At 64.3% G+C, this 57302-nt stretch carries 47 protein-coding genes and 1 pseudogene (2 of these 48 cut by a window edge); 28 read left to right on the top strand and 20 right to left on the bottom strand.

What is annotated here, in order from left to right; translation table 11 throughout:
• Both proA and AC6LJY_RS01300 read left to right on the top strand, forming a co-directional pair.
• Positions 1–1026, top strand: partial view of an anti-phage protein ProA gene (gene proA, locus AC6LJY_RS01295; RefSeq protein WP_498135110.1) — the end only. The gene continues 4974 nt to the left of window position 1, outside the view; only the last 1026 of its 6000 coding nucleotides appear in the window; its start codon lies off the left edge, out of view; the stop codon is at positions 1024–1026.
• Between the two features lie 355 nt (positions 1027–1381).
• Complete coding sequence (locus tag AC6LJY_RS01300; RefSeq protein WP_498135111.1) at positions 1382–2104, top strand: DUF4377 domain-containing protein; 723 nt, start codon at positions 1382–1384, stop codon at positions 2102–2104.
• A 77-nt stretch (positions 2105–2181) separates the two neighbouring features.
• Here the strand turns inward: AC6LJY_RS01300 and AC6LJY_RS01305 are convergent, their stop codons facing one another.
• On the bottom strand, positions 2182–4641 hold the full coding sequence (locus AC6LJY_RS01305; protein WP_046807043.1) for a penicillin acylase family protein: 2460 nt from the start codon (positions 4639–4641) through the stop codon (positions 2182–2184).
• Positions 4642–4973: 332 nt separating this feature from the next.
• Here AC6LJY_RS01305 and AC6LJY_RS01310 point away from each other — a divergent pair, with 332 nt between their 5' ends.
• Complete coding sequence (locus AC6LJY_RS01310; protein ID WP_498135112.1) at positions 4974–6560, top strand: sulfatase family protein; 1587 nt, start codon at positions 4974–4976, stop codon at positions 6558–6560.
• A 228-nt stretch (positions 6561–6788) separates the two neighbouring features.
• Positions 6789–7718, top strand: coding sequence for a Bug family tripartite tricarboxylate transporter substrate binding protein (locus AC6LJY_RS01315; RefSeq protein ID WP_485799328.1), 930 nt, complete (start codon positions 6789–6791; stop codon positions 7716–7718).
• Positions 7719–7756: 38 nt separating this feature from the next.
• Here AC6LJY_RS01315 and hxsA read toward each other — a convergent pair whose 3' ends face one another.
• The 3 genes from hxsA to hxsB are packed head-to-tail and all read right to left on the bottom strand — an operon-like array spanning position 7757 to position 10976.
• Positions 7757–8404 (bottom strand): His-Xaa-Ser repeat protein HxsA, encoded by a 648-nt coding sequence (gene hxsA, locus AC6LJY_RS01320; protein WP_082134311.1) that lies wholly within the window; start codon positions 8402–8404, stop codon positions 7757–7759.
• Complete coding sequence (gene hxsC, locus AC6LJY_RS01325) at positions 8401–9528, bottom strand: His-Xaa-Ser system radical SAM maturase HxsC (RefSeq protein ID WP_498135113.1); 1128 nt, start codon at positions 9526–9528, stop codon at positions 8401–8403. Before hxsC ends, hxsA begins: the two co-directional genes overlap by 4 nt.
• Positions 9525–10976, bottom strand: coding sequence for a His-Xaa-Ser system radical SAM maturase HxsB (gene hxsB, locus AC6LJY_RS01330; RefSeq protein ID WP_498135114.1), 1452 nt, complete (start codon positions 10974–10976; stop codon positions 9525–9527). The genes hxsC and hxsB overlap by 4 nt, the downstream gene beginning before the upstream one ends.
• 247 nt (positions 10977–11223) lie before the next feature.
• On the opposite strand from hxsB, the gene AC6LJY_RS01335 reads away from it, so the two are divergent.
• Entirely contained in the window at positions 11224–12279 is a 1056-nt protein-coding gene (locus AC6LJY_RS01335) for a hypothetical protein (protein WP_314365265.1), read from the top strand.
• A 3-nt stretch (positions 12280–12282) separates the two neighbouring features.
• Here the strand turns inward: AC6LJY_RS01335 and AC6LJY_RS01340 are convergent, their stop codons facing one another.
• The 7 genes from AC6LJY_RS01340 to AC6LJY_RS01370 form a co-directional block, all read right to left on the bottom strand.
• Complete coding sequence (locus AC6LJY_RS01340; RefSeq protein ID WP_498135115.1) at positions 12283–13443, bottom strand: M48 family metallopeptidase; 1161 nt, start codon at positions 13441–13443, stop codon at positions 12283–12285.
• On the bottom strand, positions 13334–14404 hold the full coding sequence (locus AC6LJY_RS01345; RefSeq protein ID WP_498135116.1) for a YjgN family protein: 1071 nt from the start codon (positions 14402–14404) through the stop codon (positions 13334–13336). Before AC6LJY_RS01345 ends, AC6LJY_RS01340 begins: the two co-directional genes overlap by 110 nt.
• A 185-nt stretch (positions 14405–14589) precedes the next feature.
• The gene (locus AC6LJY_RS01350; RefSeq protein WP_498135117.1) at positions 14590–14910 is read right to left on the bottom strand and encodes a DUF4148 domain-containing protein; all 321 of its coding nucleotides are present in this window, start codon (positions 14908–14910) and stop codon (positions 14590–14592) included.
• A gap of 141 nt (positions 14911–15051) precedes the next feature.
• Complete coding sequence (locus tag AC6LJY_RS01355) at positions 15052–16137, bottom strand: helix-turn-helix domain-containing protein (protein WP_104142922.1); 1086 nt, start codon at positions 16135–16137, stop codon at positions 15052–15054.
• Positions 16138–16475: 338 nt separating this feature from the next.
• Entirely contained in the window at positions 16476–17573 is a 1098-nt protein-coding gene (locus tag AC6LJY_RS01360) for an ABC transporter substrate-binding protein (RefSeq protein ID WP_498135118.1), read from the bottom strand.
• A complete protein-coding gene (locus AC6LJY_RS01365; RefSeq protein WP_498135119.1) occupies positions 17566–19089 on the bottom strand; it encodes a sensor histidine kinase N-terminal domain-containing protein in 1524 nt (507 codons plus the stop codon). The genes AC6LJY_RS01360 and AC6LJY_RS01365 overlap by 8 nt, the downstream gene beginning before the upstream one ends.
• A gap of 2 nt (positions 19090–19091) precedes the next feature.
• The gene (locus AC6LJY_RS01370; RefSeq protein ID WP_046802507.1) at positions 19092–19796 is read right to left on the bottom strand and encodes a response regulator transcription factor; all 705 of its coding nucleotides are present in this window, start codon (positions 19794–19796) and stop codon (positions 19092–19094) included.
• Positions 19797–19938: 142 nt separating this feature from the next.
• On the opposite strand from AC6LJY_RS01370, the gene AC6LJY_RS01375 reads away from it, so the two are divergent.
• Together AC6LJY_RS01375 and AC6LJY_RS01380 are read left to right on the top strand one after the other, a co-directional pair.
• A complete protein-coding gene (locus AC6LJY_RS01375) occupies positions 19939–21327 on the top strand; it encodes a CitMHS family transporter (protein ID WP_314365290.1) in 1389 nt (462 codons plus the stop codon).
• Between the two features lie 36 nt (positions 21328–21363).
• The gene (locus tag AC6LJY_RS01380; protein WP_104142929.1) at positions 21364–22104 is read left to right on the top strand and encodes an SDR family oxidoreductase; all 741 of its coding nucleotides are present in this window, start codon (positions 21364–21366) and stop codon (positions 22102–22104) included.
• Positions 22105–22176: 72 nt separating this feature from the next.
• Here AC6LJY_RS01380 and AC6LJY_RS01385 read toward each other — a convergent pair whose 3' ends face one another.
• On the bottom strand, positions 22177–22569 hold the full coding sequence (locus tag AC6LJY_RS01385) for a type II toxin-antitoxin system HicB family antitoxin (protein WP_104142930.1): 393 nt from the start codon (positions 22567–22569) through the stop codon (positions 22177–22179).
• Positions 22570–22628: 59 nt separating this feature from the next.
• Positions 22629–22811, bottom strand: coding sequence for a type II toxin-antitoxin system HicA family toxin (locus AC6LJY_RS01390; RefSeq protein ID WP_498135120.1), 183 nt, complete (start codon positions 22809–22811; stop codon positions 22629–22631).
• A gap of 119 nt (positions 22812–22930) precedes the next feature.
• On the opposite strand from AC6LJY_RS01390, the gene AC6LJY_RS01395 reads away from it, so the two are divergent.
• The gene (locus AC6LJY_RS01395) at positions 22931–23272 is read left to right on the top strand and encodes a hypothetical protein (protein WP_104142932.1); all 342 of its coding nucleotides are present in this window, start codon (positions 22931–22933) and stop codon (positions 23270–23272) included.
• Between the two features lie 38 nt (positions 23273–23310).
• On the opposite strand, the gene AC6LJY_RS01400 is transcribed toward AC6LJY_RS01395, so the two are convergent.
• The gene (locus tag AC6LJY_RS01400) at positions 23311–23757 is read right to left on the bottom strand and encodes a hypothetical protein (RefSeq protein ID WP_319306207.1); all 447 of its coding nucleotides are present in this window, start codon (positions 23755–23757) and stop codon (positions 23311–23313) included.
• 478 nt (positions 23758–24235) lie between these two features.
• On the opposite strand from AC6LJY_RS01400, the gene AC6LJY_RS01405 reads away from it, so the two are divergent.
• From AC6LJY_RS01405 to AC6LJY_RS01415, 3 genes are all read left to right on the top strand, one after another.
• Positions 24236–24439, top strand: coding sequence for a cold-shock protein (locus tag AC6LJY_RS01405; protein ID WP_006217928.1), 204 nt, complete (start codon positions 24236–24238; stop codon positions 24437–24439).
• 40 nt (positions 24440–24479) lie between these two features.
• Entirely contained in the window at positions 24480–24737 is a 258-nt protein-coding gene (locus tag AC6LJY_RS01410; RefSeq protein ID WP_046802513.1) for a hypothetical protein, read from the top strand.
• A gap of 113 nt (positions 24738–24850) precedes the next feature.
• A complete protein-coding gene (locus AC6LJY_RS01415) occupies positions 24851–25768 on the top strand; it encodes a DUF808 domain-containing protein (RefSeq protein WP_498135121.1) in 918 nt (305 codons plus the stop codon).
• On the opposite strand, the gene AC6LJY_RS01420 is transcribed toward AC6LJY_RS01415, so the two are convergent.
• Positions 25755–25934, bottom strand: a complete 180-nt coding sequence (locus AC6LJY_RS01420; protein WP_498135122.1) for a hypothetical protein — start codon at positions 25932–25934, stop codon at positions 25755–25757. The genes AC6LJY_RS01415 and AC6LJY_RS01420 overlap by 14 nt on opposite strands.
• A gap of 173 nt (positions 25935–26107) precedes the next feature.
• Here AC6LJY_RS01420 and AC6LJY_RS01425 point away from each other — a divergent pair, with 173 nt between their 5' ends.
• The 6 genes from AC6LJY_RS01425 to AC6LJY_RS01450 all read left to right on the top strand — a co-directional run bounded on the left by AC6LJY_RS01425 (position 26108) and on the right by AC6LJY_RS01450 (position 32937).
• Positions 26108–26977 carry an alpha/beta hydrolase family protein gene (locus AC6LJY_RS01425; RefSeq protein WP_219991842.1) on the top strand — a complete coding sequence of 290 codons (870 nt, stop codon included), beginning with the start codon at positions 26108–26110 and terminating at the stop codon, positions 26975–26977.
• 61 nt (positions 26978–27038) lie between these two features.
• On the top strand, positions 27039–27983 hold the full coding sequence (locus AC6LJY_RS01430) for an ABC transporter permease (RefSeq protein ID WP_104142936.1): 945 nt from the start codon (positions 27039–27041) through the stop codon (positions 27981–27983).
• Positions 27980–28816, top strand: a complete 837-nt coding sequence (locus tag AC6LJY_RS01435; protein ID WP_104142938.1) for an ABC transporter permease — start codon at positions 27980–27982, stop codon at positions 28814–28816. The genes AC6LJY_RS01430 and AC6LJY_RS01435 overlap by 4 nt, the downstream gene beginning before the upstream one ends.
• The gene (locus AC6LJY_RS01440; protein ID WP_314362311.1) at positions 28813–30468 is read left to right on the top strand and encodes a dipeptide ABC transporter ATP-binding protein; all 1656 of its coding nucleotides are present in this window, start codon (positions 28813–28815) and stop codon (positions 30466–30468) included. The genes AC6LJY_RS01435 and AC6LJY_RS01440 overlap by 4 nt, the downstream gene beginning before the upstream one ends.
• 83 nt (positions 30469–30551) lie before the next feature.
• Positions 30552–31172: a GntR family transcriptional regulator gene (locus AC6LJY_RS01445; RefSeq protein WP_046802519.1), complete on the top strand. Its 621-nt coding sequence runs from the start codon at positions 30552–30554 to the stop codon at positions 31170–31172.
• Positions 31173–31374: 202 nt separating this feature from the next.
• On the top strand, positions 31375–32937 hold the full coding sequence (locus tag AC6LJY_RS01450; RefSeq protein ID WP_498135123.1) for an ABC transporter substrate-binding protein: 1563 nt from the start codon (positions 31375–31377) through the stop codon (positions 32935–32937).
• Positions 32938–33037: 100 nt separating this feature from the next.
• Here AC6LJY_RS01450 and AC6LJY_RS01455 read toward each other — a convergent pair.
• The 5 genes and pseudogenes from AC6LJY_RS01455 to AC6LJY_RS01475 all read right to left on the bottom strand — a co-directional run bounded on the left by AC6LJY_RS01455 (position 33038) and on the right by AC6LJY_RS01475 (position 41882).
• Positions 33038–34608, bottom strand: a pseudogene (locus AC6LJY_RS01455) (ABC transporter substrate-binding protein).
• 35 nt (positions 34609–34643) lie between these two features.
• On the bottom strand, positions 34644–35780 hold the full coding sequence (locus AC6LJY_RS01460; RefSeq protein ID WP_120154203.1) for a C45 family autoproteolytic acyltransferase/hydrolase: 1137 nt from the start codon (positions 35778–35780) through the stop codon (positions 34644–34646).
• Positions 35781–36070: 290 nt separating this feature from the next.
• The gene (locus AC6LJY_RS01465) at positions 36071–37594 is read right to left on the bottom strand and encodes an efflux transporter outer membrane subunit (RefSeq protein WP_498135124.1); all 1524 of its coding nucleotides are present in this window, start codon (positions 37592–37594) and stop codon (positions 36071–36073) included.
• Positions 37594–40758, bottom strand: a complete 3165-nt coding sequence (locus AC6LJY_RS01470) for an efflux RND transporter permease subunit (RefSeq protein WP_498135125.1) — start codon at positions 40756–40758, stop codon at positions 37594–37596. The genes AC6LJY_RS01465 and AC6LJY_RS01470 overlap by 1 nt, the downstream gene beginning before the upstream one ends.
• Entirely contained in the window at positions 40755–41882 is a 1128-nt protein-coding gene (locus tag AC6LJY_RS01475) for an efflux RND transporter periplasmic adaptor subunit (protein ID WP_498135126.1), read from the bottom strand. The genes AC6LJY_RS01470 and AC6LJY_RS01475 overlap by 4 nt, the downstream gene beginning before the upstream one ends.
• Positions 41883–42075: 193 nt before the next feature.
• Between AC6LJY_RS01475 and AC6LJY_RS01480 the strand changes: the two genes are divergently transcribed.
• From AC6LJY_RS01480 to AC6LJY_RS01530, 11 genes are all read left to right on the top strand, one after another.
• Entirely contained in the window at positions 42076–42744 is a 669-nt protein-coding gene (locus tag AC6LJY_RS01480; RefSeq protein ID WP_046802525.1) for a TetR/AcrR family transcriptional regulator, read from the top strand.
• A gap of 161 nt (positions 42745–42905) precedes the next feature.
• On the top strand, positions 42906–44876 hold the full coding sequence (locus AC6LJY_RS01485; RefSeq protein WP_104142947.1) for a BCCT family transporter: 1971 nt from the start codon (positions 42906–42908) through the stop codon (positions 44874–44876).
• Between the two features lie 202 nt (positions 44877–45078).
• A complete protein-coding gene (locus AC6LJY_RS01490) occupies positions 45079–46206 on the top strand; it encodes an efflux RND transporter periplasmic adaptor subunit (RefSeq protein ID WP_120154209.1) in 1128 nt (375 codons plus the stop codon).
• Positions 46203–49304: a MexW/MexI family multidrug efflux RND transporter permease subunit gene (locus AC6LJY_RS01495; RefSeq protein WP_498135127.1), complete on the top strand. Its 3102-nt coding sequence runs from the start codon at positions 46203–46205 to the stop codon at positions 49302–49304. Before AC6LJY_RS01490 ends, AC6LJY_RS01495 begins: the two co-directional genes overlap by 4 nt.
• 10 nt (positions 49305–49314) lie before the next feature.
• Positions 49315–50835, top strand: a complete 1521-nt coding sequence (locus tag AC6LJY_RS01500) for an efflux transporter outer membrane subunit (protein WP_498135128.1) — start codon at positions 49315–49317, stop codon at positions 50833–50835.
• 181 nt (positions 50836–51016) lie between these two features.
• Positions 51017–51712, top strand: coding sequence for a helix-turn-helix transcriptional regulator (locus AC6LJY_RS01505; protein ID WP_498135129.1), 696 nt, complete (start codon positions 51017–51019; stop codon positions 51710–51712).
• Positions 51693–52589 (top strand): LysR family transcriptional regulator, encoded by an 897-nt coding sequence (locus AC6LJY_RS01510; RefSeq protein WP_498135130.1) that lies wholly within the window; start codon positions 51693–51695, stop codon positions 52587–52589. The genes AC6LJY_RS01505 and AC6LJY_RS01510 overlap by 20 nt, the downstream gene beginning before the upstream one ends.
• 129 nt (positions 52590–52718) lie before the next feature.
• Positions 52719–54221 (top strand): ABC transporter substrate-binding protein, encoded by a 1503-nt coding sequence (locus AC6LJY_RS01515; protein ID WP_104142956.1) that lies wholly within the window; start codon positions 52719–52721, stop codon positions 54219–54221.
• Between the two features lie 84 nt (positions 54222–54305).
• Entirely contained in the window at positions 54306–56105 is a 1800-nt protein-coding gene (locus tag AC6LJY_RS01520; RefSeq protein WP_498135131.1) for a gamma-glutamyltransferase family protein, read from the top strand.
• A gap of 98 nt (positions 56106–56203) precedes the next feature.
• Positions 56204–57178 carry a diacylglycerol/lipid kinase family protein gene (locus tag AC6LJY_RS01525; protein WP_162941164.1) on the top strand — a complete coding sequence of 325 codons (975 nt, stop codon included), beginning with the start codon at positions 56204–56206 and terminating at the stop codon, positions 57176–57178.
• Positions 57175–57302 carry the beginning of a metallophosphoesterase family protein gene (locus AC6LJY_RS01530; RefSeq protein ID WP_219991851.1) on the top strand. It continues 673 nt past the right edge of the window, so 128 of the gene's 801 nt are visible here — the first part of the coding sequence; the start codon lies at positions 57175–57177; its stop codon lies beyond the right edge, outside the window. The genes AC6LJY_RS01525 and AC6LJY_RS01530 overlap by 4 nt, the downstream gene beginning before the upstream one ends.

Below are 57302 nucleotides of genomic sequence, written 5' to 3' on the forward strand. Positions count from 1 at the left end.
GCGCTGAAAGGGCCGCGCGCCTTGGTCGAGCAGTCGCTGCCGACCGGCCGCGAACCGGACAGCCCGTTTGAAACGCAAGTCATCAAGGTGCTGCGCGACCATGGCTGGGTGGTGCATCCGCAGGTGGGCTGCTCGGGCTACCGCATTGACATGGGCGTGGTGGACCCGCGCGCGCCGGGCCGCTATCTGATGGGTATCGAGTGCGACGGCCGCGCGTACCACTCGGGCGCCACCGCGCGCGATCGCGATCGCTTGCGGCAGGTGGTGCTTGAAGGGCTGGGCTGGACGCTGCATCGGGTGTGGTCCACCGATTGGTGGATCAACCCCGAACGCGAAGTCGAGAAGATCCTGGCCCGCTTGAACGCGGAACTGGAACGCACGGTGCAGGACGAATCGCCCGTCGAATTTGTGATCACCACAGAAGAAGGCGATACCGCCTGGACGTCGGCAGACGGCGTGACCGAGCATGGCGTTGCACCCTATCGCGTAGCGGATTTGAGCACGGCCCCGGAGGGCGCTGACGCGTTCTACAACCGCGCCAACAACGCGCTGCTGGCAGAACAATTACGCCTGGTGATCGACACGGAAGGCCCCATCGCCGAGGCGGTGCTGCACCGTAAAGTGGCTCGTGCGTGGGGCCTGGAACGCACGGGCGTTCGGATCATTGAACGGTTGCGCACGTTGACGCCGATGGACGTGGGTCAGACAGACGAAGGCGAGGCCACCTTCTATTGGCCCGCCGGCGTCACGCCCGAAACCTGGAACGGCTTTCGCGGCGCAAGCGACGACGACGCCACGCGCCGCCGCGTGGACGATGTCTGCATTCAAGAACTGGCGAACGGCGTCCTGCACGTACTGGCGATGACCGGCAACGCGCCGAAAGCGGATGTGATCAAGTCCGTGTGCCGGCTGCTGGGCATGTCGCGTACCTTGGCCGATGCGGAAGCACGCATCGGACACGCGATAGCGGGGTTGGCGCAACGGGGCGTGGTGCGGGAGGAAATGGGGATGTTGCGGGTGGGGTAGGGGGGCATGAAGCCCTATCGCCGGGACGTAAGGTGTCAGTCTGTAATCACCGGGGCGAGATGGCAGGGTTAATGACCTGGATGTGTTGGTCCTTCGACCTCCGTATGAAAGCACTGCTCGTCGGGCGGGCAAATAGCGGGTCCGTTAATCCCATCCTTCAGCAAGATTTTGAAACCCTCTGCCCGGCGCTTCGCCTGACCCGTCCACATCACGGACGTAGAATGCCGCTTTGCTTTAAGTGCCATTCGGCTTCCAGGAACGAACCATGAAAAAAATAATTCTTCTTGCGTCCGCATGCGCCGCGCTGCTTTCCGCTTGCGCTCCGGTTTCCTCTCCCAGCGTAGGATCCTCTTCCATGCCCGACACCACTGCCGCCTCGCCCGCCAGCCAGCTGACCTTGCCCGCGTATTACTGGCGCCTGGTTTCTGCCACCGATGCATCCGGCAAGTCGATTCCGACGTTGCAGCCGGGCGTCGAGCATCAGCTGCGCCTGGCCTTCACGAACGATGCGTTGAATATCCGGGGCGGTTGCAATACGCAATTTGGCGGTTACCGCTATCAGAACGGCGTGTTGAAGGTGGATAACCTGGCGTCCACGATGAAGGCGTGCGAGCAGAGCTTGATGCAGCTGGATGCCGAGATCAATGCGCGCCTGAAAGGCGATCTGCGGGCCACGCTGTCGGGCGACACGCACGAGCCCGCGCTGGAACTGGTGGGTAAGGACGGCACCGTGCTCAAGTTTGTTGGCGAACCCACGCCCGAAACGCTGTACGGCAGCGCCGGCCAGATCATGTTCCTGGAAGTGGCCGCGAAAAAGGCCGAATGCAGCCACCCGATGATTCCCGATTACCAGTGCCTGATGGTGCGCGAGCGCCGCTACAACGAAGCGGGCGTGCAGCAGCCGACGCAGGATAAATGGCATCCGCTTTATCAATCCATCGAAGGGTTCAAGCACCAGGAAGGCGTGCGTACCGTGTTGCGCGTGAAGCGCTACGACTGGAAGAACCCGCCGGCGGACGCGCCGTCCAAGGTGTATGTGCTGGATATGGTGGTGCAGCAGGACGCGTCGAAAAAGTAGTCGCGAATACCTCAGCAGAAACCCCAACAAAAATGCCGGGCCGCCCAAGCGACCCGGCATTTTTTGTGGCCTGCCCGTCAGTTCCCCGACGGCTTGAGCGTCAGCGTATCGGCGCGTTCGCTATCCACCTTGGCGCGGCTGAACGCCATGGGGAAGTACTCGCCGGTTGCCCAGCCCTTGAGCAAGTCCTGGTAATGCGGGCTGCGTGGGTCAGCGGACTGGCCCGGCACGTTCTGCACGCGCGAGTTATCCCAGTTGGCCACGTCGATCACCTGCCGATACGACGACCCGCTGATCTGCCGGAAATCGCTCTTGCGGAACGTCGCCCGATGCACCGTGTCGTTGTCGCCGCCCACCGGATAGCGCGGGGTGCCCCAGGCCTTGGCGGTGTCCGGCGGTAGCAGGCTGGCCAGGCTGTGTTCGAACTGGATGTGATGCAGTTTGCCCCACTGCCACTGGGTGGAATCCGGCCCAAGCTTGGCGCGCAGTTTCTGTACGCCATCGTTCAGCGCTTGCAGCAACAGCGCGTCGCGGCCCCGATCCGGCGGCGTGCCAAAGGCGGCATCCGGCGTGGCCAGCTTTTCCAGCGTCTTGCGGGTGGACAAGTCACCGAACGCCGCGCGGCCATTCGCGGGCACGTAAAGGTCGGACACCCGTTTGACGACCTCGGGCAGCCAGAACGCGTAGACCGTGGCGGCGCGCGAATCGGTGTCCATCCGGTAATCCCAATCCTTCAACAGGCCCAGCGCGTCGTTCAGCGCCGGGTCGGCGGAATTCAGCGCCTTGGCATAGCCGCCCAGCGTGCGCGCGGGTATCGACAGGTTGTCGTACTGCAAGTCCTGCGATTGCTGCACCGTCAGCCGGCTGCCATCGGCCAGCACTTCGCGGATACGCTGGACGCGATAAGGTTCAGCCCAGGTGCGCGCCGACATGTCCTTGTAGACGTAGTCCGCCGGCAGGTTGTATTCGTTGGCGGTCGCAACATAGCCTTCCGGCGGGTTGTACGCGCGGGGCAGAGCGCTGCCGGGCAAGACGCCGCGCCATTCGAAATCGCCATTGCCGGGCACGGGCAACATGCCCGACCAGTCGTTGCGCGGGCGTATCGGCGCGATGCTGCCGCCGAACCAGCCGATGTTGCCGTCCACGTCCGCGTACACCATGTTTTCGCTGGGCGTGTAGTGCTTTTCCATGCCGGCCACGAATTCATTCCAGTTCTGCGCCTGGTTCAGGCGCAGGCTGGCCAGGTAGGCCGCCGTGCCGGGAAACTCAAGATAGGCGGCGCGCAGTGCGTACGCCTTGTGGCGTACGGGGTCTTCGTGAATCACCGGACCGTGACGCGTGAATTTCAGCTGGCGCACCGCCGCCGCCTGGCCGCGCACGGGAATGGATTCGTCCATCTGCCGCATTTTTTCCCAGCCGCCCCGATAGCGGTATTCGTTGGGATTGGCGGGGTTGGTGTCATAGACGTACAGGTCTTCTTCGTCGCCGAAGGCGAAGATCGTCAAGCCGAACGCGATGCGGTCGTTATGGCCCATCGACACGCCGGGCAACGACGGTTCGCCGGCGCCGATCACGTTCCAGCCCGGCGCGTTCAAGTGCACCATGTAGCGCAACGACGGCATCGTGATCGACCGGTGGGGGTCCCCGGCCAATATGGGTTTGCCGGTGTCGGTATGCTGCCCGCCGATGGTCCAGTTGTTGCTTTCGTATCGCGTCGCCATCGGATCAAAGTTCGGATCCAGCGACGCCAGCTTGCCTTCGGACAGCGCGCTGGCAAGCGCTTCGCGCTTGTCCAGCGCCAGGGGGCTTTGCGGGAAGTCCGCCGCGACAAACTTCTGGCCATTGCGCGCCAGCGTGTAGTTCGCCAGGACGGACTTGTCGATCTGGCGCACGTCCAGGCCAGCCGGCACTTGCAACGCCAGAGGCGGCTCGAAGGTGCTCAGGCCTTGCACGGCGTTCAGGCCCAGCCCGGCGACCTGCTGCGCCATCTTCACTTCTTCATTCAGGTTGCGCGTCAGCCCGTAAATGCGGATCAGCGAGGTCTCGGGGCGCCAATAGCCGGGCAGCGTGCCGGTCAGCTTGAACTCGGGCGGCAACTGGTCGGGGTTGGCTTTCACCCAGTCCACGTAGGCGTTGATGCCGGCGGCAAACGCGGTAAGGATCGCCTGGCCCTCGGGGTGATAGCTGGCGAATTCGGCCTGCATGTCGCCTCGGAACAGGAACAGGCGCGCGGCGCGGTCCTGTTCGACGAAGCGCGGCCCGAATTGCTCGGCCATCTTGCCTTCGCCTTGCCGGCGCCACAGGTCCAGCTGCCAGAGCCGGTCGCGCGCGGCGGAAAAACCTTGCGCGAAGAACAGGTCATTCTGGTTCTGTGCATAGATGTGGGACACGCCATGGCGGTCCCGCACGATTTCCACGGGCTGGCTCAGCCCGGCCATGTTGATGGTGTCCTTCTTGCCGGTTGACGCGCACCCCGCCGTCAAGGCAATTAGCCCGCTCGCCAGCAGTGCGGCGATCCTGCGATTAAACAAACGCATGGCTCCTCCTCCAGGTTTATTGCTTTTTTATGCCTGTGGGCCCCGGGGCCTCCTGCCGCCGGGTCAACCGCGCAAGCAACTGCTAGAACTAAAGCAGTTAGCGCGGCAAAGCTGTTTTATTTGTTGAGATTTGGGATGGCTTGTAACGCCGTGGTCGGTTGGCACGCCGATCGAATCTGATGGATACATGTGTGGGCTGCAAAACACAGGGTGAGCGGACCGGTGAATGGGTCCGACAACCGGGGCATATCTCTGTTCGACGCCAAAACCGCTACGCACAATGGCCGCATCAACACAGCCAAGCCGGTATGAGCCGGTGGCAAGGAGACCTGATGCAGCCCAACTTTCTGCTATTCATCACCGACCAGCAGCGTGCGGACCACGTGGGCAGTTACGGCAACGCCGTGCTGCGCACCCCGGCGCTGGACGCCCTGGCCAGCCAGGGGTGGTCCGCCGACCGCTTCTATGTCGCCTCGCCGATCTGCATGCCCAACCGCGCGACCCTGATGACGGGCCGCATGCCGTCGGTGCACGGCGTGCGCCACAACGGCATCGCGCTATCGCAGCGCGCAACGACTTTTGTGGAGCGGCTGCGAGACGCGGGTTATTCCACGGCGCTGATCGGTAAATCGCATTTGCAGAACATGACGGGCATCGGCCCCGCATGGCCGCCGGCAGGCGCCGCCGCGTCGCAAGGCGAGGCCTGGCGGCTTGACCGCGGTGACTACGATCAAGAGTGGGCCCCCAAATGGCGAGCCGATCCCGGCCACGAAGTGCAGACGCCGTTCTACGGCTTTGATTACGTGCGCCTGGCGCTGGACCACGGCGATCAGATCGGCGGCCATTACGCACGCTGGCTTGCCCAGCAGCATCCCGAGTCGCGGCGGCAGTGGGGACCCGAGCATGCGCTGCCCACACCGGACTTCGTGCTGACGCAACACCGGCAGGCGTGGCGCACGCGCGTCCCCGAAGAATGCTCGGCCACCGCCTACATCGGTGATCAAACCATTGCGCAGCTGCGCCGGCTGGCGGGCGGCCGTGCACCTTTCTTCATCCAATGCTCATTTCCCGATCCGCATCACCCGTACACGCCGCCGGGCAAGTACTGGGACCAATATCGGCCGGAAGACGTAACGCTGCCGGTATCGTTTCACGCCAGCCTGGCCGTCCACCACCACCCGCCGCCGCATGTGGCGTGGCTGTATCGGCAGCGCGATCTGAACATGGCAGTCAAGCACACGCCGGCCGTGTTCGCCTGCACCGAGCGCGAGGCGCGTGAAGCCATCGCGCTGAACTACGGGTCCATCAGCCATATCGATGCCACGATCGGCCGGGTCATGCAGACGCTGCGCGAGACGGGGCTGGACGAGAACACCGTGGTCATCTTCACCAGCGACCACGGAGACTTCTTCGGCGATCACCAACTCCTGCTCAAGGGCCCTATCCATTACCAAGGGCTGATTCGCACCCCCTTCATCTGGCGCGACCCGCAGGCCGCGCCCGCCGCCCCGCGCAGCCAGGCGCTATGCGCCACCCCCGATATCGCCGCCACCGTGCTGGCCCGCGCGGGCCTGCCGCCCTACAACGGCCTGCAAGGCCAGTCCCTGCTGCCGCTGATGTCCGCTGCGGTCGACACGCTGCGCGACGCCGTGCTGATCGAAGAAGAAGGTCAGCGCACGATGTTCGGTTTTCCGGGGCGCACGCGGATGCGCACGCTGCAAACGGCCCGCTATCGCCTCAGCGTGTATGCCGACGCGGACTGGGGCGAACTGTACGACCTGCACGAAGACCCGCACGAGCTTCGCAATCTGTGGCACGACCCCGCCGCCGAGGCGCGGCGCGGCGAACTGCTGATTGCGCTGTCGCAAACAATGATCCGCCATGCGGAAACCAGCCCCCACCCCACGGCCATTGCCTGAAGCATGGCCAAAGGCGGTGGCCAGCCGGCCGCCGCCACACCGGAGAGCAACATGAGTCACCCGTTCAAGCGCTTGTGGTTTGTCGCAGTCTCGTCTCTTGCAGCCCGTTTCGTCGCGGGCTTGCCTTTCCCTTCCTCGACCTTCGCTGCCTCGTTCCTCGCTGTTTCTTTTTTTGCAGTCCCGGGGTTGGGCGCCTTGCTTGTCGCGGCAATGCTTGTTGCAGCCCCTGTGTCAACGGCCTGGGCCGCCCCGGCCGACTACCCGTCCCGGCCCATCCGGCTCATCGTCAATTCCTCGCCCGCCGGGCCGTTGGACATCGGCGCCCGCGCCATCGCGATGCACGCCAGCAAACTGATGGGCCAGACGATCATTGTCGAAAACCGCCCCGGCGCGTCCGGCAACGTCGGCGCAAAGGCGGTGGCCAATGCCGCGCCCGATGGCTACACGCTGCTGATGACGTTGGACACCTTGATGACCGTCAATCCGCACGTTTTCAAGGACGCCGGCGCGACTTACTTGCGGCTGCTTGAGCCGCTGAGCATCGCAGGCAGCTTCGGCCTGGCGCTGACGGTGCGGCCCGACCTGGGCGTTGCCACCGTGGATGAGTTCCTGCGTTATGCCAAGGCCAACGCGGTGACCTATTCGTCAGCCGGCTACGGCAGCCCCGGCAACCTGGCGTTTGAAAAACTGAAGCTGGCCACCGGCATCAATACCACCCACATCCCGTTCCGGGGCAGCGCCGGCGCGGTCAACGCGTTGCTGGGCAACCAGATCCAGGCCGGCTTCCTGGCCGCCTCGGCGGTGCAGGCCCATGTGCAGGCAGGCAAGATGCGCGCGCTGGCCATCTCGGCTCGCGAACCGGACCCCGACCTGCCGGGCGTGCCGGCCCTGCGCAGCGTGGGCGTGGAATCGCTGAAAGACTTTGACGCCGCCTTCGCCTTCCTCATCATGGCGCCGCAAGGCATGCCGCCCGACATCGCTCGCAAATGGGATGAAAGCCTGGCGGCCGTCTACGCCATGCCGGAGTTTTCACGCAGCATTGCAAGCCTGGGTCTGGGCGCGCCGTTCGCGGGAAGCGCAGGAGCCAGGCAATGGGTATCGGCGCAGATCGAGAACTGGGCCCAGGTGGTGGAGGGGGCGGGGATCAGGGGGGAGTAGGGGCACGGCAGGACTGCTCGCCAGTCTTATCCCCGCAGTCATCGCGAAACCGTTATTCCTAAGGCGTTCATCGTTTCAGTGGACATCAGGCCGCTAGGAGGAAGCGACTTAAGAGTTTGAAAATGCTTGATTGCTGTCGCGGTAGCCGGCCCCATTACGCCATTGATGGGGCCGCTATATAGCTGGAGCGAGGTCAGTTTCATTTGCACCCTCATGACTTGCAGCTTCAGCTTCTCTTCGCGGCTTAGATCCACGTTATCGGTCTTCGAATTCCCGTTTTTCGCATTGGACCCGGTAGGCGCCACTTTCGCCCCGGATAAAGGCGTATCCAAAGAACTCCCTGCACTGCCGGGCGCCGAACTCTTAGCCCCCGATGAACCCGACGGGCTGTGCAGCGGGGATGGTGATGCAGGCGTGCTTGCCGGCGCGGAGTAGGTCGATCCCCTTCCGCTGGATCCTGAATAGTGCGAACGGTGACTGGAGTGCGAGCGGTGGCTTGAATGGGATCTATGCCCCGCAAATAGGTTTTCGTAGCCATAGTTGAGCGGTCGCAACGGTACTGCCTGCGGTTCATTAAGCGCATCCAGAGCGAGCCTTTCCGCTGGTGGCGTGGCGCTGGCAGGCTTTCCGGAGAATGCAGTGAGCCCGGCGACGAACATGCTAAGACTTTTGATGAAGCGACTCATGCTGCATATTCCTCTTTAATTGCGTGAACTGCTCTAGCGGGTTTCCAACCACTCTCGTGCCATTTGAAGAACCCGGAGCAACTTGATTTCACCTCGCACGGATCGCAGGCGGGCGTGTAGACGTTCTTCCAGTCCGAAATGCTTCGATGTGCAAATCCGTGCAAGGCCGTAGGCAACGAGCAGAGGGGAGTGTTCATAAAAAGAAATGGCACCGAATGGCGAGACAGTAGGCGGGCGGCCTGCTCTAGAATCCCTTGCCAGTCCAGCAGGTCCACTTCGCAAAATTCGCGATTTGCGAGCGCGAAACCAATCGGTTCGCACGCCATTAATGCAACCTCTTTGACGAAGGGTAGGTTTCGCCCGATAAAGCTGCACAACGCTGGCAATATCTCCAATACAGGGCGAATCAACACTATTCGCAGCTGGATCGGTTGGCGATTGGACTGAAGGTTTAGCAACCCAGCAATGGTTTCTTCAAAAGCCCCCGGTGCCTGAACGACAAAGTCGTGTAGGAAATCCGCGTGTCCGTACAGCGGTACAAGCCACGTCACGGAGGTATTTAAATTCTCCAGAAGCACATTGGCTAAAGCCGTGTGGGCAAGTAGTCGTCCGTTTGTCAGCAATTCGACGCGGGTCTGCGGATGAGTACGCGCGATGGCGTCCAGCACCGTCCGTAGATGTGCACCGAGCAATAGCGGTTCCCCGCCGCTTAAGCCTAGAACGCTTGGAGAAAACGGTAGGTGACGAATCGCCTCCAACGCTTCGGCGGCCATCCACGCATCGTCCTGGGGCGTCGGCGGTTGCGAGCACATTAAACAGTTGCTGTTGCAGCGGTTGGTCAGCTGTAGGCTGTGGTGAGTATCTGACTGACGATAGAGCACCTCAACCTCGCAACGCTTGGTATTGACTGCGACTACGTCGTTCGCCTCAAGGCCGCTGGCGTCGATCCACTCCACATTGGTTAAACCTCCCGAGCGGAATTTTTCGACTAATTGGCGTTGCGCGGAGGTAGTCACTGGGACTAAAAACCATAGATCCGGCTGCCATTGCGTCGGGAGGATGTCGAGGTCAATTACGCGCCAGACCTGCGCGTCCGCCACGGCACTGCCGAAGGTCGCTTTCATCCTGCGCATTGCAACTCCTCTGAGGCAGCGGGCCGAGCCCAGGAGTGAAAAAGGTCTATACGGTCCGGTTCCCCGTCTTTCAGTGCGGAAAAAAAATAGTCGAACAGCCACTGATGACGCTGGCAGTGTTCGGTATCGACGGCAGGAACATCCATGCGGGAAAACTGCGCCTGCGCATCCACAGGGTTGGGTGCACAGAAAGCTTGATATGCGCAGTTACGGCAGTCTTCGATGTCATCCACCATGCTGGCCGCGATCAAGCGTTGTTGTACGGCAGAACGTTGCAGGGCGAGAAAGCTTGCGCCAATTTTCCCTAGTCGCAATGACGCATCGCCACTCTCCGCCAGCATGCGTGCTTCATCGCTAGGGTAGACGTAGCCGTCATAGTTGTAGACGAGTACGCTTTGCCCAGCCCCGGTGGGGCTCTGAAGATCCACGTACCCCGCGTCAAACGGCGAGAGGATTTTGTTCAAAATGATGGATGCATATACCTCTCGCAGTTCCACGCCTTGCTGGTTCCAGTGCAGTACGCGACTTAGCGCTCTTTCGTAAAATTCATAGAACTGGCCTGGCCGATAACCGAGCAGAAGTTGGTTGCGTTTTGCGAAGCCATAGCTACTGAGAGGTCGAATAAATATCTCGCTAAATCCAAGGCGGACATACTCGTCAACAATGGCTTCCGGGTGTGCCAGCGACGCCTTTGTCGTTGTCATCAAGGCTGAGACCGCATGCGGGCCAAGCCTATTTCGAGCCAGCTCGATCCCCGCGACCGTGCGTTCATAGGAGTTCTTTCCTGGTATCGGGCGATTTCTGTTATGTAAGGAAGCGGGGCCGTCAATACTGGTGGATAGAAACACGCCGTGTTTTTGCAGGAAATCGCACATCTCGGCGTCGAGTTGGTGAAGCGTCGATGCGATTACGAACCTTATCTGTCGGCCCTCAGTGCGATTGCGCTCTTGGATGCGCAAGATTGCCAATTTAACTAGATCGAAGCGGAGAAGGGGGTCGCCGCCCTGGAATTCAACAGTCAGGGCCTTCGCCTGACTCTCAAAGATGCCGTCGCATGCCGTTATGAGCGCGTCCTGACTGATGGTGTGCTTGGTATCTGACAGCGAGCGGCTGACTTGGCAATATTGGCAGGAATGAGCGCATTGCAGAGTTGGCACAAATATGTGAAGACTAGGGCCAGCCGATACAGTTTCGCGTCGCGCGGCACGACGAGAAGCCAACAGTCTGCGAGTGCCCGGCCGGTCGCGGTTCGCGATGAAGTGACCAGCCTTTAGATCGGCCTGGAGTAGCAAGGGCAGCTCTGATACGCGCCCCTCCGAGAGCAGTCGGGCATGTTCTGCGCTGAGGAAAAGATGATCCCCCGCACTGCTCACAGCAAGCCAATCGTCTTCGATCTGCCTGATCTGGAAAGGCAACCTTTCCACGGCGTACGCATTCACGCGCCTCTCCTATTGCGGCTTCCGAAACGGGGATGTTCGGATGCCTCGAAACATTATTAAACAATTCTATTCCAAAAAATAACGTGTGCTACCTGGGCGTAGCCGTGGGCATATTCCGCCGCCCATGCGCTGCAGGGCGGAATTTGAATCGACAGGTATGCGTCTCGTTAAACTGCCGAGTAAGCTGCGCGTTAAAGCTATGCTTGGAATCGAATTCCTTTCCCAAATTCTGAACGGCCATCCTTCAATGCCGACCCCTTTCGCCGATCTCGCCAGCGTCCTTTCCGTGCCTGTCCAATCCGCCGACGACCTGGACACCCTGGAGCAGTTCTTCGACCACTCCGAAGTCCGCGCCTTCTATGCGCAGAGCCAGGACCCGGCTTACACGTCGGCGAACCTGTTGGCGTGCGCCACGCTTCTTCCCGAACTGCACCCGAACCGGGCGTCGGCCCTGGCCCTGCTATGCGGGTCCATGGTCGAGGATGGCGCCGATCCGGCCATTCTGTTCGACAGCCTGCATGCGCTGCTTCGCCAGTGGTTGCGCACGTTGCGGCCCTATTGCGCGCAGGAAGTGGAAGAGGACGACGAAGAGGTGGACCAGGCCGACCGTAAGGCGTGGGTTGACGCGCAGGCAGAGCTGGCCGCCGTGCCGTTGGACACGCGTTGGGAAGTGGAATCCTTGCAGCAGGCCGTTGACGTGCTTGTCCTGCCGATGATGGCGATGCTGATGCGCAGTCAGCGCAACCATGAAGCATTTATCGCGGACACCAGCCTGATGGCGCTGCTGCATCCCATGGCCACGACCAACGACAGTTTTCCGTTTGAAGAGCTGCATTTTTTGTGGCTGGCGTCGCAAATCAGTTATGTCGACGAGCTTGTGGTGGTCTTGCCCACGTCAAAAACCGGATTCGTGGCGCGAGCGCATGGCGTCAACAATAGCTTTCACGCGTTCACCTTGCTGCAAATCCTGATTGGCGAGCATGCACAAGCCCTGCAAGTCAAACGCGACATTCCTGCTCGTCAGCCAGACATGGACCGGGACTCGGCGGATTTTCAATGGCTGCAAGCCGGCGCCTACACCAACGGCGAACTGACTCAGCCCATGCTGTGGGCCTGGGGCGAAGCGGCCTTGCGTCACAACATGGCCCGGCACGGCAGGCCCGTGCTGATCGCACTGGAAACGGACGAGGGCACAAAGCGAAACTGGTCAGGCTTCAACGGCGCCATTCACGACGCGCAAGCGCCGTCGATGACGTTCAAGCGGTATTTGACGACGGAAGAAGTCGCGTCTTACCTGGCTTGAGCGTCATCGCGGCCTTGGGTCGACGTTTTGCTCCGCGGCCTGCTGCCGGATGCGTTGGACACGCTCTGGGGTTGACGGGTGCGATGAAAGCCATGCGGGAATCATGTCGCCAGCCTCGGTAAGACCCTGCAGGCGTTCCAGAAGAACGGCCAATGATTCCGGGTCTTTGCCGGCCTGCCGCATCAGCACGACGCCGCGCGTGTCAGCTTCCCGTTCGAAGCCGCGCGAGAACGAAAGTTCAAGCAAGCCCGCGCCGAACACGCCGACATCGTTCGCCATGCTGCTGGCGTCGCCCGTCATTAACAGGACGACGGCTGATAGGCCCATGACGCGACCTAATTGCCGGACGCCATGCCGATGTTCGACGTGGCCGATCTCGTGGGCCAAGACGCCCGCCAGCGCCTCGGGCGACTCCGCGAGCGCGACGAGTTCGTCCGTGATAATCACATGGCCGCCCGGCAGGGCGAGGACGTTGGCGCCCACCAGCGAACCGCCGCGTCGAAACGCCAAGCTAAGGTTTTCCGGCGCGTTGGCATGCGTCTTCAACTTGTCGAACACGGCAAGAACTGCGTGCCGTGTCGGGGCCGGCAGTTCAGAAGGGTGGAAGGCTATGCGGTCCAAGGTTTTCAGGGTGTTCACGCCGATATGCGCTTCGACCGCCTGAGGCAGAAACGCGGCGGCGGTGTCGCCAAGCCACGGCAGCGTCCAGCGCAGGCTGATGAAGAAAGCAAACGTGGCAACCACGACGAGCGATAGCAGTGCAGGGCGCAAGCGTTCCAGTCGGGACAGCGGAATGACAAAAGCACCGCCACGGCTGCGCACCAGACGGTCGACCTGATCGTTGTCGCTGGTTTCGAAGACGGACCCGTCGGGTAGCGTGGCGCGACGCGACGTCGAGCCGATTCGGCTTGACCAACTTAGCGCACTCTTGGGCAGATCGCGGCGCGTTTCGCCGTCGTCCAGGCAGACCGGCCCATGCTCGGGTACCGATAACGTAGCCATGCGGCAGGCGGATGCGCCTGCCGCAAAAAGCCGCCCATGCAAAAGGAATGGCTCAGAGCGATGCAACGCTGCCGAAGCCTTCAAATTCGCTGAGTTCTCCGCCGAAACTGTCTGGGGAAGCACGTTGCTCGGAAACGAAATTTTCAAAGCCGGATGCGGCATGCAGGGTGGTGCATTTCATCAGATAACGATGTTGGCGCACGCGCGCCCAGGGATAGGCCAGCGTCAGCGACGCGGCGGTGGCGACAAGTCCGGAAGCGACGATCCAGGTATAGACGGCCGGGTCTACCTGACTCTGTAGCCGGTGTCCGCCATCGATGGTGGTTTGCGTAAGCAACTCGTTGCGCACGTAGACGCCGTAATGGACCGACGCAATAAACAGCGCAACATAAAGGTCCATCGCAGCCAGTGGAAGGCCCTCAGGCCCCCAAAGAACGATTGCCAGCAGCCCAGGCATCAGGGCGACGAAGAACAGCACCGCGCTACGGATCAGGCCGCCGTACATCGTGGATACCTTGGGTTGCGTGGTGAACCGCGCGCCACCAAAGCGATAGCCTTCAAAAAGATACTTGCCCAGCATCTTCGAATAGAACGGCGCCAGCAGCCCCAAAGACAGCATGACGAGGATGGGCATCAACATGAAAAGCACTAGCGCGCGGCCGTAGCTGCCCTGGAATTCAAATCTGACGTTGCGCCATGAGGTCATGTGCGCGTTAAAGCGCAGGCCGGCATTGATGGCGGCGGGCATTGCCATCATCCAGATCAGCCAAAGTACCGGGAAGAGACTTGGGGCGAAGTAGCTGATTGCGCTCATGACGCCGATTACGATGAACGCAATGATGCGCCCTTGCAATATTTGCAATGGGCTGGCGTGGTAGTCGAAAGCATGGCCGTCGATGCTTGTATTGCCGAGGAACCACCGTTTGGTGCGGACTTTTGCCCAGGCAGACCAGATGCCCAGGGTGACTACCGTTAACAAGAGGTTGACGATCCAGATGCCAAAGAACTCTCTAGCCGTACCCTGAAACTCTACAGGCATGGGCTGCAGGGCAGGGGGGGCGTGCAAAGGACTAACCTCAGGTCCGTCCGTTGGGAAGACAGGTACCGGGCCATGCTGAATCATCGCGTTCTCCGGGGGATGGAATCCGATAAGGCTCGGATCCTATCGAACGAAAATCTCCGGGTACATCTGATGATTCTGAAATTGCTCAACTATCGATGGCGGCGCGCCGACGGCACCGGGCCGGTGTCGTGCGACTGGCGACCGGCGGCCGTGCCGTCAAGAGCCGTCAAGAGCCGTCAAGAGCCCTACCACTTGCCCGTACTCTGCGACTGCATGGGCGGCACGGCATTGCTCGGGTGCACCATGTCCACGTACTTCCTGTAGCTGGCGATGTATTCCGGGCTGTTGATGTCCGGCGTGTTGTCGCTATTCCAGTTTCTTTCGACGCCGGATTCGCGCCACGCGGCCAGGTCCCGCATGACGTCGTCGCGGGTCAGGGCGATATTGGGTCCCGGCGTGGCGGTGGTGGGCGCAACTGTCTGCTGGGCGTGGGCGGGGCCGGATAGCAGCGTGGCCACGATCAAGGCGGTGGGGGCAAGGGCGCTTAACAAATGAATCGTCTTCATGATGAATCCTTAATAACGAGAGCGACCCCTCCCTCTCATGGCTTCGGACTCATCGTAGGGCCGCATGGGTGCCCACCGCATACCCAAGATTGATTACGCCTGCTCGGGCCGACCGGACGGCTACCGGGCGGGCGGGGCGCGTTACAGCAGTGAAGCCAGCCTGACGAGTTCCGCCTGCCGGCTGCATTCCATCTTGTTGAGCAGGGACGCGACCTGCTTGCGCACCGTCAGCACCGACGACTGGCGCAGCGTGGCGATTTCTTCGACGCTGTGGCCGGCCGCCAGGCCCGCCAGCACGGCGGCTTCGGCGTGGGTGATGCCGAACACGGACTCCAGCTTGTCGACGTCGGGCATGGCGAACGCGCTTTTGCGGCGCAGCCGGGCCAGCAGCAGGCGGCCGCCGATCAGGCTCAATGAATCGGGCGCGACGCTGATGTCCATCCAATGAAATTCGCCCCAGCCCGTGGTGGTGGCCAGCGAGCGGGAATGGCCATCGCGAAACGCCGCGGCGCAGTGGGCGTCGAACAGACGCTGGCATTTGGAATCGGCGTGGCGCAGCTTGCCGCCCTGGACCCGCCAGCCGCGCGCCTCGTCCAGCAGCTGCCGGGCAAGCGCCGACATCTTGTTCACCATGCCGTCCTGGTTGATGAGCAGCACCGCCTCGTTGACTTCCGAGAACGCGCTTTCCACCGACTTCCAACCAATGGACAACGCTTTTTCCCGTTGGCCCAACTGGCTTTGCAGGGTGCGGAAATATTGGCCGAAATTGCCGGACTGCAAGCGTTCGCTGGCCTTGGGGTCGACCGTGGAACGCTGGAACCCGATCGATGCGTGCAGCACGGCGTTGGATTCGACGATCAGCGACAGGATTTGCGCCATGCGGTGCTTGAGCATGAAGTCGGCGTAAAACTCGGTGCGTTGCAGCTGCGAACGGCTATACATGCGCGCGGTGTCCAGCCAGGTGCCGGCCGGGGCGTGACGCGAATCGCGCTCCAGCACGTCGTGCCGGTAGTAGTGCCCCTGGTAGTCGGCAAAGCAGGCGTCCGAGAAACCGATCGCGGACAGGTTTGAAAGATGGTTGCGCGCGTCAAAGACGATCAATGTGCCGCTGTCCGCGCCTACCAGATCGCGCGCGGTGCGCAGAATGTCCTGCCAGGGGGGATTGGGATCGGCCAGGTGTTGTACGGCGTCCATCGCGCGCGTGAAGGCTAGCTGATGCTCGACCATGGTGTCTCCAACGGGGCTGAATCGCAAAGGCGTTGCTGCGTACCACCAGGGGGCGGCTGTGCGGCGCGGCTACGGGTGCGGCTACAGGTGCGAAAACGGGCGCGGCTACGGGAGCCGGTACGGTGCTGCCTTGCCATCGCGCAGCGGCGATGCGCTGGCGGAAACCGGATCAGTGCGGGGACGGCGTTGGAGAAAGCAGGCGGATGCCGTTGGCCCCAACGGAAATTATGCTCGCGAATTTGCGATAGTGGGCAAATTCCATGTGCCTGCGTGGCGGTGGCGACGGCATGCCCGCGCCAACGGTGCAAGCGCACCGGGTCAGTTCCATCACCAGGCGTTCAGCGCGCGTCGGTGGGCGCGAGGATGGCCGCGCGCCAGAGATCCAGGAAGTGGCGTTTTTTCAGCGCATCCAGGTACACCAGCAGCCCGACGCCCAGCGCCATGGGCCGCACGCCCGCTTCGGCGATGACCGACGCGTTGACGGGCCGCATGCCGGATTGCTTGGCCAGCATCTCCTGCCCCCGCGGCGAAAGCAGGTAATCCAGCAGCAACGCACCCAGGTCACCGCGCGGTGCCTGTTTGGGAATGATGGCGGACCGCGACAGCATCAGCGTGTAGTCCTGCGGGTAGATGATGGCAAGCCTGGCGCCCTGGTCGATGCGGTGGCGCGTATAGGATTCCAGCAGGTTGTACGCCAGCGTGACCTCGCCGCGCTCCAGCTTGTCCAGCGCGTCTTCGGTGGACTGATGCGTAGTAACGCCGTTGCGGCCGAACGCGGCCAGCAGTGCGCCCGCCATGCTGTCCAGCCGCGTGTCCTGCGTGGCGGCCAGATAGCCGATGCCGCTGCCTTGCACGTCGTACGTCGATATGCTTTGCGCCAACGGCCGGTCGGGCGCTTGCAACAGGGACAGCAGCTCGCGGCGCGTGTGCGGTGCGCGCGCGGCATCCAGCTTGTCGGTGTTGTAGACCATGACGATGGGATCGGTGCCAATGCTGAACACCTCGTCGCGCCAGTTCGCCCAGGCGGGCAGGGCGCGGGTGTGCGGCGAGACATGGGCTTGGGCGTAGCCGTCGTTCACAAGCTTGGTCTGCAAATCCATCGCGCTGCTGATGATCAGATCGGGGCCGCGCTTGGTCAAGGCGTCTTCTTTGGCGCGATCCACCGTGTCCTGGTAAAGCTGCTGCGTGGATAGCTCGGTGTATTCCAGCCGGATGCCAGGGTTCATCTGGCTGAAGTCTTCCAGCACGCCCTTGAAGACCTGCACGCTGTTTGACGCGTGCAGCACCAGCACCTGCCTGCTGTCGGCCGGCCCCAGCGTAAGGCCGTCGCGGCTGACTTCGGCGGCCTGCGTGGCGGCATGAGCCCCGCAGAGCAGCAGCAGGGCGGCCGCGCTAAACAGGCTTTTTGCGCAGTGCCAGGCGCGTGCGTTACGCATCGCGACGCTCCGCCGGCAAGACGATCACCGCCTCCAGGCCGCCGCCCACGCGGTTGCTGAGGCTTAGCGTGCCCTGATGGATGTCGACGACGCGTTTGACGATGGACAGGCCCAGCCCCGCGCCGGGCGTGCGGGGGTTGGGGCCGCGGGCGAAACGTTCGAAAGCGGTGTTGGCCAGGGCGGGTGGGATGCCCGGCCCGTGGTCGGCAACGGTGACGCGCCAGCCGCTGCCATGTTGGTCCAGCGTGATGTCGATGTGGTCGTGGGCGGAGTCTTCGATGCGGCCTTCGATGCGGCTTTCTATGCGCCCTTCGATGCGGCCGTCTTTGGATACGTCGATGCTCCCGTCCCCCTCCTCGCCCCGCGCTACGCCGGCATCCCCCTTGCCAACCGATCCGTGGCGCAGCGCGTTGTCGATCAGGTTCTTGAAGGCTTCGCGCAGCATCAGGCTGTCGCCCGGGACGCGTGGTGCCGGGCTTGCGCCGGCGGCAGGCAGGTGCAGGCGCACATCGGGAATGGGATCGGCTTGCGGCACGGTGTCGTAAGTCGCTTGGCGCAGCAGCTCGGCCAGGTCCACGGGCTGGAACTGCTTGACGTTGCTGCGGTGGATGACGCTGGCGTCGCTAAGCAGCTGGTTGACCAGCCGCGACAGCTTTTCGGCGTTGCGCAGCACCGCCAGCAGGCTGCGGCGTTGCTCGCCTGGGTCTTCTTCGTCCAGTGCCACTTCCATTTGGGCGTGTAGCGCGGCAAGCGGCGTGCGCAGCTGGTGTGCGGCTTCGGCGATGAACAGGCGCAGCGTGTCCAGGTTGTCGGACAGGCGCGCCATGAAGCCGTCCAGCGATTGCACCAGCGTGTCCAGTTCTTCGGGCACGGGCGCCGCGATGGGATGCAGGTCGGACGCGCTGCGCGCGGCCAGTTCCCGTTCGATGCGCTGGATGGGCGACAGGGAACGCCGTAGCCCCCAATAGGCCAGCGCCAGCGCCGCACCGGTGAACCCGATCAGCGCCAGCGTGCCCTGCCACAAGATGCTGTCGGCCAATGCGTTGCGCGCTTCGCGCGTTTGCGCCACCTGAATCACGGCGGCCTCGGCGTTGCGCGGGCCGGCGATCTTGCGTTCCATCCACGCGACGCGCACGGGCTCGCCCTGGTAGCGGGACGTGTACAACTGCGGTGTATCGGCCGCCTCGGTACGCTCGGGCGCGGCGGGCAGGTCGGCATAACCGGAAACCAGGGACCCGGCGCCGGTCGCAACGCGATAGAACACCCGGTCGCGCGGGGCCTGCTCCAGCAAGGCCAGGGCGGCATAGGGCATGTCCATCTGCCATTCGCCCTGCACCAGTTGCAGGCTGTCGGCCATGGACAGGACCGAGGCGCGCAGCAGTTGATCGTAAGTGGTGTCGGCGGTTTGCTGGGCGTAGCCGCGCACCAGCAGATACAGTGCGGCCAGGCCGACGGCAAACAAGCCCAGCAGCATGGCGAGCAGGCGGCGGCGGACTGAAATGCGGCCAGGCTGCACGGTCAGTCCTGCTGCGAGCTGGGCGAGGGGCTGTCCGGCGGCGTTGTCGAGGTCAGCAGGTAACCCGTGCCGCGCTGCGTTTCGATGCGTAGCGGCGACCCTTCCAGCTTGCGGCGCAGGCGGGCGATGTAGACCTCGATGGCGTTGGGCGCCGCATCGTCATCGAAGGCGAACAGCTTGTTGGCGATTTCTGTTTTGCTGACGGCGCGGTTCATCCCGGCCAACAGGATCTCCAGCAGGCTGTATTCGCGCTTGGGCAGGTCGATGCGCTGTCCGGCCAGCGACACGTGGCGCGCGGCGCTGTCGATGACAAGCTCGCCAAAGCGCTGCACACCCGTGGCCTGCGCAATGGGGCGGCGCAGCAGGGCACGGCAGCGGGCTTCCAGTTCGCGGAAATCAAACGGCTTGGCCAGGTAGTCGTCGGCGCCGGTATCCAGGGCGTGAACCCGGTCTTCGATGTCGATGCGGGCGGTCAACGCCAATACCGGCGTCTTGCTGCCACGGTCGCGCAGCCGGTGCAGGATGTCAAAGCCCGACATGCGCGGCAGGCCGATGTCCAGGATGACGAGATCGAAGGTTTCGTATTGCAGCACGCCATCGGCGCTAAGCCCGTCGCGTTGCAGGTCCACGGCGTGGCCAAGACGGCGCAACCGGCGGACAAGGGCGTCGGCCAGATCCTCGTCGTCTTCGATTACCAGGATGCGCATCGGCCGATTGTAGCTGCCCGGAGCCGACCGATTTTCGGGCTTCGCGGGGGGCGGGCGTCGGGTTGAAACAGGGCGCCGGATTTCCAAAAACGACAGGTTCCAGACAGCTTTTATTCCTAGTCTTCGGCTCCTGCTTCCCTTGCTGGAGGCAGCGTCAAACATAACAACGACTAGTCGGAGATACCCCCTCATGCTTCTGACCCTGCTTGGCTTCGGCATGGTGATCACGTTCATGACGCTGATCATGACCAAGCGCCTGTCGCCGTTGGTCGCCCTTATCCTTGTCCCTATTATTTTTGCGTTGCTGGGCGGCTTTGGCGCCGGCATCGACAAGATGATGCTGGACGGTATCCGCAAGATCGCGCCCACCGGCGTGATGCTGATGTTTGCCATCCTGTACTTCGGGGTGATGATCGATGCGGGGCTGTTCGACCCCATCGTCGGCCGCATCCTGCGCGCCGTGAAGGGCGACCCGTTGAAAATCGTGGTGGGCACCACGGTGCTGGCGCTGGTGATTTCGCTGGACGGCGACGGCTCGACCACCTACATGATCGTGGTGGCGTCGATGTTGCCCCTGTACCGCCGCCTGAAGATGAACGCGTTGTCCATGACCTGCCTGGCGATGCTGGCCAGCGGCATCATGAACCTGACGCCGTGGGGCGGGCCGACGGCGCGCGCCGCCAGCGCGTTGCACGTGGACGCGGGCGATATCTTCATTCCGCTGGTGCCGGTGATGGGCGTGGCCATCGTGTCGCTGCTGATGCTGGCGTTCTTCCTGGGTCTGAAAGAACGGCGCCGCCTGGGCGTGCTGTCGCTGCCGGACGGCGCCTCGCTGCATGCCGGCTATGACGAGGACGGCCCCAAGAATCTGCCCGAGATCGAAGTCGATCACGACCTGCGCCGCCCCAAGCTGCTGTGGGTGAATGCCGGCTTGACGCTGGCGCTGATGGTCAGCCTGGTGATGAACATCCTGCCGCTGCCGGTGCTGTTCATGATTGCGTTTGCGATTGCGCTGATCATCAACTATCCGAACCTGGCCGAGCAGCGCCGCCGCGTTGCGCAGCATGCGGGCAATGTGCTGTCGGTGGTGTCGCTGATTTTCGCGGCGGGGATCTTCACGGGGATCCTGTCCGGCACGGGCATGGTGGAAGCCATGTCCCGCAGCCTGCTGGCCGTGATCCCGGACGCGATGGGCCCCTATCTGGCGGGCATTACCGCGCTGGTCAGCCTGCCGTTCACGTTTTTCATGTCGAACGATGCCTTCTACTTCGGCGTGCTGCCCATCCTGAGCGAAGCCGCGCAGGGCTATGGCATTTCGGCAGTGGAAATGGCGCGCGCATCCCTCATTGGTCAGCCGGTGCATTTGCTTAGCCCGCTGGTGCCGTCCACCTACCTGCTGGTGGGCCTGGCGGGCGTGGAATTCGGCGATCACCAGCGCTATGCGTTGAAGTGGGCCACCCTGGTCTGCATGGTGATGCTGGCTGCCGCCCTGGCGTTCGGCCTGTTCCCGTTGATGGGATCGGTCGGCTGATTCGCGGCGCACGCCGCACGTTGATAAAGGAAGGTCATGGCTTTGCGTATCGCTTATGTCACCAGCGGAATGGGCCACACGGGTACCGCGATCTGCCAGGCGCTGCATCGCGCCGGACACCGCGTGGTGGCCGGCTGCGGACCGCGTTCATCGCGCCGCGATAGCTGGTTGAAAGAGCAGAAGTCCCTGGGGTATGACTTCGTGGCGTCCGAGGGCGACGCCACGGACTGGGCATCCACCGAAGCGGCGTTTGCCAAGGTGCGGCGCGAAGTCGGCGAGATCGACGTGCTGGTCAACAACGCCGGCTCCATGCTGGACATGCGCTTTCGCCAGATGAGCTATGCCGACTGGGCAGCCGTTTTGCGCAGCAACCTGGACACGCTGTTCAACAGCACCAAGCAGGTGGTCGACAGCATGGCGGACCGGGGCTGGGGGCGCGTCATCAACATCGGCTCGGTCGCCGCGGAAAAAGGCCAGATCGGGCAAATCAACACTGCCACCGCCAAAGGCGCGGTGATCGGCTTCACGCGATCGCTGGCCCAGGAAGTGGCGGCGCGCGGCGTGACGGTAAACCTGGTGTCGCCCGGCTTCATCGCCGACGACACCGTCAAGGCATTTCCGCCGGCGCTGCTGGACCGCATCATCGAAAGCGTGCCCGTCGGCCGGCTTGGCACCGCGCAGGACCTGGCGGGCCTGTGCGCCTGGCTGGCCTCGGACGAGGCCGCCTTCGTAACGGGCGCCAACTACGCCATCAACGGCGGCGTTTATATGAGTTGAGTTGACGTTGGCCCGCGCGCCGGACAGCCCCGGTCGGGCCAGCTTGCAAGTCTGGCCCGGGCGTGACCGGGCTTAGTGCGTCAAGGCCAGCTGCGCGATGTAGCCCGATCGGCTTTCGCCGGCGGCGCGCGCCTTCGCATCGATTCTGGCCAGGATGCGGCGCGGCAGCGTGATATTGACGCGTTCGATCGTGTCGTCCATCACGGCGGGGTCGATGTCGACTATGGCCCAGACCCACCCGGCGAATTCCGGATTGGCTTGATGAGCCGCGATGCTTCCTGGCGGTGGCACGGCGGCGCCAGTGTCCAGCGCTGTTTCGATCCAGAGCGCTATCGCTTCTTTGGCATTTTCGATGGCATCGTCAATGCCCGTGTCGGATGCGGAATAGCAGCCAGGCAGATCCGGTACGACCACGCCCCACGCTTGCGTGTCGCTGCCGGGCTCTATGGCGATGGGGTATTTCATGAGTTTCCTTGGTAAACCTTGAAGAAACCAAAGGCGCCAGCCGTAGCGCCGCGAGCGGTCTACTTCAGTCCTGCCTGCGTCAGCAGCTTGGCGACCAAGCCGATTCCCAAATCCTTTTTCGGATGGGGCACGCTGATATGTCCGGGTTTTTGCGGGTGGACATAAATGTGATGCGAGCCTCTCGCGTTGCGGTAGACCCAACCCGCCAGGCGGAGCTGTCTGATGATTTCGCGGCTGTCCATGATGTGTACCATACACATCGGAAAGTTGAAAAGGCCGCCAACTGGGACAAACAGGTCCTGGTGTAATGACAGCCCTATGCCAAAATGCACGCCGTTCAATAGTTCAACAGGGGCGGTTCATGCGGCGTATGGGGTGGGCAGTGGCGGGGGTTGTGGTATTGGCCGGGTTTGCCGGTTGTGGCAAGAAGAACGAGTACCCCGAAGGCATACGCCTTGTGACCTATAGCTCGTGCGTGGAAGGCTTTAAGAAAAGCGCCGGGGCGCTGCCGGATGTGGACGCGCGTTCGGCAACGTATTGCAGCTGCGTGCTGGACGGTTTGCAGAAGTCGGTGCCGATCAAGGACTACACCGCGTATGACCGCATGCTGGTCACGGACGAAAAAGGTCCCGAGCGTGACCGCATCGAAAAGCTGGTCAACGGCGTCATCAATATGTGCGTCGAAGCGCAGCTGAAGAAATAAGCGGGCGCGCCGGGCAGGGCGCGTGCCGGCCTGGCGGCCTAGCGGCCCAACTTCATCGACACGTCGGTGTGGGTGCCTCGGTCCAGGTCGGCGCCCAGTGGCTGGTCCCAGTCGGACAGGTCCAAGAGTTCCGTGCTGACTTCGCCGGCTTCGATGCGGCGCGCGATGTCGTCCAGCAGCAGCGTGCGCGTGGCGAAACCCTTGCCTTGCAGGTCGCGCGCGAACAGGCGGTAAGTCAGGTTGGGCTCTTCGCCCTTCATGACGCCCAGATCAAGAATGCGGCCTTGTTCATTGCGCATCAGCAGATGCCCGGGGCGTGCATAGATCCGGTAGATGCGCCACGGCGAGGACACCGCGGCATGGTCGCGAGCCACATTGCGCTGGCCGTCGCGCTGCGGAGGGTTGCCCCGGGGCGGCGGCGCGGACGGAAGCAGCTTGACGAAGGCGTTGGCGAATCGGGCGATCGACTTTTTGATGGCGCTCACGCGGGATTCACGATTCGCACAATTGTGCGAGCTGAGCCGGTGGCGATTTTGCACGCGGAAAATTCCGCAGGCGAGCAAATGTGCGCGGTGCGCGGGCAATGATGACGCAAGGCCATACTCCTGTATGGCGATACGGCGAGGCAACGCACGTTCAAAGCACCATGGCGCGAGCATACGCGCTTTATCGTTCACGCGTATTTGCCGATGTGCCCATGGGGGAAAAAGCCGCTTAATACGCGGCTAACCGTTGGCATCATTTTGTCGTTAATCGAGCATTATTCAACGCGCGCGGGATGAATCCAGTAATTGGAAACGCTAATTGACTTTGCCGACCGCTGCACCCATAGTGGGATTGAAGCTTTTCGAGCATCGTGATTTTCGTCCGGTCTTGCTGCCCACGTGGCGCTACATTGTTCGCTGTCCTTTCCTTGATAGGCTCATCTTCGCGGGCAGTGCCCGCATTTAAAGGAATGAGATTATGGAAACCGGAATCGTGAAGTGGTTTAACGACGCAAAAGGATTTGGCTTCATCATGCCCGAGAACGGCGGCAAGGATTTATTTGCACACTTCTCGGAAATCGTGAGCGACGGACACAAAGTGCTGGTCGAAAACCAGCGCGTCAGCTACGTGACCGCACAGGGCGCCAAGGGCCCCCACGCCACTCAAATCCGCGCTCTGTGAATAAAGGCCCATTGGGCCTTTTTTCCAATTAGGGGGTTATATGTTTCACAATAATATGGTTTACAAGGGCTATCGGCTTACCGCGAACGTGTCGCGGATCGTCGTTGGCGGCACCGGCAGCCCGGCATTTACGGCTACCGTGGCAGTTGAATTGGCCGCTGACCGCGACCAGCTCAACGAACATCACGCAGTACCGCTGTTTGAATCGGGCGGGTTTGTATCCAGCCCCGGCATGGCGGTGGATGCGGCGATCAACCACGGACGGCTTGTCGTTGACGCCCATGCCCGGCCATCTTGATTCCCCGCAGTGCGACGCTGCCCGCTTGCCGACCGGCCGCCCCAATGGGCGGCCTTTTCATTTGTACGGCCGCCTGTAAACTCTGAACACCTAAAAAGCACAGGGGATGCTTGATGGCCGGTAGCAGTTTCTTCGCATTGTTCGATGACATCGCCACCATTCTGGATGACGTGTCGGTGATGACCAAGGTGGCGGCCAAGAAAACCGCCGGCGTGCTGGGCGACGACCTGGCGCTGAACGCTCAGCAAGTAACCGGCGTGCCGGTCAACCGGGAACTGCCTGTGGTGTGGGCAGTGGCCAAGGGATCGTTCATCAACAAGCTGATCCTGGTGCCGTCGGCGCTGCTGATCAGCGCGTTCGTGCCGTGGTTGGTGACGCCGCTGCTGATGCTGGGTGGCGCATTTCTCTGCTTTGAGGGCGTTGAAAAACTGGCGCACAAGTTTCTGCCGCATGACGAGTCCGACGAAGGCAGCCACGCCGCGCGTGCCCAGGCCTTGCAGGACGAGTCGGTGGATATGGTGGCGTTCGAACGCAGCAAGATCAGGGGCGCGGTGCGAACCGACTTCATCCTGTCGGCGGAAATCATCGTGATCAGCCTGGGCGCGGTGGCCGGCGCCGACTTCACGCGCCAGGTGGCCGTGTTGTCGATCATTGCCATCGCCATGACGATAGGCGTCTATGGCCTGGTGGCCGGCATCGTCAAGCTCGACGACCTGGGCCTGCACCTGAGCCAAAAGCGCGCGCAAGCCGTGGCATGGCTGGGGCGCGGCATCGTCGGCGCGGCGCCGTATCTGATGAAGACCTTGTCGGTGGTAGGCACCGCGGCCATGTTCATGGTGGGCGGCGCCATTCTCACGCACGGCATTCCCCCCGTGCACGCGGCCGTCGAACACGCCGCGGCCGCTGTCGGCGGGGGCGCCATGGTGCAGGCGCTGACGTCCACCGTGCTGAACGCACTGTTTGGCGTGGTGGCCGGCGCCGTGGTGCTGGGCGTGGTCACCGCCGTCAAGCGGATCTTCAAAAAGCACTGACCTGACGCGGCGAAGGCAGCGTGCCGCGCGGGTGGCGCCCGCGCTGCCGCCACGCGCCACCCGCCACGTGCCACCCGCCACCCGCCAGCCGCCAGCCGCCAGCCGCCAGCCGCCAGCCGCCAGCCGCCAGCCGCCAGTCGCCAGTCGCCAGTCGCGCGATCGCCACCCGCGCGATCGCCGGGATTGCAAACCCGCGCGGCATCTCCCAAGCCTAGGGAATCCCCTGCCTTGTTGCCTTGAACCGCATCCTCCTAAAATTGGCGCCAATTTATGTGATCATTATTTCGATCTGGCAGCCACCATGCGCCCGCGTGTAACGGCCATGGAGATGAGGAAATCATGCAGTCCAACGCAGCTATCGCTCTGACTCCCGACGCCGCCATGGCTCGGGCCATCTACGACCTGGGCCACAGCACGGTGTTCGCCGCGCGCACCGACCCGCGTTTTTCCTATTGCATGTACGTGCCGCCGCATATCGACACGGCCAGGCACCCCATGGAACTCGTCGTCATCATGCACGGTACGGGCCGCGCCTTTGTGGAATACCGCGACGCCTTCTCGGAGTTCGCCCGCTGGAACGACTGCATCGTGCTGTGCCCGTTATTTCCGGTGGGACCGCTGGGCGACGGTAACCGCGACGGCTTCAAGCAACTGCGTGAAGGCGACATCCGCTACGACCAGATCCTGTTGGACATGGTGGCCGAAGTGGGCGAGAAGTTCGGCTTGCGCTTCGACAAGTTCGGCCTGTTCGGCTATTCCGGCGGCGGCCAATTCGTGAACCGCTTTGCCTACCTGCATCCCGAACGCCTGTGGGCCGTGTCGATTGGCGCACCGGGCTCGGTGACGCTGCTGGACCCCAGCCAGGACTGGTGGGTGGGCGTGCGCGATGCCGAGACGCGCTTTGGCAAGGGTGTGGACATCGAAGCGCTCAAGCAGGTGGCGGTGCACATGATTGTCGGCAAGGCGGACCTGGAAACGTGGGAAATCACGCACCGCGAAGGGGGCAAGTTCTTCATGGCCGGCGCCAACGACGCCGGCAAGACGCGCCCCGAACGGTTGGAATCGCTGCGCCGCTCATTCGAATCGGCCGGAGTGAAAGCCGTGTTGGACCTGGTGGACAACGTGCCGCACGACGGCCTGAAGTGTGTCGGCCACGTGCAGGACTTTCTGGCGCGCGCGCTGCGCAAGCGGCGCAATGCAGAAAACTGAAATCGCGCAAGCCGGGCGCCTTGGCTGCCCGCGCCGTCGCGTCCAGGAATAGGAGAGGGCCATGCTGCGTTTCGCGCTATCCCGAATTGTCATGGCTGTGCCGACCCTGCTGATCGTGGCGGTGGCGGTATTCGTGATGATCCGGCTGATCCCGGGCGACCCCGCCCAACTACTGCTGGGCGACCTGGCAACGCCGGCCGCGCTGGCGGACCTGCGGGCGCGGCTGGGCCTGGACCAGACCTGGCTGACCCAGTTCGGCATCTGGTTCGGCAACATGCTGCACGGTGACCTGGGGGCGTCCATCAACACCGGCCAGCCCGTGCTGGCGCTGGTGTGGGACCGCTTCCTGATCAGCGGCCGCGTGGTGCTGGTGGCCGTGGTGTTCGCCGCACTGGTCGCGGTGCCGGCCGGCATGATCGCCGCCTGGAAGCAGAACAAATGGCCCGACCTGTTCCTGGTGGGCTCGGCCACGCTGCTGGTGTCGATCCCGACGTTCTGGCTCGGCCTGCTGCTGTTGATCTTCTTCGGCCTGAAATTGCAGTGGCTGCCCGTGGTGGGCTATGTGTCGATCGGGGAAGACTGGAAGGCCGGTCTGCTGTACCTGGCCATGCCGATCCTGACCTTGTTCCTGCACGAGATCGGTGTGCTGATGCGCATGGCGCGCGCCAGCACGCTGGAAGTGCTGCGGCTGGATTACATCACCCACGCGCGCGCCAAGGGGCTGTCCGAATCCGCCGTGCTGATGCGCCACGCGTTTCGCAACGCGTTCGGCCCGACCTGGACGCTGATCGGCCTGGTGCTGGGCAATCTGCTGGGCGGCATCGCCGTGGTGGAAACCGTGTTCACCATCCCCGGGTTGGGACGCCTGCTGGTCGATTCCATCTTTGCGCGCGACTACCCCGTCATCCAGGGCTGTTTGTTGTTCGTGGGCGTGGTCTACGTGGTGGTGAACCTGCTGATCGACCTGTGCTATCCCATCTTCGACCCGAGAGTAACCGCCGAATGAAAACGCGAATTCCGAAAAGGCGAATTCCCGCCAACGCGCTCCTGGGTGGCCTGATCGTCGGGGCGATGATCGTCGCGGCGCTGATGGGCACTTTCTGGACGCCGCATGACCCGCTGAAGATCAACTTCATCTCGCGCCTGAAGCCGCCCGGTGGCGACTTCCTGCTGGGCACCGACGAGTTCGGCCGCGACGAGCTTTCGCGCTTGTTGGCCGGCGCATCAAGCAGTGTGTGGATCAGCCTGTTGACGGTGACCTTCGCCATCGTCGTGGGCACCGCCATCGGCACGTTGACCGGCTTTGTGCGCGGCTGGACCGACCGCATCATCATGGCCTTCAACAATGCGCTGCTGGCCTTTCCCGGCCTGTTGCTGGCGTTGGGGCTGCTGGCCGTGGTGGGCGCGAACAAGTACGGCATCATCCTGGCGCTGGGGCTGGCGTACACGCCGTCGGTAACGCGCATCGTGCGCGGCACGGTGTTGTCGCTGCGTGAAAAAGAGTTCATCGAATCGTCCCGCGTGCTGGGCAATTCCGAGCTCTACACGATGTTCCGACACGTGCTGCCCAACTGCGTGGCGCCCCTGACGGTGCTGGCCACGTCGATGTTCGGCTGGGTGATCCTGGCCGAAAGCGCGCTGTCCTTCCTGGGCCTGGGGGTGCCGCCGCCTGCGCCCACCTGGGGCAATATGCTGGCCGCCGCGCGCCCGTTCATGGCGCAGGCGTCCTATCTGTCCATTCTTCCCGGTCTGGCCATCGCGCTGGCGCTGCTGGGCATCAACCTGTTGGGCGACGCGGTGCGAGACCGTCTCGACCCCCGCATGAGGGGCGTGCAATGAGCGCACTGGTATCCGTATCGAACCTGACGCTGACCGTCGGGCAGGGCGGCCGCGAGATCGTCAGCGGGGTGTCGTTTGACGTTGCCCCGGGCGAAATGGTCGGCATCGTGGGCGAGTCGGGCAGCGGCAAGACGCAAGCCGCGCGCGCCATCATGGGCCTGACGCCCGCGCCGCTGGTGGTAGCGGGCGGCGCCATCCTGTTCGAAGGCGTGGATGTCACCCAGGCCGAGGCGGCAGTGCTGCGCAAGCTGCGCGGCGCCCGCATCGGCATGGTGTTCCAGGAACCCATGACGTCGCTGAACCCGTCCATGCCCATCGGCCGGCAACTGGACGAAGGCTTGAAACTGCATCGCCGCGCGATGTCGCCCGCGCAACGCCGCGAGCGTATTCTTGAAATGCTGCGCCGCGTGGGCATCGGCGACCCGAAAGGGGCGATGGACGCTTGGCCGCACGAGTTTTCCGGCGGCATGCGCCAGCGCATGATGCTGGCCTCGGTAATGTTGCTGGAGCCGGCGCTGCTGATTGCCGACGAGCCCACCACCGCGCTGGACGCCGTGGTGCAGCGCGACGTGCTGGAACTGATGGTGGACCTGACCCGCGAACACAACACGGCGGTGCTGATGATCAGCCACGACCTGCCGATGGTGGCGCGCTACACCGAACGCATGGTTGTCATGCAGCACGGCAAAGTGCTGGAAGCCGGCACGACCGCGAGCATCCTGGAACGCCCGCGGCACCCCTATACGCGCAAGTTGCTGGACGCCATGCCGCGCCGCCTGCCGGCCCGCAAGCTGACGCAGGAAGCGCCCATTGTTGAAGTCAGGAACCTGGTGGTGGACTACGCGGGCCATCAGCGCCTGTTCTCGCGCACCGGCGCCAAGCGCGCGCTGGACGGCATCGACCTGCATGTCAAGCCGCGCGAAGTGGTGGCCGTGGTGGGCGGATCGGGCTCGGGCAAGACCACCTTGGGCCGCGCCATTGCCGGGCTGCTTGCGCCTACGTCCGGCCAGATCCTGTTTCGCAACCAGCCGGTGGATCGCCGCTCGGCGGCATGGCGCGACTATCGCCTGAACTGCCAGATGGTCTTCCAGGACCCGTATTCGTCGCTGGACCCGCGCATGACCATCGGCCAGCTGGTGGGCGAGGGCCTGCGCATGGTGGGCGACCTGTCGGCGGCGGACAAGCGCCGCCGCGTGGACGAGGTGCTGGCCGAAGTGGGCCTGGGGTCGGAATACGCCAAGCGCTTTCCGCACGAAATGTCGGGCGGCCAGCGCCAGCGCGTGGCCATTGCCCGCGCTATCGTGCGCCGGCCGGCGTTCGTGATTGCCGATGAGCCCGTGTCGGCGCTGGACGTGACGGTGCGTGCGCAGGTGCTGGACCTGTTTGCCGATTTGCAGGAACGCCACGGGTTTTCGTGTCTGTTCATCAGCCACGACCTGGGCGTGGTGGAACAGGTGGCGGACCGCGTGGTGGTCATGCGCAACGGGGCGATTGTGGAGCAAGGCTCGCGCGACGCGGTCTTCGACCGCCCGCAAGAGGACTACACGCGCAGCCTGTTGCAAGCCATTCCCGCCCTGGAGTCAACCGAAAGCGGCGGCGTGCGGCTGCGGTGGCGTCTGGACGGGCAGGAACCCATGCGTGCCATCGCCTGATGGCGGGCGGGGAACTCCCCGCTTTCCCTGCAAGGACTTACGCCTAAAATACGCGCTTTGGAATTGATAGACGGGAGTGGTCCATGCCGAAAACGGCAGCGACGCAACCCGGCCTGGTCGACCGTATTGCCCATGATATTCAGTCGGGCGTGTATGGTCCTGGCGCCTGGTTGAAACAGATCGACCTGCAAGAGCGCTATGACGCCAAGCGTTTGGACGTACGGCGGGCGCTGGACCAATTGGCTGCCAAGCGGCTGATTGCGCACATCCCGAATCGGGGCTATCACGTCTACGCGATGGACCCGGACGTGCATCACCAGATCCGCGATATCCGCATACTGCTGGAAAGCGGCGCGGCTGCGGACTTGATGCCGAACGTCACCGCCGCCAAGGTACGCGCGCTGCGCGCGCTGGCCGAACGTTTCGCCAAGCTGCTGCAAGACGGCACCTTGTTGGAACAGTACGAGGTCAACCTGGCATTTCACGCGGCCATGTACGACATGTGCCGCAATCGCGAACTGGCCGCGTTGATCCAGGACACGCGGGCGCGTGGCCCCGCTGCGCCGGCCAAGGAATGGGTGACGCGATCGCGCATCGAAATCTCGGCGCGTGAACACTTCGACATGGTGGATGCGCTGGAAGCGCGCGATGTGAAGCGGTTGCAGAAAATCATCTCGCAGCACGTCGGGCAGGATATTTCTTGATCGCTGTCTGCTGAACTATTTGCTTGCGGCGGCGTGAATCGCGGCGGCCCTTTATGCGAAGGGGCCGCCATTTTTTTTGCCCGTGGCTTTGCTTCAGGGATACCCCGTATGGCGGCACAAGCCAGAGCCGCCATAATTAGCAGATTATTTTGGCGCCAAAAATACGCGTGACATCTGCGCCGCACGCCGGGGAGTCTTCTGCATGCACCACCATTTCGTACCCAGAGCGCTCGCGCTGTCCCTGGCGCTTGCCGCCACCGCCGTTCCGGTCCACGCCGCCGTGCTGACCATCGCGCAACCGGCCGACATCCGCTCGACCAATCCGGGCGTCAACCGCGACAACACGACCGACGGCGTGGTGCTCAATATTGTTGAAGGGCTGGTCGGCTACCGCGAAGACGGCACCGTTGGCCCATTGCTGGCCAAATCGGTCGATTTGTCGCCGGACGGGTTGACCTATACGTTCACATTGCGCGACGGCGTCAAATTCCATAACGGCGCCCCGCTGACCTCGGCGGATGTGCTGTGGAGCTGGCAGCGCTACATGGATGCCAAGACGGACTGGCGCTGCCGCAGCGACTTCGACGGCCGCAATGGCCTGAAGGTCACCGACGTAACCGCGCCGGATGCGAAGACCGTGGTGATGAAGGTGGACCGCAAGTCGGCGGTGTTCCTGGATTCCCTGGCGCGCACGGACTGCGGCATGACCGCCATTATTTCCAGGGACTCGGTGGCGGCGGACGGCTCGTGGGTCAAGCCGATCGGCACCGGCCCGTACATGTTCAAGGAATGGAAGCGCGGCGAATACACGCTGCTGACCGCGTTCAAGGACTACGTGTCGCCCTCGGGCGAGAAGCCGGATGGGTACGTGGGATCAAAGCGCCCGCTGGTGGACGAGGTGAAGTTCCTGGTGGTGCCGGACCCGTCCACGTCCAAGGCCGGGCTGATGTCCGGCGCCATTGACGCCAGCCAGATCACCAACACCGACGTCGGCGAACTGAAAAGCGTGAAGACGCTGACCGCGTTCAGCCCGCATGACGCCGTCAAGCACGTGTTGTTGTTCCAGACGCAGGACCCGGTGCTCAAGAACGTGAAGATGCGGCAGGCGATTGCCGCTTCGCTGGACATTCCGCAGGTGGTGGCGGCCGCGTCGGAAGGGCTGGGCCAATTGAACAATTCCGCGGTCTACGCGGGCTCGGCCTACTACAAGGACGCCGAGAAGAAGGGCTACAAGTACGACCCGGCGCGGGCGCAGCAGCTGCTGAAGGAAGCGGGCTACAAGGGCGAGCCGGTGGTGATCTATGCCAACAAGCGCGCCCACGTGCCCAGCTACCAGGTGGCGGTGATCGCGCAGGCGATGATGCAGTCGGTGGGTATCAACGCCAAGATCGAAGTGCTGGAATGGGCGACGCAGCTGGACCGCTACAACACCGGCAAATACCAGATCAGCTCGTTCTCGTTTTCGTCGCGGTTGGACCCCTCGTTAAGCTTCGAGCAGTTCTCGGGCGACAAGACCAGGCAGCCGCGCAAGGTCTGGGATGACCCGGCGGCGCAGAAGTTGATCGACGAAAGTTTTCTGGAGTCCGACCCGGCCAAGCGGCAGGCGCTGTTCGATCAGCTGCATGCGTTGATGCTGGAACAGACGCCGATGCTGATGCTGTATAACGGCGCCGACGCGTGGGCAACGAATAAGCGCGTCGAGGGCTTCTCGGTATGGGAAGGCAAGCCGCGCGCCTGGGAGACCAAGGTGGTCGGCGCCAAGTAAGCGGGGCAGGGGCCGGCGCCCATTAAGGGCGAAGGCCCCTGATAACGGGGAGGCGGCGCGGCGCTACGGCCTTGCTGCGCTGCCCCATCCCTGCGTAGCGTTACGGTCCGACGCGTTCGACTTCCCACGCGCGCGGCTTTTTCACCGCCCAAGGCTGGTAGCCCTTGATGTTGCTGCGAAACGCGCCGATGTCCAGCCCGTTGTAGAGCGGGATGCTGGGCACATCGGCCAGGAACAGCTTGTGCAGCTGATCAAATGAAGCCTGTCGCTTGGCCCGGTCGGAATCCACCGAGGCGGCTTCCACCAGCTTCAGGGCGTCAGCGTTGTCCCACACTTTGCGCGGCTGCTTGGCCTTGTCGCCCGTCACCATCTCGTAGTTCAACGCCGCATCCAGGCGCGCCGAATACGGGAACGTCATCATCTGGTAGGTGCCCGCGTTATAGCGGTCCAGCTGCGTGGCCCATTCAACAACGGACAACTGCGCGTTGATGCCCACGGCTTGCAGCATCGCCTGCACGATCACGGCCGAGTTATACGACTGCGGATAGCGCTTGGTGGTCAGGATCGTCAGCGGCTGCCCCTTGTAGCCGGCCTCTTGCAACAGCTTTGCCGCCCGCGCCGGGTCGTAGTCCCACCCCTGCTTTTGCGCGGCATCGTAGTAAGGCGACACCAGCGGCACGATGGAATTGTTGGGCTGCGCCAGGCCTTCGGTAACGGCGGCCGCCAGCTGCTGTAGTCGATGGCATGGGCCAGCGCGAGGCGTAACTTGGGGTTGGCCAGCACCGGGTCTTTGGTCTGCAACAACAGCGCCGTCATGCTCATCACCGGGGCGTAGGCCACCTTTACGTTCGGCGTGTTTTGCAGCACCGGCACGTCGTTGTTGGAGACGTCTTCAATGATGTCGATATTGCCGCGTTGCAAGGCGGCTTTTGCGGTGGAGTCGTCGGGCACGATCATGAAGCGCACTTCGTCCACCAGGGGGCGCTTGGACCCGGTGTAGCCGTCGCGCTTGCCGTCCAGGTTGGCGTAGCCGGCGAACCTGGTCAGGCGGATGTATTCGCCGCGCTTCCACTCGGCCAGCTCGAAAGGGCCGGTGCCGATGGGTTTGATCCAGGCGCCGTCCGCGCCCACTGAATCTCGCGAAAGTATGCCGGTGCCGCCGCAGTCGATGCGCGCCAGCGATGCCAGGAACAGGCTGGTGGGCTTGTCCAGGTGATAGACGACGGTGCGCGCATCGGGCGCCTCGACGCGGGTGACCTTGACGCTGCCGCGCCCATCGAATTCGCTGGCGCAGCGCCAGCCGGAATTCGCGGCGGTGTAGTGCTGCCAGCTCCAGAGCACGTCGGCCGATGTCATCGGCTTGCCGTTGTGAAACGTCACGCCATCGCGCAAGGTAAATGTGTAGGTCTTGCCGTCGGGGCTGATGTCCACCGATTTGGCCAGCAGCGGACGCACCTCGGCATCTTCGCCATAGGCCACCAGCCCTTCAACAATATGCATGACGACCGCGTCGCTGTTGCTGTCGCGGTTGACGCCGGGTTCGGTGGAACGGATGTCGGCGGTCATCGAAATGCGCAGCGGCGGGGCGGGCTGCGCGCTGACGGGGCCGGCGGCGCCGGACAGCCCGGCAAGCGCCAGCGCAACCGCGGCGCCAAGATTGGGGTTTTTCATTGGAACTTCCTTCGGTTGCGCCGGCGCGCCAAGGATCAGGCGGCGGCCAGCAGTTCGGGTTCGGCGGTCAGGCTATAGCGCGTAAACGTGCGATTCAGCGCGGGCAGGGGCGCCACTTCCATCAGGCCGACGGCCGGCTCCATGACCACCATGGCGACCGTGGCGGAAAGATTGTCGTGGCTGCCGGGGCGCGGCGGGCGGCACACGGAATAGGGCGCGCCAAAATCATCGAACAGCGCGCGCTTGAGGTCCTCGCGCGTCAAGTCCGTTTTCTCGTTCAGCAGGCGGCGTACGCGCCAGTCGCGGTACGCGCTTTCGGGCGTGCTGGCGCGGCCGGTGTCGCGCAGCTTGGACAAGGCCACTTCGCTGACCCAGTGGTTGGCGTGCACGATCAGGTCGTCGCTGCCCGGATAGATGGGAAAGGCTTCATCGGTGGTGCATTCGTAGTCCACGCCAAACCCTGCCGCCATGCCCAGCATGATGTTGTTCGAGCAGGACTTGGCGGTTGTGGCCACGGCCTTGATCGCCAGCGCGAAATGCTGCTGCTCCAGCACCTTGCGACGAATCAGCGACAGCGGCACGCCCAGTTGGCGGAAGTCGCGGTCGGACTCCAGATAGTTGGCGGTAATGGATACGCCCGCGCTGTTCAAGCCGCTGCGGGCCAGGCCACCGGCTTCGACGAACGTCAGGATGTCCGGGCCGTTGTCGCTGCGCACGCGCAGCACGATGGCCGTTTCGGCGCATTCCGCGCGCCAGTCCCAATTCTGCCCATGGATCAGGTTGCCGTTGGCCGAACGCGTCGGCAGGATCAGCGCGCCGGTGCAGCCGTCGCCGGGTTCCAGTTCGGCCGCCTTCTTCTTTTCGGCGCGCGCCTTGGCCACCACTTCCGTGCGTGCGTTGACCATCACGATGTCTTCGAAGGGCACGTCGGCGCCCGCGGCGATGCCGCGCATCTCTTCCAGATAGTGCGGCGCAAAGGCTTCGATCTCGCGCGCGAAATGGGCGATCAGCTCGGTGCGCGCCATGGCGTCGTAGCCCAGGTCGACCAGCGTCTGGCCATACATGGCGGCGCTTTTGCGCACGCGCGCGGCAGCTTGCTGGCCGTAGGAACGGCCGCGGGCCTCGGGAGTGCCGGAAACCGATACGAAAGGAAATTGGGAAATCTGGGTCATGGACGGGGAGGCGGCGCCGCGCGCCGTGGGGTCGGGGAGGTGGAAGGGGAAAAAGGCAGGGAACCAAGCTGCGAAAATGTTAGCTTATTTTGGCGCCAATATTGCTCAGGGTTTACCCAATGCGGGCGAAGCACGCCACGGCGCGACGGTTGGCAAAGGGCTTGCCACGGCGCTTGCCACAGCGAGTGCCAACGCGGGTGCCGCAGCAGGGACGCTCGCGCGAACCGGCATGAAAAAGCCCCCGCGAATCCATCGCGGGGGCCAGCGTCGTCCGTTCAACAGCAAGCAGTTCAGCGTTGGCCGGCAGCCACCTCCGGCGCGCGGGTGGGCGACCCCATGGCCTGGAACAGCGCCGCCGTTTCCGTCAGCCGGGCGTTGGCGTATTCCAGTTCGCGCAGGCGCGCGGCCACGTAATGCTGTTCGGCCGCGTATTCGGTATAGGGCGCCAGCGCACCCAGGCGCACGCGACTGGCCGTGTTGCGGTAAGACTGTTCGGCCGCGCGCCGCGAGGCCTCGGCCGAGGCCAGTGCCTGCCCGTCCGCGTCCAGACGCGCCAGGGTGTCGGCCACGTCCTGGAACGCCGTCAGTACCGTTTGCTTGTATTGCAGCACCGCCGCTTCGTAGCGTTCTTTGGCGGCGCGGCGCTCGGCCAGCAAGGCGCCGCCGTGGAAAATGGGCTGCGTCAAGGACGCGCCAATCGCCCAGATCGACCCCGCGCCGGACAGGGCAGCCGGCCAGCTGAAGCCGCCCTTGCCCATCGACGCGGACAACGACAGGCTGGGGAACAGCTGTGCGGTGGCCACGCCCACGTCGGCCGACGCGGCCTGCACCACGGCGTCCGCCACCAGGATGTCTGGGCGCGATGCCAATAGCTCGGACGGCACCACCACCGGCACCTGCGGCGGCACGGCCAGCGTGCTGAATGCCAGGTCGTCCGGCGCCTGGTCCGGGCGGCGGCCCAACAGCACGGCCAGCGCGTGGCGCGTGGCCTGCCATTGCGCGCGCAGGCCGGGCAGCGAGGCTTCCAGCGTGGCAGCGTCCTGGTCGGCGTCCAGCGCATCGTTTTGCGAAGCGGAGCCCAATTCGTAGCGGCGCTGCGTATCGCGCGCCACTTGCCGCAGCAGCACCACCTGCTTTTCGGTCAGCGCCACGCGTTCGGCCAGCGAGGCCGACGTGATGGCGCCGGTGACGATATTGCCGGCCAGCGAACGCCGGGCCGATTCCAGCCGGAACGCCTGCTGTTCAACCTGCGCCGCCAGGGACGCGTTGGCGAAACGCGCCGCGCCGAACAGGTCCAGGTCGTAAGTGGCCTGGATCTGGCCGGTGAACACGTTGTAGAGCGCCGTGGACTCGGGCAGATCCGGCATGGTCAGTGCGCGGTTGCGCGTGCCGCTTGCGCCCGCGTCCACCGACGGCAGCAGTGATGAATTGACCTGCGCGCGCAGTTGTTCGCGCGCGCCGGCCAGGTTGCGTTCGGCGGCGGCAAGGTTCGGGCTGTTGGCCAGCCCTTCCTGCACCAGGGCGTTCAGCGCGTCGGAACCGTAGCGCTTCCACCACTCGGGCACGGGCCGCGCGCCCTGTTCGAATTGCTGCGCGACGCCCTGGGCCGTGGCGCCCTGCGGGGGCGGGGCTTCTACGCCGTATTGCGGGGGCGAGGCGGTTGCCGGGGGCTTGCTATCCGGGGCGAACGCGCAGGCGCTCAAGGCCAGCGACAGAGCCGGCAACAGGGGCCGCAACAAGGGCCGGAACAAGGGCCGCAACAAGGGCAGCGCCGGCGGCAGCCTGGAATAACGTGTGGGATGGGGCTTCATCATCAGGCTCCTCGTTGCAGCGTATCGGCCGCGTTGGCGCCGGGCGGCACGCCTTCGGGCTCGTCGCGCTCGTCATGGCGCACGCGGAACCATGCCGCGTACAAGGCCGGCAGGAAGAACAGCGTCAGCACCGTGGCGCTGGTAATGCCGCCCATCAAGGCCGTGGCCATCGGGCCGAAGAAGTTGCTGCGCAGCAGGGGAATCAACGCCAGCACGGCGGCGGCGGCGGTCAGCACGATGGGGCGGAAACGCCGCGCGGTGGCGCCGACGATGGCGTCCACGCGCTTGTGGCCGTTCAGGATGTCCTGCTCGATCTGGTCCACCAAAATCACCGAGTTGCGCATGATGATGCCGAACATCGCAATGACGCCCAGCATGGCGACGAAGCCGAATGGTTTGCCGAACAGCAGCAACGCAGCCACCACGCCGATCAGCCCCAGCGGCGCGGTCAGCACCACCATCAGCACGCGCGAGAAGCTTTGCAGCTGCACCATCAACAGCGTCAGCACCGCCACCGCCATCAGCGGCATTTGCGCGTTGATGGACGATTGACCCTTGCCGCTTTCCTCGACCGGGCCGCCCACTTCAATGCGGTAGCCCACCGGCAGGTCCGCGCGGATGGCGTCCAGCTTCTTGTCGATGGCGTGGGTGACGTCGATGCCTTGCGCGCCGCTGGTCACATCCGCCTGCACCGTAATGGTGGGCTGGCGGTCGCGTTCCCAGATGACGCCGTATTCCAGGTCATAGTGCACCTGGCCCAGGCTGCCCAAGGGCACGGGGCCGTTGGGCGTGGGCATGGCCAACGTGGCGATGCGGGCGGGGTCCACGCGTTCTTCTTTCGGCGCGCGCAGGCTGACATTGATCAGCTTGTCGCGTTCGCGGTATTGCGTCACGGTGTAGCCCGACAGCGTCATCGCCAAAAAGTCGGACACATCGCTGGCGCTGATACCCAGCTCGCGCGCCTTTTGCTGGTCGATGTCGAATCGCACCGAGCGTTCCGAGGGTTCGTCCCAATCAAATTGCACGTTCACCGAGCGCGTGTCGGCGCGCACTTCGGCGGCGACCTTTTCCGCCACCGCGCGCACTTCCGAGATCTTGTCGCCACTGACGCGAAACTGCACCTGATAGCCGACGGGCGGGCCGTTTTCCAGGCGCGACAGGCGGGTGCGTATGGCGGGGAATTTTTCACGCAGCATGGGCTCAAGCCACTGGGCCAGCTGTTCGCGCTCTTCTACGGAGTGCGCGGTGATGACCAGCTGCCCGAAGTTCGGCGTGGGCAGTTGCTGATCCAGCGGCAGGTAGAAGCGCGGCGCGCCGGTCCCCACGAAGCTGACCGAATGGTCGATCTCGGGCCGGCCTTCCAGCGCTTTTTCCAACCGTTCGACCTGGCGCAGCGTGGCCGCGAACGAGGCACCCTCTTGCAGCCGCACGTCCACCATCAGCTCGGTACGGTCCGAGCTGGGAAAGAACTGCTGGGGCACAAGCTTGAAGCCCGCCATCGCCACGACGAAGATCACCACCGTGCCCGCCAGCACCCAGAAGCGGCGGTCCACGCACCACGCCACCCAACCGCGCAGACGCTGATAGAAGCGGGTGTTGTAGATATCGTGTTCGTGGTCGTGCGGCTGATGGGCTTCGCGCTTGCGCTCGGGCAGCAGCCGATAGCCCAGAAGCGGAATCAGCACCACGGCGGCAAACCACGAAGTGATCAGCGCAATGGCCGACACCTGGAAAATGGACCGCGTGTATTCGCCGGTGCTGGACTTGGCCAGCGCGATCGGCAGAAAGCCGGCCACGGTGACCAGCGTGCCGGTCAGCATGGGAAACGCGGTGCTGGTGTAGGCGAAGGCGGCGGCGCGCGCGCGGCTCCAGCCCTGTTCCAGCTTCACCGCCATCATTTCCACGGCGATGATGGCATCGTCCACCAGCAGGCCCAGCGCCAGCACCAAGGTGCCCAGCGACACCTTGTGCAGGCCGATGCCGAACAGGTCCATGAACAGCGCGGTGATGGCCAGCACCACCGGGATCGAAATCACGACGACCATGCCGGTGCGCAGGCCCAGCGACACCAGGCTGACGATCAGCACGATGGCAACCGCTTCTGCCACTGAACGCAGGAATTCGTCAACGGAATCCGAGACCGCGTCCGGCATGCTGGACACTTCCGTCAGCGTCAGGCCGGCGGGCAATTGCGCCTTGAGCTTGTCAAAGGTCTTGTCCAGCGCTTCGCCCAGGCGCACCACGTCCTGGCCCGGCTGCATGGTGATGCCGATGCCCAGCACGGGGTTGCCGTTAAAGCGCATCTGCTCGGTGGGCGGGTCGTCATAGCCGCGATGGATGGTGGCGATGTCGCCCAGGCGGATCGACTTGTCGTTGACGCGGATCAGCGTGTCGGCCAGCGCGCGGCTGTTTTCGAACTGCCCCGTCGGCCGCACGAAGATGCGGTCGTCGGCCGTGGTCAGGGTGCCGGCGCTGGACACCGCGTTTTGCGTGTTGATGGCCTGCGCGATCTGCTGAGGCGTCACGCCCAGACGGCTTAGCTGTGTATTGGAGATTTCGACATACACGTGTTCGGCCTGGTCGGCAAAGTAATCGACCTTGGCCACGCCCGGCACGCGCAGCAGCACGGTGCGCAGATTGTCGGCGTAATCGTGCAGTTGCGCGGGCGAAAAGCCGTCGCCATGCAGCGTGTAGATGTTGGTATAGACGTCGCCGAATTCGTCGTTGAAGAACGGGCCTTGCACGCCTTGCGGCAACGTGGCCTGGATATCGCCGACCTTCTTGCGCACCTGATACCACTGGTCGGCCACCGTGTTGGCGGGCGCCGAGTCTTTCATGGTGTAGAAGATCAGCGATTCGCCGGGGCGGGAATAGCTGCGAAGAAAGTCCGTGTTGGCGGTCTCCTGTAGCTTCTTGCCGATGCGGTCGGTGACTTGTTCCTGCACCTGCTTGGCGGTCGCGCCCGGCCATAAGGTCTTGATGACCATCACGCGGAACGTGAAGGGGGGGTCTTCGGACTGGGCCAGCTTGGAATACGACAGCACGCCAAACAGCGTGACCAGCGTGATCAGGAAAATGACCAGCGGCTGGTGGCGCAGCGCCCAGGCCGACAGGTTGAACTTGCCTTCTTTGTGATCGTGGCCGGGATCTTCGGCGGGTGCGCTCATGATGCGAAGTCCTCGGCGTGCAGTGGCGCCACGGGGCGCACCTTTTCACCGGCGGTCACGGTGTGCACGCCTTGCCAGACCACGCGTTCACCCGCCGACACGCCGCCGGTCAGCGTTACGGTGCGCGCGTCAAAGCGCAACACCTGTACGCGGCGCAGCTCCAGCGTGTCTTCCTTCGGTTTGACGATCCATACGGCGGGGTCCTTGCCGTCATGGAATAGCGCGGTGGCGGGCACGGTGTAGGTGGCCTGGTCGGCCGCGCCGTGATTGTCGAAGCTGATGTTGGCCGTCATGCCCAGCCGCACTTGCGGCGACGGCGATTCCAGCGTGAGCTTCACGCGGTAAGTGCGGCTTTGCGGGTCGGCGGCCGGCGCGATCTCGCGCAGCGTGGCCGTGAAGTTCTGGCCGGGCAGCGGGCCCAGCGTCACGTTGGTGCGTTGGCCGATCGTCAAACCGGCCAGTACGCTTTCCGGCACGTCGCAAATGGCATCGATGTCGCCTGCCCAGGCCAGCTGGTAGACGGGAGTGCCGGCCGCCACGTTCTGCCCGGTGTCGGCCTGTTCGGCGGTGATGACGCCCGCATGGTCGGCCTGCAACGTCGTGTACTTGAGCTGGTCGGCCGACAGCGCGGCCTGCTGGGCGGCCTGATCGCGTTGGGCCAGGGCCGAGGCGTAGGCGTTGCGGGTCTGTTCCAGCTGGGTGGCGGCGATGAGGTTTTCGCGCGCTTGGGCGCGGTCGCGGTCCAACTGTTGGCGGGCGTAGTCCAGTTGATGCTGAGCGGCCGACAACTGGGCCTTGGCGGCCGCGGCGTTCTTGGTGGCGTCGGCCGGGTCGAGCTTGGCGACGACCTGGCCGGGCACGACGCTATCGCCCAGCCGAACCTGCCGCTCGATGATCTTGCCGCCCACGCGGAAGGAAAGCGGCGTGCTGTAGCGCGCCTGCACTTCGCCCGGCAACGTCCACGCCGGCAGCCGCTCATCCGCCTGCGTCGGCATGGCGACCACGGGACGCGGCGCCGGGGCCGGTTCTTCTTTGCGGCCGCAGGCCGAGACGGCCAGCGCCAGCGCCAGTAGCGCGGGCAGCGTGATGCGGCGAGTCCATGGGGACGGAGCGGGCGTTGTCACGGTTGCGGCAAGGGGGCGCGCCGACGGTTGTGGGCTGGAGCCAGGAAAATTCACGAAATACCTCGCGGCGCGATAGGGGCGAAAAAGGGGAAGGCATCGGCGAGTCAAACTCGATACGGGCTGAATTCTAATGCGCATATGTATTCGGATACAAGACTGTATTTGAAATCGTGGCCGGTGCTAAACTCCCGCCATGTCAAAAGTGCGCTTAACCCGAGAGCAAAGCAGAGACCAGACGCGTCAGCGTCTGCTGGACGCTGCGCAATCGGTATTCCTTACCAAGGGCTTCGTGGCCGCCAGCGTCGAGGACATCGCCGAACTGGCGGGGTACACGCGCGGCGCCTTCTATTCCAATTTCGGCAGCAAGACCGAACTTTTCCTGCAATTGCTCAGGCGCGATCACGAAAAAGTGATGGCCGACATGCGCGCCATCTTCGAAGAAGGCGAAACGCGCCAGCAGATGGAAGCCAGCGTCGTGCAGTACTACAGCACGCACCACCGCGAAAACGATTGCTTCCTGCTCTGGATGGAAGGCAAGCTCCAGGCCGCGCGCGACCCCGATTTCCGTGTGGGTTTTACCGATTGCCTGCGCGAATTGCGCGCGGCCACCACGGAATACGTCCGTCAGTTTTCCGCGCATGTGGGCACTCCGCTGCCCATGCCGGCCGAACAATTGGCGATCGGGCTGCTGGCCCTGTCGGACGGCATGCAATTTAGCTACGCCTTTGATCCGCAAGGCGTGAGCCTGGAAATGACCGAGGCGGTGCTGGCCGGTTTTTTCCGGCGGGTGGTGTTTGGTGACTCGCAACCCGACGCGGCGCCCGCCGCCTTGCCGCCCGGCGCGCCGACTTCGGTCGGATAGCCTTGCCCTGGCCGCTGCATGGCGGCCACGAATCACCAATACAGATCGCCGATACAGATTGTCAGCCGCATGCCGGCCGTGATAGTAATAACCGCGGCGCAACGGTCGGGCTGAGGGGGCCGGCGCCGAAATTCGCAACCCTGGGCGAAAGGAGCTGCTGCATGTCTTCAGAAACCCGACCATCCACCATCAACCGCCCGGTGTTCTTCCCGGCGGCGATCTTCACGCTGTTGTTGGTCGGATTCGCGATTCTTGCGCCCGAGCGTGCGCAAAGCCTTTTTGAATCCGTGCAAGGCTGGATCCTGGGCAACGTCAGCTGGTTCTACATCCTGGTCGTGGCCATCATCTTGCTGGCCGTGGTGTTCCTGGCCTTGAGCCGCTACGGCGACATCAAGCTCGGGCCGGACCATAGCGAGCCCGACTACCGCAATTTCACCTGGTTTGCGATGCTGTTTTCCGCGGGCATGGGCATTGGCCTGATGTTCTTCGGGGTTGCCGAACCGGTGATGCACTTCATGTCGCCGCCGGTCGGCGAGGGCGGCACGGCCATCGCCGCGCGCGAGGCCATGAAGATCACGTTCTTCCATTGGGGCCTGCATGCGTGGGCGATCTATGCGGTGGTGGCGCTGATCCTGGCGTTCTTCAGCTACCGCCATGGGCTGCCGCTGACGCTGCGTTCGGCCCTGTATCCGCTGATCGGCAACCGCATCCACGGCCCCATCGGCCATGCCGTCGACATCTTCGCCATCATCGGCACGGTGCTGGGCGTGGCGACGTCGCTGGGCCTGGGCGTGGCGCAGATCAACAGCGGGCTGAACCACCTGTTCGGCGTCCCGGTCGGGGTGACGACGCAGATCATCCTCATCGTCGTCACTTGCGGCCTGGCCACGCTGTCGGTGGCCAGCGGTCTGGACAAGGGCATCCGCATCCTGTCCGAGACCAATCTGGTGCTGGCGGCCGTGTTGCTGCTGTTCGTGCTGGTGGTCGGCCCCACCGTGTTCCTGTTCCAGACCTTCGTGCAGAACACGGGCGCGTACCTGTCCGACATCGTCAACAAGACCTTCAACCTGTATGCCTACGAGCCCACCGACTGGATTGGTGGCTGGACCTTGTTCTACTGGGGCTGGTGGATTGCGTGGTCGCCGTTCGTGGGCCTGTTCATCGCGCGCATCTCGCGCGGGCGCACCATCCGCGAATTCGTCACCGGCGTGCTGCTTGTGCCGGCGGGCTTCACCCTGTTCTGGATGACGGTGTTTGGCGACACGGCCATCCACATGATCCTGGTGGACAAGGTGCAGGGCCTGGCCGAGGTGGTCGAAGCCGATTCGTCGCTGGCCCTGTTCGCCTTCCTGGAACATCTGCCCTGGAGCAGCGTGCTGTCGGTGGTGGCCATTGCAATGGTCGCGGTGTTTTTCGTGACCTCCGCCGACTCGGGCGCGCTGGTGGTTGACCTGCTGGCCTCGGGCGGGTCGGACCGCACGCCCGTGTGGCAGCGTATTTTCTGGTCGGTGCTGATGGGCGCGGTTGCCATCGCGCTGTTGCTCGCCGACGGGCTGACCGCCTTGCAGACGGCCACCATCGCCAGCGCGCTGCCGTTTTCCATCATCTTGCTGCTGTCCCTGTGGGGGCTGTTCAAGGCGCTGAAACTGGACGCCACCAAGCGCGGCATTCGCTATCAGTCCTTGACCTTGTCGCGCCCCGCGCGTGGCGGCCAATCGTGGGAACGTCGGCTGCGCAACATGGTGATGATGCCGCGCCGCTCGCACGTGCAGCGTTTTATCAGCGACGTGGTGCGGCCTGCGCTGGACGACGTGGCCGAGGAACTGCGCAAGCAGGGCTATGCGGTAGAAGTGCGCGAAGTCGAAGCCGACGGCAGCGCCATTCTTGAGGTCTCGCACGGCGAGCACCTGGACTTCTCGTATGCCGTGCAGCCCGAGGCGTTCGTGCGCCCCAGCCTGACGCCGGACGAAGCGGCCGACGAAGAAGAACGCAAGTACTTCCGAGCCGAAGTCCACCTGCGCGAAGGCGGGCAGGACTACGACATCATGGGCTGGAGCCGCGACGCCGTCATCGGCGACATCCTGGACCAGTACGAACGCCATCGCCATTACCTGCACATGGTCCGCACCTGACCGTCGGCCGGCCACGTACTACCCGGCCGACACGCCAACCCTGAAAACCGCCAGCCTTGTCTGGCGGTTTTTTTTTCGCCCCTGTGCCGCCGCTGAAGGCCGATAGCGGCGCGCTATGCGACGCATTGCAATGTCCACTTTGACGAAATGGGGCGAATCAAGGATTATCCAAGCTTATTCTTGGATAAATAAAGAGAAGATCATGAAGGCGAAATCTGGAGCCTGGGCCGTAGGGGCCCTTGTGCTGGCGGGGGCGTTGGCAGGTGGGTGGGCGTGGAAGGCGGGCCGCGCGCCGCAGCAGGGCGGGTGGGCGATGGCGCCGGCCAAGGTTGCAGTGGCGCCCGCCGTGCAGGCGGACTTTCCGATGGCGCTGACCGGCATCGGCTCGTTAGAGGCCACGCGCCAGGTGCAGGTGCCCGCCGAAGTGGATGGCCGGGTCACGCAGATTTTCTTCACGGCAGGCCAAACGGTGAAGGCCGGCCAACTGCTGGTGCAGATGAACGACGCGCCGGAACGCGGCGAGCTGGCGCGGCTGCAGGCGCAGGCCCGCAATGCGCGCGCCTTGTTGGAACGCACGCGCCGGCTGCTGCCGCAACAGGCCGCCACGCGGGAACAGCTGGATCAGGCGCAGGCCGATTACGACCAGGCCGCCGCCGACATCCGCCGCGTACAGGCGCTGATCGAGCAAAAGCGTGTCAAGGCGCCGTTCGACGGCATGTTGGGCGTGCGCCGCGTGCATCTGGGCCAGTTCGCGCGCGCCGGCGATCCGCTGGTGTCGCTGACCGACGCTTCCACGCTGTACGCAAATATCACCCTGCCCGAACAGGCGCTGGGCGCCGTGCGCGCCGGCCAGACGGTGGCGGTGACGGTGGATGCGTATGCCGACCGGCAATTTCCCGGCCAGGTCACCACCGTGGAACCGCAGGTGGACGCGGGATCGCGCACCGTGCGCGTGCAGGCGACCTTGGCCAACGCCGATGGCGCGCTGGCCGCCGGCATGTTCGCCCACGGCCGCATCCGCCTGCCCGACCGGCCCGATGTGATCACGGTGCCGGAAACAGCCATCAGCTACAGCGCTTACGGCGATTCCGTCTACGTGCTGACACCGCCCAAGCCGGGCGCGTCCGCCGCGCCCGCCACGCCCGCCACGGTGCGGCAAGCCTACGTCAAGACGGCCGAGCGCCTGCATGGCCGGGTCGTTGTCACTGAAGGCCTGAACGCGGGCGATCAGGTGGTGACGTCGGGCCAGCTTCGCCTACACAACGGCGCGGCCGTTGACGTGACCGGCACAGACACCGTCGCGTTGGGCGCACCGGCGGAGGCATCATGACATTCACCGATCTTTTCGTGCGCCGGCCCGTGCTGGCGCTGGTGGTCAGCACGCTGATCCTGTTGCTGGGCATCAAGGCGTTAAGCGGCCTGCCGGTGCGGCAGTACCCGCTGACCGAAAGCACCACCATCACCATCACCACCCAATACCCGGGCGCCTCGCCCGATCTGATGCAAGGCTTCGTCACGCAGCCCATCGCGCAATCAGTCGCCACGGTGGAAGGCATCGACTACCTGTCGTCCTCGTCCACCCAGGGCCGCAGCGTGATCACGGTGCGGATGAAGTTGAACGCCGATTCCAACAAAGCCATGACCGAGGTGATGGCCAAGGTCAACGAGGTGAAGTACCGGCTGCCGCAGGACGTGTACGACCCCGTGCTGGTCAAGTCGGCGGGCGAGGCGACCGCCGTCGCCTATGTGGGGTTTGCCAGTTCGACGCTGTCGCTGGCGGCATTGACCGATTATTTGTCGCGCGTGGTGCAGCCGCAGCTGTCCTCGATTGACGGCGTGGCCAGTGTGGAACTGTATGGCGGCCAAAAGCTGGCCATGCGCGTCTGGCTGGACCCGGACCGCATGGCCGCGCGCGGTATCTCGGCGGGCGAACTGGCGCAGGCGCTGCGCGATAACAACGTGCAGGCCGCGCCGGGCCAGGCCAAGGGCCTGTACGTGGTGTCCAACATCCAGGTCAATACCGACCTGGTCAATGTGGCGCAATTTCGCGACCTGGTCGTCAAGCGCGACGGCGACGCCATCGTGCGGCTGGGCGACGTGGCCACCGTGGAATTGGGCGCGGCATCCACCGATTCCAGCGGCTTGATGGACGGCGAACCCGCCGTCTACTTCGGTCTGAACGCCACGCCTGTGGGTAACCCGCTGGTCATCGTCAAGCGCTTGCAGGAACTGTTGCCCAACATCAAGCAGAACCTGCCGCCGGGCACCAGCGTGCAAGTGCCGTTCGAGCTGGCCCGCTTTATCAGCGCGTCGATCGATGGCGTGATGCAGACGTTGCTGGAAGCCATCGCCATTGTCGTGGTGGTGATCTTTCTCTGCCTGGGTTCGTTGCGCGCGGTGCTGATCCCCGTGGTCACCATCCCGCTTTCCATGCTGGGCGGGGCGGCCATCATGGCGCTGTTCGGCTTCAGCGTGAACCTGCTGACCTTGCTGGCGATGGTGCTGGCCATTGGGCTGGTGGTGGACGACGCCATCGTGGTTGTGGAAAACGTGCATCGCCACATCGAAGAAGGCAAATCGCCCGTGCGCGCGGCGTTGATCGGCGCGCGGGAAGTTGCCGGGCCGGTGATCGCCATGACCATCACGCTGGCTGCCGTGTATGCGCCCATCGGGCTGATGGGCGGGCTGACCGGGTCGCTGTTCAAGGAGTTTGCCTTTACGCTGGCCGGCGCGGTGGTGGTGTCCGGCGTCATTGCGCTGACCTTGTCGCCCGTCATGAGTTCGTTCCTGCTGAACCGCGACGTGTCGGAAGGCAAGATGGCGCGCAACGCCGAGCGGATGTTCGGCCGGCTGGGCGGGGCCTATGGGCGCGTGCTGGACGTGTCGTTGCGGCATCGTTGGGTGACGGGGCTGATCGCCGTGGCGGTGCTCGTCAGCCTGCCGTTCCTGTACAACGCCGCGCAGCGCGAGCTGGCGCCGGTCGAAGACCAATCCACCGTGCTGACCGCCATCAAGTCGCCGCAGCACGCCAATATCGACTACGTAGAAAAGTTCGGCAAGAAGTGGGACGACGTGATGAAGACCGTGCCCGAGCAAAAAGGGCGCTGGCTGATCAACGGGTCGGACGGCGTGTCCAACAGCATCGGCGGTGTGGACTTCGTGGACTGGCAAGACCGCAAGCGCAACGCCGATGCCATCCAGGCCGACATGCAATCGCTGGCCAATCAGATAGAAGGCAGCAATATCTTTGCGTTCCAGTTGCCGTCGTTGCCCGGGTCCACCGGCGGCCTGCCCGTGCAGATGGTGCTGATGAGCGCGGCCGACTACCGCGTCGTCTACGAGGCCATGGAAAGCTTGAAGCAGGCCGCGCGGGCCAGCGGGCTGTTCATGGTGGTGGACAGCGACCTGGACTACAACAACCCGGTGGTGCAACTGACGGTGGACCGCGCCAAGGCCAACAGCCTGGGCGTCACCATGAAAGACATCGGCGATACGCTGGCGGTGCTGGTGGGCGAAAACTATGTCAACCGCTTCGGCATGGACGGGCGCTCGTATGACGTCATTCCGCAAAGCCGTCGCGATCTGCGTATGTCGCCACAGGCCTTGGCGCAGTTCCACGTCAAAAGCGCCAGCGGCGCGCAGGTGCCCCTGTCGAACCTGGTGTCGGTTTCCATGGGCGTAGAGCCCAATTCGCTGACGCAGTTCAACCAGTTGAACGCCGCCACGTTCCAGGCCATTCCGATGCCCGGCGTCACCATGGGCGATGCGGTGACATTCCTGTCGGAGCAGGCAAAAAACCTGCCCGCCGGCTTCAGCTATGACTGGCAATCGGATGCGCGCCAGTTCAGCCAGGAAGGGTCGGCACTGATGATTACGTTTCTGTTCGCCATCATCGTCATCTATCTGGTGCTGGCCGCGCAGTACGAAAGCCTGCGCGACCCATTCATCATCCTGGTCAGCGTGCCGATGTCGATCTGCGGCGCGCTGATTCCGCTGGCGCTGGGCATGGCCACCGTGAACATCTATACGCAGATCGGGCTGGTGACGCTGATCGGCCTCATCAGCAAGCACGGCATCCTGATGGTGGAATTCGCCAACGAAATGCAGGTCAGCCACGGGCTGGATCGGCGCGCGGCAATGGAGCAGGCCGCCCGCATCCGCTTGCGTCCCATCCTGATGACGACGGCGGCGATGGTGATGGGGCTGATCCCGTTGCTGTTCGCCACGGGGGCGGGCGCGCACAGCCGTTACAGCCTGGGCCTGGTCATCGTGGTGGGCTTGCTGGTGGGCACGTTGTTCACGTTGTTCGTGCTGCCCACCGTCTACACCGTGCTCGCGCGTGACCACCGCGCCGCCAGCGACACGCCGCGCGCGCGGGAACTGGCCGTGGCGCAAGCCGAAGATGGCCGCGCTGCCATCTCGCATTAAGGAGCCAACCATGATTGAAGTTTCTGCACCCGCACCGCTGCGCCGCCCGGCCCTCGGTGCCGGCCCCGAACGCGCGATTCTCCCCGCCTTCGTCTTTGGACTCGAACGTCCGCGCCGCGCGGCCGCCGTGCTGCGGTCAACGCTGTTGGCGCTGACACTGGCGCTGGCGTTGGCCGGCTGCGCCGTGGGCCCCGACTACCAACGCCCACAGGACGCACCCGTGGTGCTGGCCAGCCCCGAGCAGGCGCTGTTTTCCTCCGACGCGCTGCAACGCGACTGGTGGAAGCAACTGCAAGACCCCCAGCTGGACCAGTTGGTGGACTTGGCCTTGAACCGTAATCACGACATCCGGATCGCCCAGTCTCGTCTGGCGGAGTCGCGCGCCGTGCTGGACGAAAAAGAACTGGATCGCTTGCCCGCCGTGACGCTGGACGGGCGCTATGAACGCAGCCTGTCGCAGGCCAACGCGGGCACGGCCGGCCAGCGCAACCTGGCCCAAAGTTATCGGGCCGGTTTTGACGCCACCTGGGAACTGGACCTGTGGGGGCGGCTACGCCAAGCGGCCGAAGGCGCGGCGGCGCGCAGCCAGGCGCAGGCGGCGGATCTGGCCCAGACGCGCATCGTGGTGGCGGCCGAGGTTGCCCGCAATTACTTCGAACTGCGCGGCGCCCAGCAGCGTCTGGCCGTGGCGCGCGCCAACCTGCAAAGCCAGCGTGCCAGCCTGCGTGTGACCCAGGCGCTGGTGCAGGCCGGGCGGGGCGACGAGGGGGATCTGGCCAGCGCGCGGGCCGAACTGGAAACCGTGCAGGCCAGCGTACCCGTGCAAGTCACGGCCAAGCGGCTGGCGCAGTATCGGCTGGCGGTATTGGCCGGGCTGCGGCCGGTTGAACTGGCTGAACTGGATGCCGGCAAACCGCTGACCCCGTTGGCAACGCGCCTGCCGATCGGAGACGTGGCGGCGCTGCTGTCACGCCGGCCGGACGTTGCGGCGGCCGAGCGCAATATGGCCGCCGCCAATGCAGACATAGGAGTGGCCACGGCGGAGCTTTATCCCCGCATCGACCTGGGCGGGTTCCTGGGGTTTGTGGCGTTGCGTGGTGCCGATTTCGGCGCGCCGTCCAGCCGGGCGTTCAGCGTGGCATCAGGCGTGAACTGGCCGGCCTTGCACCTGCCGACGGCGCTGGCCAGACAGCGCGCGGCCGTCGCCCGTGCCGACGGAGTGGTGGCGCGCTACCAGCAAACGGTGCTTCAAGCGGTGCAAGAACTGGAGACGGCGCTGACCGAGTTTGGCCAGACCCAACAGCGCTTGGGCAATCTGGCGCAGGCGGCGGCGCACAGCCGGCGCGCGGCTGAACTGGCGCAGCTGCGCTATCGCGAGGGGAGCGCGCCGTATTTGACGGTGCTGGACGCGCAGCGTACGCTTTTGCGCGCCCAGGACGCCGTGGCGGTTGCCGAAACAGATTCCTATACCCGTCTGGTGGCGCTGTACAAGGCGCTGGGAGGCGGCTGGGAGGCGGAGGCGGTGATGTGAGGCGATGACCTGAGGCGCTGACCTGAGGCGCTGAATTTGGCGCCGGAGGTGGGAGCCGGAGGTTGGCTCCCGAGGTTGCCTCCCGACGTTGGCGCTGAAGGTCGGCGCTGATGCAACCCGCTGATGGGCCGCCAAGTTCATGGCACCATAGGAACCTTACGCCCGGAGTATCGTTATCGTCATGTCCGACAGCCTGTCCCACCCCGTCACGTGGATGCCGCATCAGCCGGCGGACCGCGTGTTGATGACCTTGAAGACGCGCGGCCCGCAGTCGGTTGCGGTCATCGCCAAGGCCATGGACGTGACCGCCGAAGCGGTACGTCAGCAAATGACGAGGCTGCATGCAGACGGGCTGGTCGACTCCGAAAGCCACAGCGCCGGGCGCGGCCGGCCTACCCAGATCTGGTTCCTGACCGATGCCGGCCATGGCCGCTTTCCCGACACGCACGCCGAAATGACGGTGCAGATGATCGGGGCCGTGCGCCAGGTGTTCGGCGAGGACGGCGTGGACAAGCTGATCCAGGCGCGCGAGGCCTCCATGTTGGAAGGCTACCAACGCGCGATGGCGGGCGCGCACGACCTGCCATCCCGCCTGGACCGCCTGGTGCAGGTGCGCTCGTCCGAAGGCTATATGGCCGAATTGCGCAAGGACGGCGCCGACTTCCTGTTTATCGAAAACCACTGTCCGATCTGTTCGGCCGCCAAGGCCTGTATGGGCTTTTGCCGCAGCGAGCTGGATCTGTTTCGGAAAGTGCTGGGCACGGACGTGCAGGTGGATCGCGAAGAACATATCCTGAGCGGCGCGCGCCGCTGCGCCTACCGCGTGCGCCAGCGAGGGCCCGCCCTACAATCCGCGCATGACTCTCAAGCAACTTGAAGCGTTCTACTGGGCCGCTACCTGCGCCAGCTTTGCCGTGGCCGCTGAACGGCTGCACCTGTCGGTGTCGTCGCTATCCAAACGCATCACCGAACTTGAGGACGCGCTGGGCCGGCCGTTGTTTGACCGCAGCGGCCATAAGGCCGCGCTGACCGACGCCGGCCAGCGCCTTGTGCCGCAGGCGCGGGAATTGCTGGCCGCCGCCGACCAGGTGCGGGCGTCCATGGCCGAAACACCCGGGCTGCGCGGCCGCTGCCGTTTCGGCGTGGGCGAATTGACCGCCCTGACCTGGCTGCCACGCCTGATCGGCGTGGTGCGGGCCGCCTATCCCGACCTGGTGCTGGAGCCGTATGTGGACATCGGGCAGGTGCTGGAGCAGCGCGTGACCGATGGCGAGCTGGATTTTGCCGTCATCGCCGGCCGGTCTTCGCGAGCGAATATCGCCTCGACTCCGATCGGCCAGGCCCGCTTTGCCTGGGCGGCGGCGCCCGCCGCCTTGGGCTCGGACACCCGCATGACGCCCGCGCTGCTGGCCCGCCTGCCGCTGGTGACGTTGCCGGCAGGCGCGGGCACGACCCGCATCATCGATGACTGGCTGGCCGGGCGCGATGCCGCGGGCGAACGGCTCTGCTGCAACAACTGGGGTGCCATTGTCGGCCTGCTGATCGAAGGCACCGGGGTAGGGCTGATACCCGAACACTGGGCCCAGGCCCTGCAAGCGGAAGGCAGCTTGCGCGTGCTGCAAGGCGACCCCGAGCCGGCCGCCTTGCCGTACGCGTTCCAGTACCGGCGCGACGACGCGCGGCCGCTGGTTGCCCGGCTGCGCGAGTCCGTGACGGCGGCGGTGGACTTTTCCGCACCCTGCCGCCTGCCTTGATTTCCCCGCCACCCGGCGTCCGCGAGGCGGCCGCTCATGGGCCGTGTTTACCAGCCAGACAGCCGCCGCTCTATACAATCGCCGCGCGCCTGGCGCAGAATTCCACAGATGCAACGACGGAGAACACTCATGCGTAAACTTTGCCTCGCCATGGCCATGGCGGGAATGCTGGCCAGCGGTCTGGCGCAAGCCCAGTCCACCCTGCGTATCGGTCTGCAAGACGACCCGGACGTGCTGGACCCGGTGCGTGCGCGCACCTTCGTGGGCCGCATCGTCTTTGCCTCGCTGTGCGACAAGCTGGTCGACATCACCCCCGACCTGAAGATCGTGCCCCAGTTGGCGCAGTCCTGGACAATCGGCCCGGACAACAAAACGCTGACGTTCAAGCTGCGCACCGATGCCGTGTTCCATGACGGCACGCCGGTCAATGCCGCGGCCGTCAAGGCCAACCTGGACCGTGCCCGCACGCTGCCGGACAGCAACCGCAAGAGCGAACTGGCCACCGTCGCCAGCGTCGACGCGCCCGATGCCAACACCGTGGTGCTGACCCTGTCCGAGCCGGACGCCTCGCTGCTGTCCCAGCTGTCGGACCGCGCGGGCATGATGATGTCGCCGGCCAGTTTCGACAAGGATCCTGGCGGCAAGCCAGTGTGTTCCGGCCCGTATCAATTCAAGGAGCGCGTGCAGAACGACCGCATCGTGCTGGAGAAATTTCCCAAGTACTGGGACGCCGCCAACTTCCATTTCGACCGTCTGGTCTACACGCCGATCCCCGACAACACCGTGCGCCTGAACAATCTGCGCGCCGGTGACCTGGACATCATCGAACGCGTGGCGCCCAGCGACGCCAAGGCGGTCAAGGACGACGGCAACCTGCGCCTTGCTCCGGTGACGGGCCTGGGCTTCCAGTCGATCTCGGTCAACCTGGGCAATGGCGCGCGCGCCAACAACCCGCTGGCCAAGGACAAGCGCGTGCGTCAGGCGCTGGACCTGGCCATTGACCGCGACGTGCTGAACCAGGTGATCGGTGAAGGCATGTTCCAACCCGCCTACCAGCCGTTCCCGCCCGCCAGCTTTGCCTACAACACCGCTTTCGAACACAAGGGCCGCGACCCGAAGAAGGCGCAGGCGTTGTTGAAGGAAGCCGGCTATGACCGCGTGAAGTTCGAAATCACCTTCGGCAACAATACGACCATGCAGCAAGTGTTCGAACTGGTGCAGGCCATGGGTGCCGAAGCCGGTTTCGACATCACGTTGCGTCCGGTGGAATTCGCGTCGTTGCAATCGTCGCTGGCGCGCGGCGACTTTGAAGTGGGCCAAAGCGGTTGGTCGGGCCGGGTCGATCCCAGCGGCAATATCCATCAATACGTCAGCTGCAAGGGCAACCTGAACGACGGCAAGTTTTGCGACGCAGGCGTGGACAAGCTGCTGAACGATGCGCGCGGCGAGGCCGACACGGCCAAGCGCCGCGCGCTGTACGACCAGGTGCTGACCAGCATGCAGGACCAGCGCCCCATCGTTTACCTGTTCTATCTGCCGTGGACCTTCGGCGTGCAAAAGAAGGTTGAAGGCTTTGTGCCTTACCCCGATGGCCTGATCCGCCTGAAGGGCGTGACCGTCGCCAAGAAGTAAGCCGGGCGGCCAACGACGGGATCCGGAATCGGATCCCGTTTTTCTTACTTGCGGGCGGCGTGCGCCGCCGCTACAGGAAGCATCATGTTTACGACTCGCCCGGAAATCCTTGGCACCTTTGGTGTCGTGACCTCTACCCATTGGCTGGCCAGCGCGACCGGCATGTCGCTGCTGGAACGTGGCGGCAACGCGTTTGACGCCTGCGCGGCGTCGGCCTTCGTGCTGCAAGTGGTTGAGCCGCATCTGGTCGGCCCCGCCGGCGAAGTGCCGGCCATTTTCTATTCGGCGCGCACGGGCAAGCTGGAAGTGCTGTGCGGGCAGGGCACGACGCCGGCGGCGGCCACGCTTGAGCGATACCGCGCCGAAGGGCTGAAGCTGATTCCGGGCAACGGCCTGTTGGCCACCGTGATCCCCGGCGCATTCGACGCCTGGATGCTGCTGCTGCGCGACCACGGCACGATGCGCGTGCGCGATGTGCTGGAACCGGCCATCTATTACGCCGAGCACGGCCATGCGCTGATGCCGCGCATCTCCAACACCATCGCGGGCCTGAAGGATTTCTTTGAAACCCATTGGCCCACTACCGCGGCGGTCTACGTGCCCGGCGGCAAGGTGCCCGAAGCGCGCAAGCTGTTTCGCAATCCGGCCTTGGCGCGCACGTGGACGCGCGTGCTGAAAGAGGCGGAAAGCGTGGGCGCTGACCGCGAACGCCAGATCGAGGCGGCGCGGGACGCCTTCTACCGGGGCTTCATTGCTGAGGAAATCGACCGATTCGCGCGCAATACCGACGTCATGGACGAAAGCGGCACGACGCACCGAGGCATCATCACGGCCGACGATCTGGCCGGCTGGTCGGCCAGCTACGACACGCCGCTGACCTACGACTACCACGGCTACACGGTCGCCAAGGCCGGCGCCTGGAGCCAGGGCCCGGTATTCCTGCAAACGCTGGCGTTGTTGAAGAACATGGACCTGGCGGGCGTGGGGCCGAACAGCGTTGAATTCATCCACCGCGTTACCGAGGCGATGAAGCTGGCTTTCGCCGACCGCGAAGCCTATTACGGCGACCCGGCTTTCATCGACGTGCCGCTGGCGCACCTGCTGTCGGACGCCTACAACGACGAGCGCCGCGCATTGATCGGCGAGACCGCCTCGCACGATCTCTTGCCCGGCCAGGTGCCTGGCTTTGAGGCGCAGGTGGCGCGCGTGATGGACACGCTGGAACGCCTGTCCCCGGTGTCCGCGCCTGGCAGCGCCACCAACGAGCCCACGCTGGCCGATATGCGCGCATCGGCCAAGCGCGGCGACACGACGCATGTGGATGTGATCGATCGCTGGGGCAACATGATTTCGGCCACGCCGTCGGGCGGCTGGTTCCAGTCGTCGCCGGTGATACCCGAACTGGGCTTTGGCCTGAACACGCGCGCGCAGATGTTCTGGCTGGAAGAGGGCTTGCCGGGCACGCTGGCGCCGGGCAAGCGTCCGCGCACGACGCTGACGCCGTCTTTGGCGCTGCGCGATGGCAAGCCGTACCTGGCCTTCGGCACGCCGGGCGGGGATCAGCAGGAACAATGGCAGTTGCTGTTCTTCCTGCGTCACGTGCATCATGGACTGAATCTGCAGGAAGCCATCGACCTGCCGATGTCGCACACCATGCACTTCCCGACATCGTTTTATCCGCGTGATCGCAAGCCGGGCCATCTGGCGCTGGAGGCAAGCTTTGGCGCCGACGTGATCGACGGCCTGCGTCAACGCGGTCATCAAATCGAGGAATTGCCGGAGTGGTCGGTTGGCCGCTTGACGGCGGCCTCGCGCGATGAAGACGGGCTGCTACATGCAGCCGCAACGCCGCGCCTGATGCAGGCGTACGCCGTCGGCCGTTGATCCTGGGGGAACGGGCCTGGCCGCGCTAGGCCCGTTGATTCGGACCGGGCGCGCATGCCGCCTTGCGGCGTTTTACCGGCATGGGCTATCTTTCTCCCATGACTTCATCCGACCAGCGCCCAGGCACCGAAGCGCAATCCCTGACGGGACAAGAGCCGCTATTCATCGTCCTCAATACAGGATCGGGGCGCGGCGACGCGCAGGTCCTGCAAGACACCATCCGCGGCATTCTTGATGAAGCGGGCAGGCGTTACACGCTGATGCCGGTGGACGACCCCACCCGCCTTACCGAAACGGCGCAGTCCGCCGTCAAGCGCGCGCAAGACGAGCAAGGCGTCGTCATCGCGGCGGGCGGCGACGGCACGCTGAACGCGGTGGCGGCCACCGTGCTGGGCAAGGGCGTGCCGTTCGGCATCCTGCCGCAAGGCACGTTCAATTACTTCGGGCGTGCCTACGGTATCTCGCAAGACACCGACGTTGCGCTGCGCGGCTTTCTGCAAGGCCATATCGAGCCGGTACGCGTCGGCCAGCTGAACGGCCGGCCGTTCCTTGTCAACGCCAGCCTGGGGCTGTATCCCACGCTGCTGGAAGACCGCGAGGCCTACAAGCAGCGCTTTGGCCGCAGCCGGCTGGTGGCGTTGTGGTCGGGCGTGGTGACCCTGCTGCGAGCGCCGCGTCAATTGCGGCTGCAACTGGAAGAAAAGGGCCAGGTAAGCGACCTGCGCACACCGACGCTGGTGGTGGGCAACAACAAGTTGCAGCTGGAACACGTCGGCATCGAATCCCAGGATCTGGATCGTGACCGGCTGGTGGCCATGACGGTTAAACCGGTCGGCACGCTGGCGCTTTACGGCCTGCTTGTGCGTGGCCTTTTCAGCCGCCTGGGCGAGGCCGAGCACGTCATCAGCTTCGGCTTTCATCGCATGACGGTGCGCATCCGGGGGCGCCATCGGGTCAAGGTCGCGATGGACGGCGAGATTTCCTGGATGAACACCCCGCTGGAATTCAAGGTGGCCGACGACAGGCTGCCGCTGGTGGTGCCCGCGGACTCGCAATACCTGGATCGCTCATGACGCGGATATTGCAACTGTCCGACACGCATTTCGGCACCGAGCGCAAACCTGTGGTCGAGGCCGCGCTGGACCTGGCGCGCTCGCTGAACCCGGACCTGGTCGTGCTAAGCGGCGATATCACGCA

This window comes from Achromobacter sp. RT286_PF (assembly GCF_059760425.1).

What these genes read in the sequence shown, in the direction of transcription:
- AC6LJY_RS01300 (WP_498135111.1), top strand. Translation starts at nt 1,382, where the DNA reads ATGCCCGACACCACTGCCGCCTCGCCCGCCAGCCAGCTGACCTTGCCC.
- AC6LJY_RS01305 (WP_046807043.1), bottom strand. Translation starts at nt 4,641, where the DNA reads ATGCGTTTGTTTAATCGCAGGATCGCCGCACTGCTGGCGAGCGGGCTA.
- AC6LJY_RS01310 (WP_498135112.1), top strand. Translation starts at nt 4,974, where the DNA reads ATGCAGCCCAACTTTCTGCTATTCATCACCGACCAGCAGCGTGCGGAC.
- hxsA (WP_082134311.1), bottom strand. Translation starts at nt 8,404, where the DNA reads ATGAGTCGCTTCATCAAAAGTCTTAGCATGTTCGTCGCCGGGCTCACT.
- hxsC (WP_498135113.1), bottom strand. Translation starts at nt 9,528, where the DNA reads ATGAAAGCGACCTTCGGCAGTGCCGTGGCGGACGCGCAGGTCTGGCGC.
- AC6LJY_RS01335 (WP_314365265.1), top strand. Translation starts at nt 11,224, where the DNA reads ATGCCGACCCCTTTCGCCGATCTCGCCAGCGTCCTTTCCGTGCCTGTC.
- AC6LJY_RS01340 (WP_498135115.1), bottom strand. Translation starts at nt 13,443, where the DNA reads ATGCCGCATCCGGCTTTGAAAATTTCGTTTCCGAGCAACGTGCTTCCC.
- AC6LJY_RS01345 (WP_498135116.1), bottom strand. Translation starts at nt 14,404, where the DNA reads ATGATTCAGCATGGCCCGGTACCTGTCTTCCCAACGGACGGACCTGAG.
- AC6LJY_RS01350 (WP_498135117.1), bottom strand. Translation starts at nt 14,910, where the DNA reads ATGAAGACGATTCATTTGTTAAGCGCCCTTGCCCCCACCGCCTTGATC.
- AC6LJY_RS01355 (WP_104142922.1), bottom strand. Translation starts at nt 16,137, where the DNA reads ATGGTCGAGCATCAGCTAGCCTTCACGCGCGCGATGGACGCCGTACAA.
- AC6LJY_RS01360 (WP_498135118.1), bottom strand. Translation starts at nt 17,573, where the DNA reads ATGCGTAACGCACGCGCCTGGCACTGCGCAAAAAGCCTGTTTAGCGCG.
- AC6LJY_RS01370 (WP_046802507.1), bottom strand. Translation starts at nt 19,796, where the DNA reads ATGCGCATCCTGGTAATCGAAGACGACGAGGATCTGGCCGACGCCCTT.
- AC6LJY_RS01380 (WP_104142929.1), top strand. Translation starts at nt 21,364, where the DNA reads ATGGCTTTGCGTATCGCTTATGTCACCAGCGGAATGGGCCACACGGGT.
- AC6LJY_RS01385 (WP_104142930.1), bottom strand. Translation starts at nt 22,569, where the DNA reads ATGAAATACCCCATCGCCATAGAGCCCGGCAGCGACACGCAAGCGTGG.
- AC6LJY_RS01390 (WP_498135120.1), bottom strand. Translation starts at nt 22,811, where the DNA reads ATGGACAGCCGCGAAATCATCAGACAGCTCCGCCTGGCGGGTTGGGTC.
- AC6LJY_RS01395 (WP_104142932.1), top strand. Translation starts at nt 22,931, where the DNA reads ATGCGGCGTATGGGGTGGGCAGTGGCGGGGGTTGTGGTATTGGCCGGG.
- AC6LJY_RS01405 (WP_006217928.1), top strand. Translation starts at nt 24,236, where the DNA reads ATGGAAACCGGAATCGTGAAGTGGTTTAACGACGCAAAAGGATTTGGC.
- AC6LJY_RS01410 (WP_046802513.1), top strand. Translation starts at nt 24,480, where the DNA reads ATGTTTCACAATAATATGGTTTACAAGGGCTATCGGCTTACCGCGAAC.
- AC6LJY_RS01415 (WP_498135121.1), top strand. Translation starts at nt 24,851, where the DNA reads ATGGCCGGTAGCAGTTTCTTCGCATTGTTCGATGACATCGCCACCATT.
- AC6LJY_RS01425 (WP_219991842.1), top strand. Translation starts at nt 26,108, where the DNA reads ATGCAGTCCAACGCAGCTATCGCTCTGACTCCCGACGCCGCCATGGCT.
- AC6LJY_RS01430 (WP_104142936.1), top strand. Translation starts at nt 27,039, where the DNA reads ATGCTGCGTTTCGCGCTATCCCGAATTGTCATGGCTGTGCCGACCCTG.
- AC6LJY_RS01435 (WP_104142938.1), top strand. Translation starts at nt 27,980, where the DNA reads ATGAAAACGCGAATTCCGAAAAGGCGAATTCCCGCCAACGCGCTCCTG.
- AC6LJY_RS01440 (WP_314362311.1), top strand. Translation starts at nt 28,813, where the DNA reads ATGAGCGCACTGGTATCCGTATCGAACCTGACGCTGACCGTCGGGCAG.
- AC6LJY_RS01445 (WP_046802519.1), top strand. Translation starts at nt 30,552, where the DNA reads ATGCCGAAAACGGCAGCGACGCAACCCGGCCTGGTCGACCGTATTGCC.
- AC6LJY_RS01450 (WP_498135123.1), top strand. Translation starts at nt 31,375, where the DNA reads ATGCACCACCATTTCGTACCCAGAGCGCTCGCGCTGTCCCTGGCGCTT.
- AC6LJY_RS01460 (WP_120154203.1), bottom strand. Translation starts at nt 35,780, where the DNA reads ATGACCCAGATTTCCCAATTTCCTTTCGTATCGGTTTCCGGCACTCCC.
- AC6LJY_RS01465 (WP_498135124.1), bottom strand. Translation starts at nt 37,594, where the DNA reads ATGATGAAGCCCCATCCCACACGTTATTCCAGGCTGCCGCCGGCGCTG.
- AC6LJY_RS01470 (WP_498135125.1), bottom strand. Translation starts at nt 40,758, where the DNA reads ATGAGCGCACCCGCCGAAGATCCCGGCCACGATCACAAAGAAGGCAAG.
- AC6LJY_RS01480 (WP_046802525.1), top strand. Translation starts at nt 42,076, where the DNA reads ATGTCAAAAGTGCGCTTAACCCGAGAGCAAAGCAGAGACCAGACGCGT.
- AC6LJY_RS01485 (WP_104142947.1), top strand. Translation starts at nt 42,906, where the DNA reads ATGTCTTCAGAAACCCGACCATCCACCATCAACCGCCCGGTGTTCTTC.
- AC6LJY_RS01490 (WP_120154209.1), top strand. Translation starts at nt 45,079, where the DNA reads ATGAAGGCGAAATCTGGAGCCTGGGCCGTAGGGGCCCTTGTGCTGGCG.
- AC6LJY_RS01495 (WP_498135127.1), top strand. Translation starts at nt 46,203, where the DNA reads ATGACATTCACCGATCTTTTCGTGCGCCGGCCCGTGCTGGCGCTGGTG.
- AC6LJY_RS01500 (WP_498135128.1), top strand. Translation starts at nt 49,315, where the DNA reads ATGATTGAAGTTTCTGCACCCGCACCGCTGCGCCGCCCGGCCCTCGGT.
- AC6LJY_RS01505 (WP_498135129.1), top strand. Translation starts at nt 51,017, where the DNA reads ATGTCCGACAGCCTGTCCCACCCCGTCACGTGGATGCCGCATCAGCCG.
- AC6LJY_RS01510 (WP_498135130.1), top strand. Translation starts at nt 51,693, where the DNA reads ATGACTCTCAAGCAACTTGAAGCGTTCTACTGGGCCGCTACCTGCGCC.
- AC6LJY_RS01515 (WP_104142956.1), top strand. Translation starts at nt 52,719, where the DNA reads ATGCGTAAACTTTGCCTCGCCATGGCCATGGCGGGAATGCTGGCCAGC.
- AC6LJY_RS01520 (WP_498135131.1), top strand. Translation starts at nt 54,306, where the DNA reads ATGTTTACGACTCGCCCGGAAATCCTTGGCACCTTTGGTGTCGTGACC.
- AC6LJY_RS01525 (WP_162941164.1), top strand. Translation starts at nt 56,204, where the DNA reads ATGACTTCATCCGACCAGCGCCCAGGCACCGAAGCGCAATCCCTGACG.